At 68.6% G+C, this 57671-nt stretch carries 49 protein-coding genes and 1 tRNA gene (1 of these 50 running past the window's edge); 32 read left to right on the top strand and 18 right to left on the bottom strand.

What is annotated here, in order from left to right:
* From IT182_01530 to IT182_01500, 7 genes are all read left to right on the top strand, one after another.
* Positions 1–819 carry the 3' portion of a Gfo/Idh/MocA family oxidoreductase gene (locus IT182_01530; protein ID MCC6162010.1) on the top strand. The gene continues 510 nt to the left of window position 1, outside the view, so the window shows 819 of its 1329 coding nt (coding positions 511–1329); its start codon lies beyond the left edge, outside the window; its stop codon occupies positions 817–819.
* A 103-nt stretch (positions 820–922) separates the two neighbouring features.
* On the top strand, positions 923–2431 hold the full coding sequence (locus IT182_01525; protein MCC6162009.1) for a S8 family serine peptidase: 1509 nt from the start codon (positions 923–925) through the stop codon (positions 2429–2431).
* The gene (locus IT182_01520; protein MCC6162008.1) at positions 2428–3219 is read left to right on the top strand and encodes a hypothetical protein; all 792 of its coding nucleotides are present in this window, start codon (positions 2428–2430) and stop codon (positions 3217–3219) included. Before IT182_01525 ends, IT182_01520 begins: the two co-directional genes overlap by 4 nt.
* A 16-nt stretch (positions 3220–3235) precedes the next feature.
* Positions 3236–3589 carry an MGMT family protein gene (locus IT182_01515; protein ID MCC6162007.1) on the top strand — a complete coding sequence of 118 codons (354 nt, stop codon included), beginning with the start codon at positions 3236–3238 and terminating at the stop codon, positions 3587–3589.
* 17 nt (positions 3590–3606) lie between these two features.
* Entirely contained in the window at positions 3607–4152 is a 546-nt protein-coding gene (locus tag IT182_01510) for an RNA polymerase sigma factor (protein MCC6162006.1), read from the top strand.
* Positions 4149–4901 (top strand): anti-sigma factor, encoded by a 753-nt coding sequence (locus tag IT182_01505; GenBank protein ID MCC6162005.1) that lies wholly within the window; start codon positions 4149–4151, stop codon positions 4899–4901. Before IT182_01510 ends, IT182_01505 begins: the two co-directional genes overlap by 4 nt.
* A gap of 53 nt (positions 4902–4954) precedes the next feature.
* On the top strand, positions 4955–6064 hold the full coding sequence (locus IT182_01500; GenBank protein ID MCC6162004.1) for a DUF4097 family beta strand repeat protein: 1110 nt from the start codon (positions 4955–4957) through the stop codon (positions 6062–6064).
* 74 nt (positions 6065–6138) lie between these two features.
* Here the strand turns inward: IT182_01500 and IT182_01495 are convergent, their stop codons facing one another.
* From IT182_01495 to IT182_01460, 8 genes are all read right to left on the bottom strand, one after another.
* A complete protein-coding gene (locus IT182_01495; GenBank protein ID MCC6162003.1) occupies positions 6139–6633 on the bottom strand; it encodes a hypothetical protein in 495 nt (164 codons plus the stop codon).
* A gap of 77 nt (positions 6634–6710) precedes the next feature.
* On the bottom strand, positions 6711–8351 hold the full coding sequence (locus IT182_01490; GenBank protein MCC6162002.1) for an Rne/Rng family ribonuclease: 1641 nt from the start codon (positions 8349–8351) through the stop codon (positions 6711–6713).
* Between the two features lie 126 nt (positions 8352–8477).
* Positions 8478–9578, bottom strand: coding sequence for a rod shape-determining protein RodA (gene rodA / locus IT182_01485; protein ID MCC6162001.1), 1101 nt, complete (start codon positions 9576–9578; stop codon positions 8478–8480).
* An 81-nt stretch (positions 9579–9659) separates the two neighbouring features.
* A complete protein-coding gene (gene mrdA, locus IT182_01480) occupies positions 9660–11579 on the bottom strand; it encodes a penicillin-binding protein 2 (GenBank protein ID MCC6162000.1) in 1920 nt (639 codons plus the stop codon).
* A 22-nt stretch (positions 11580–11601) separates the two neighbouring features.
* Positions 11602–12126, bottom strand: a complete 525-nt coding sequence (gene mreD / locus IT182_01475) for a rod shape-determining protein MreD (protein ID MCC6161999.1) — start codon at positions 12124–12126, stop codon at positions 11602–11604.
* A complete protein-coding gene (gene mreC / locus IT182_01470) occupies positions 12123–12998 on the bottom strand; it encodes a rod shape-determining protein MreC (GenBank protein ID MCC6161998.1) in 876 nt (291 codons plus the stop codon). Before mreC ends, mreD begins: the two co-directional genes overlap by 4 nt.
* A 55-nt stretch (positions 12999–13053) precedes the next feature.
* Positions 13054–14064, bottom strand: a complete 1011-nt coding sequence (locus IT182_01465) for a rod shape-determining protein (protein MCC6161997.1) — start codon at positions 14062–14064, stop codon at positions 13054–13056.
* Between the two features lie 11 nt (positions 14065–14075).
* Positions 14076–15128 (bottom strand): GGDEF domain-containing protein, encoded by a 1053-nt coding sequence (locus IT182_01460; protein ID MCC6161996.1) that lies wholly within the window; start codon positions 15126–15128, stop codon positions 14076–14078.
* A gap of 193 nt (positions 15129–15321) precedes the next feature.
* Between IT182_01460 and IT182_01455 the strand changes: the two genes are divergently transcribed.
* Positions 15322–17223 (top strand): peptidyl-prolyl cis-trans isomerase, encoded by a 1902-nt coding sequence (locus IT182_01455; GenBank protein ID MCC6161995.1) that lies wholly within the window; start codon positions 15322–15324, stop codon positions 17221–17223.
* Between the two features lie 34 nt (positions 17224–17257).
* Here IT182_01455 and sppA read toward each other — a convergent pair whose 3' ends face one another.
* Positions 17258–18997, bottom strand: a complete 1740-nt coding sequence (sppA, locus tag IT182_01450; protein MCC6161994.1) for a signal peptide peptidase SppA — start codon at positions 18995–18997, stop codon at positions 17258–17260.
* A 173-nt stretch (positions 18998–19170) separates the two neighbouring features.
* Between sppA and IT182_01445 the strand changes: the two genes are divergently transcribed.
* A tRNA-Leu gene (locus IT182_01445) sits at positions 19171–19257 on the top strand.
* A gap of 378 nt (positions 19258–19635) precedes the next feature.
* Entirely contained in the window at positions 19636–19902 is a 267-nt protein-coding gene (locus IT182_01440; protein MCC6161993.1) for a hypothetical protein, read from the top strand.
* A gap of 110 nt (positions 19903–20012) precedes the next feature.
* Here the strand turns inward: IT182_01440 and IT182_01435 are convergent, their stop codons facing one another.
* The 3 genes from IT182_01435 to IT182_01425 form a co-directional block, all read right to left on the bottom strand.
* On the bottom strand, positions 20013–20420 hold the full coding sequence (locus IT182_01435; GenBank protein MCC6161992.1) for a hypothetical protein: 408 nt from the start codon (positions 20418–20420) through the stop codon (positions 20013–20015).
* A gap of 100 nt (positions 20421–20520) precedes the next feature.
* Positions 20521–22050: a beta-lactamase family protein gene (locus IT182_01430; protein ID MCC6161991.1), complete on the bottom strand. Its 1530-nt coding sequence runs from the start codon at positions 22048–22050 to the stop codon at positions 20521–20523.
* A gap of 11 nt (positions 22051–22061) precedes the next feature.
* Entirely contained in the window at positions 22062–23198 is a 1137-nt protein-coding gene (locus IT182_01425; protein ID MCC6161990.1) for a N(4)-(beta-N-acetylglucosaminyl)-L-asparaginase, read from the bottom strand.
* Between the two features lie 85 nt (positions 23199–23283).
* Between IT182_01425 and glgP the strand changes: the two genes are divergently transcribed.
* Positions 23284–25422 carry an alpha-glucan family phosphorylase gene (gene glgP / locus IT182_01420; GenBank protein ID MCC6161989.1) on the top strand — a complete coding sequence of 713 codons (2139 nt, stop codon included), beginning with the start codon at positions 23284–23286 and terminating at the stop codon, positions 25420–25422.
* Between the two features lie 11 nt (positions 25423–25433).
* Complete coding sequence (locus IT182_01415; GenBank protein MCC6161988.1) at positions 25434–25892, top strand: hypothetical protein; 459 nt, start codon at positions 25434–25436, stop codon at positions 25890–25892.
* A gap of 42 nt (positions 25893–25934) precedes the next feature.
* On the opposite strand, the gene IT182_01410 is transcribed toward IT182_01415, so the two are convergent.
* The 3 genes from IT182_01410 to IT182_01400 all read right to left on the bottom strand — a co-directional run bounded on the left by IT182_01410 (position 25935) and on the right by IT182_01400 (position 30016).
* Positions 25935–27002 (bottom strand): VWA domain-containing protein, encoded by a 1068-nt coding sequence (locus IT182_01410; GenBank protein MCC6161987.1) that lies wholly within the window; start codon positions 27000–27002, stop codon positions 25935–25937.
* Between the two features lie 116 nt (positions 27003–27118).
* Positions 27119–27502 (bottom strand): hypothetical protein, encoded by a 384-nt coding sequence (locus tag IT182_01405; GenBank protein MCC6161986.1) that lies wholly within the window; start codon positions 27500–27502, stop codon positions 27119–27121.
* The gene (locus IT182_01400; GenBank protein ID MCC6161985.1) at positions 27503–30016 is read right to left on the bottom strand and encodes a VWA domain-containing protein; all 2514 of its coding nucleotides are present in this window, start codon (positions 30014–30016) and stop codon (positions 27503–27505) included.
* 131 nt (positions 30017–30147) lie between these two features.
* Between IT182_01400 and IT182_01395 the strand changes: the two genes are divergently transcribed.
* The 20 genes from IT182_01395 (at position 30148) to IT182_01300 (ending at position 53223) form a co-directional block, all read left to right on the top strand.
* Entirely contained in the window at positions 30148–31326 is a 1179-nt protein-coding gene (locus IT182_01395; protein ID MCC6161984.1) for a M24 family metallopeptidase, read from the top strand.
* A 29-nt stretch (positions 31327–31355) separates the two neighbouring features.
* On the top strand, positions 31356–32888 hold the full coding sequence (locus tag IT182_01390; GenBank protein ID MCC6161983.1) for a PDZ domain-containing protein: 1533 nt from the start codon (positions 31356–31358) through the stop codon (positions 32886–32888).
* Positions 32888–33430, top strand: coding sequence for a class IV adenylate cyclase (locus IT182_01385; GenBank protein MCC6161982.1), 543 nt, complete (start codon positions 32888–32890; stop codon positions 33428–33430). The genes IT182_01390 and IT182_01385 overlap by 1 nt, the downstream gene beginning before the upstream one ends.
* Entirely contained in the window at positions 33427–34350 is a 924-nt protein-coding gene (locus IT182_01380; protein MCC6161981.1) for an NDP-sugar synthase, read from the top strand. The genes IT182_01385 and IT182_01380 overlap by 4 nt, the downstream gene beginning before the upstream one ends.
* A 35-nt stretch (positions 34351–34385) precedes the next feature.
* Positions 34386–35387 (top strand): phosphotransferase, encoded by a 1002-nt coding sequence (locus IT182_01375; GenBank protein ID MCC6161980.1) that lies wholly within the window; start codon positions 34386–34388, stop codon positions 35385–35387.
* 53 nt (positions 35388–35440) lie between these two features.
* A complete protein-coding gene (locus IT182_01370; GenBank protein MCC6161979.1) occupies positions 35441–36304 on the top strand; it encodes a sugar phosphate isomerase/epimerase in 864 nt (287 codons plus the stop codon).
* 97 nt (positions 36305–36401) lie between these two features.
* Positions 36402–37700 (top strand): asparagine--tRNA ligase, encoded by a 1299-nt coding sequence (gene asnS, locus IT182_01365; GenBank protein ID MCC6161978.1) that lies wholly within the window; start codon positions 36402–36404, stop codon positions 37698–37700.
* A complete protein-coding gene (rimO, locus tag IT182_01360; protein MCC6161977.1) occupies positions 37697–39130 on the top strand; it encodes a 30S ribosomal protein S12 methylthiotransferase RimO in 1434 nt (477 codons plus the stop codon). The genes asnS and rimO overlap by 4 nt, the downstream gene beginning before the upstream one ends.
* A gap of 206 nt (positions 39131–39336) precedes the next feature.
* On the top strand, positions 39337–39846 hold the full coding sequence (locus IT182_01355; GenBank protein MCC6161976.1) for a ribosome maturation factor RimP: 510 nt from the start codon (positions 39337–39339) through the stop codon (positions 39844–39846).
* A gap of 5 nt (positions 39847–39851) precedes the next feature.
* Positions 39852–41174, top strand: a complete 1323-nt coding sequence (gene nusA / locus IT182_01350) for a transcription termination/antitermination protein NusA (GenBank protein ID MCC6161975.1) — start codon at positions 39852–39854, stop codon at positions 41172–41174.
* Positions 41175–41274: 100 nt separating this feature from the next.
* A complete protein-coding gene (gene infB / locus IT182_01345) occupies positions 41275–44223 on the top strand; it encodes a translation initiation factor IF-2 (GenBank protein ID MCC6161974.1) in 2949 nt (982 codons plus the stop codon).
* 126 nt (positions 44224–44349) lie between these two features.
* Positions 44350–44796: a 30S ribosome-binding factor RbfA gene (gene rbfA / locus IT182_01340; protein ID MCC6161973.1), complete on the top strand. Its 447-nt coding sequence runs from the start codon at positions 44350–44352 to the stop codon at positions 44794–44796.
* Positions 44780–45760 carry a bifunctional oligoribonuclease/PAP phosphatase NrnA gene (locus IT182_01335; GenBank protein ID MCC6161972.1) on the top strand — a complete coding sequence of 327 codons (981 nt, stop codon included), beginning with the start codon at positions 44780–44782 and terminating at the stop codon, positions 45758–45760. The genes rbfA and IT182_01335 overlap by 17 nt, the downstream gene beginning before the upstream one ends.
* Complete coding sequence (gene truB, locus IT182_01330) at positions 45757–46710, top strand: tRNA pseudouridine(55) synthase TruB (GenBank protein MCC6161971.1); 954 nt, start codon at positions 45757–45759, stop codon at positions 46708–46710. The genes IT182_01335 and truB overlap by 4 nt, the downstream gene beginning before the upstream one ends.
* Before the next feature lie 34 nt (positions 46711–46744).
* Entirely contained in the window at positions 46745–47155 is a 411-nt protein-coding gene (locus IT182_01325) for a DUF2384 domain-containing protein (protein MCC6161970.1), read from the top strand.
* On the top strand, positions 47152–47682 hold the full coding sequence (locus IT182_01320) for an RES family NAD+ phosphorylase (protein ID MCC6161969.1): 531 nt from the start codon (positions 47152–47154) through the stop codon (positions 47680–47682). Before IT182_01325 ends, IT182_01320 begins: the two co-directional genes overlap by 4 nt.
* Before the next feature lie 152 nt (positions 47683–47834).
* Positions 47835–48104 (top strand): 30S ribosomal protein S15, encoded by a 270-nt coding sequence (gene rpsO, locus IT182_01315; GenBank protein MCC6161968.1) that lies wholly within the window; start codon positions 47835–47837, stop codon positions 48102–48104.
* Between the two features lie 185 nt (positions 48105–48289).
* Entirely contained in the window at positions 48290–50386 is a 2097-nt protein-coding gene (gene pnp / locus IT182_01310) for a polyribonucleotide nucleotidyltransferase (GenBank protein ID MCC6161967.1), read from the top strand.
* Positions 50387–50536: 150 nt separating this feature from the next.
* Complete coding sequence (locus IT182_01305) at positions 50537–52858, top strand: tetratricopeptide repeat protein (protein ID MCC6161966.1); 2322 nt, start codon at positions 50537–50539, stop codon at positions 52856–52858.
* Positions 52855–53223 (top strand): cupredoxin domain-containing protein, encoded by a 369-nt coding sequence (locus IT182_01300; protein ID MCC6161965.1) that lies wholly within the window; start codon positions 52855–52857, stop codon positions 53221–53223. Before IT182_01305 ends, IT182_01300 begins: the two co-directional genes overlap by 4 nt.
* A gap of 23 nt (positions 53224–53246) precedes the next feature.
* Here the strand turns inward: IT182_01300 and IT182_01295 are convergent, their stop codons facing one another.
* From IT182_01295 to IT182_01285, 3 genes are all read right to left on the bottom strand, one after another.
* A complete protein-coding gene (locus IT182_01295) occupies positions 53247–54512 on the bottom strand; it encodes an acetylxylan esterase (GenBank protein ID MCC6161964.1) in 1266 nt (421 codons plus the stop codon).
* 5 nt (positions 54513–54517) lie between these two features.
* On the bottom strand, positions 54518–55666 hold the full coding sequence (locus tag IT182_01290; GenBank protein ID MCC6161963.1) for a M48 family metalloprotease: 1149 nt from the start codon (positions 55664–55666) through the stop codon (positions 54518–54520).
* A 42-nt stretch (positions 55667–55708) separates the two neighbouring features.
* Positions 55709–57671, bottom strand: a 1963-nt coding sequence (locus IT182_01285; GenBank protein ID MCC6161962.1) for a hypothetical protein, incomplete at its 5' end; no start/stop codon positions are given.

Below are 57671 nucleotides of genomic sequence, written 5' to 3'. Positions count from 1 at the left end.
GAAGCGATGCTGCGCAACGGCTTCATCGGCAAGGTCAGCGAGGTCCATGCGTTCTGCGACAAGACGTGGGGCGACATGTCGCCCATCCCCGCCGGGTCCGATCCGATTCCGCCGACGCTCGACTGGGATGGCTGGATCGGCGTGAGCGAGAAGCGTCCGTACAAGACCGACGTGTACCACCCGGGCAACTGGCGCAAGCGTCAGAGCTTCGGCACGGGCACGCTCGGCGACATGGGCTGCCACATCTTCAGCACGCCCATTCGCGGGCTCAATCTCTACCTGCCGACGTCGATCACGTCATCGGGTCCCGGTGCCGTGCACGGCAACTGGCCGATCGACGCCAACCTGCGCTTCACATTCCCCGGGACGACGTTCACCACGCCGACGCTCGAGTTCTCGTGGTACGACGGCGCGGTGCGGCCGCCGCAGCACGCGATCGACGCGGTGGGCGGCAAGGTGCCCGGCTCTGGCGCCGTGTTCATCGGCAGCGAAGGCGCCATCCTGCTGCCGCACATCGGGAAGCCCACGCTCCATCCGGCCGACAAGTTCGCCGCGCGCACGCTGCCGACCGTGCCCGACCGGAACCACTACCACGAGTTCCTCGACGCCGTCCTGAAGGGCCCCGGCACGATCTGCTCGGCCAACTTCGACTACGCGTCGCTCGTGACCGAGGCCGTGCTGCTCGGCAGCGTCGCCGAGAATTTCCCCAACGCCACGCTGCAGTACGACCCGGCGGCGATGCGCGTGACCAACGTCCCGGACGCCAACGCGTTCCTGCAGCGCACGTTCCGCAAGCAGTACCTGCTGACGCGCTCGTAGCCGTCACGGCCCGGGCGGCAGGGTCCGCCCGGGCGCTTCACGAATCGAGTCTCTTGTGCCCCATCGTCCAGAGCGCCAGCACGCGAGTCCTCAGGTATCAGACGTGAGCCCTCGCGCACGACGGTGGCGCCGACGCGTTGCACGTCCCATCTCCGCGACGATCGCGGGGCTCACCGCGATGGCCGCCCTCGGCCTCGTGATCTCGGCGCAGGGTCCCACGGTCACGCGACGTCCGCGCGTGGACCTCGCCGAGGGTCTGCGCGAGGCGGCCCGCCTCGGCGTGGACCACGTGCCCGGCCGCGTGCTCGTCAAGTTCCGTGAAGGCATCCCCACGCAGGCGCAGACGTCGGCCGTGACGATGGCGCTGCCAGGACTGCCCACGCAGGTCCGCGCGGGCGACGCGTGGACGGACTTCTCGTACGTGGACGTGCCGCTCGACGTCGACGTGCGCGCGGCGGCCGCGGCACTGGCCGCCCGGCCCGAAGTGGCGTTTGCCGAGCCCGACGTGCTGCATCGCCCGCGGCGTACGCCGACAGATCCGTCGTACTCGCGCCAGTGGCACATGCGCGCGATCAATGCGGAACGCGCGTGGGACATCAACGACGGCGCCCCGAACGTGATCGTGGCCGTCGTGGACACGGGCGTCGCGATGGTCAACGACGTGTTGCGATTCCCGCGCTTCTACCAGGGCCGTTACCAGATCGTCGAGGTCCCCTTCGCGCGCAGCACCGACATCGCGTCTGACGACAGGATCGTGTCGCCGTACGATTTCACCTACGACGACGACATGCCGTACGACATGGACGGGCACGGCACGCACGTGGCGGGAACGATCGGCCAGGCGATGAACAGCGAGAGTGGCGTGGGCGTGGCGTACAGGGCGCGCCTGATGCCGCTCAAGGTGTGCTTCAGCGAATGGGAGGTGCTGTTTGCCTTCGCCGCCGATGGCGTGTCCACCGTGCCGCCGCTGTTCGAGGGCGGGGCGTGCTTCGCCTCCGAAGAAGCGCGAGCCATCAGGTATGCCGCCGACAACGGCGCGAAGGTGATCAACGTCAGCATCGGCGGCACCCAGCCGGCGGCGACGACGCAGAGTGCGCTGCAGTACGCAGTGTCGCGCGGCGTGTTCGTCACGCTCGCCGGCGGCAACGGGTACGAAGACGGCAACAGGCCGGAGTATCCCGCGTCCTACGCGCGCGACATCGAGGGTGTGATGGCCGTAGGCGCCGTGGGGCAGGACCTCTCCCGCGCCTACTACTCCAACACCGCCGACTACATCGAGATCGCCGCGCCTGGCGGCAACAGGCGCGCCGGCGGCACCGCGGCGCTCGTGTGGCAGCAGACCTACAGGGCTTCGGCCATGGGCGTCTTCCAGCTCGCGCCACGCTTCGATCTGCTCGAAGACGATGGGTATCAGGGCACGTCGATGGCGGCACCGCACGTTGCAGGACTCGGCGCACTGCTGTACTCGCAGGGCGTTCGCAATCCCGCCGCGATCGAAGCCGCGATCAAGCGGTTCGCCACCGATCGCGGCGCCTCCGGACGCGACGACGAGTATGGCCACGGCCTCATCGACGCGCGCGCCACGCTGCGCGGACTGGGGATTGCGCGATGAGCGGACGTCACCTCCTCGCCTCGCTGTCACTGCTGGCCGTCGCGCTGGTGGCGGCGCCCGTGCACGCCCAGGACGCTGCCCCGCGGCCGCCCGCGGTAGACAGGCCGCGGTCCGCGGACGAGCCAGTCGAGCCGGGCATCATCGACGACACCGACGAGGCCGATGAGGCGGTGGCGCCCGCACCGAAGCGCGAGCCGTCGTTCAGGCCGCGCGTCTTCGCGTTGTTCGGCACCCAGTCCTTCACGGCGGCAGACAGTCTCTCGGCGGTCCTCGGCAAGTCGAGCGGCCCGACGTTCGGCGGCGGCGCCGGCGTCCTGCTCGGCAGGCACCTGTTCGTCGACGTCAGCGTGTCGCAGTTCGAGGCCGACGGGTCGCGCGTGTTCCTCACCGCGTCGGGCGAGCGCTTCGACCTCGGCATCCCCGTGACGGTGACGGCGCGCCCCATCGACGTGTCGATCGGTTGGCGGTTCACGACGCGGCCGAAGGTCGGCTCGACGGGAAGGACGCCCTGGCGGCCCGTCCCGTTCGCGGGCGGTGGCTTCGGCGTCCTGCAGTACGAGGAGACGTCGGAATTTGCCGACGGGAGCGAGAACGTCAGCGACTCGTTCGGCAGCTATCACGTGCTCGGCGGCGTGGAGCTGCCCTTCGGACGCCACATCAGCGCCACTGCCGATGTCCTCTACCGCTGGGTGCCCGACGCCATCGGATCTGCAGGCGTCTCGGCTCATTACGGCGAAACGGATCTCGGCGGAGCTCAGGTCCGCGTGAAGGTGGCGTTCGTCTTCTGATGGCCGATCTCCGCACGTGACGCATCAGTCGCGCCCCTCGTCGTTCGCCGACCGCGTGTATGCCGTTGTGCGGGCCATCCCCTCCGGACGCGTGGCGACGTACGGCGATGTGGCCGAGGCGGCAGGACGTCCGGGCGCCGCACGTGCGGTGGGCACGCTGATGGCCACGAGCGGCCCGCGCCGGCTGCCGGCCCACCGCGTGGTGGCTGCGGGCGGTGCGCTCGGCGGTTACGGCGGCCACCAGTCGGAGAAGGCCGCTCTCCTCCGTGCCGAGGGGGTCGTCGTCGTCGGCCGCCGCATCCGCGAGTTCGCCAAGGTGAGAATGGGGCCGGCAACCTGTCGGCCCGTCCTGCCGTCAAAGAGCCAGTGACGAGTCATGCCGCCGACATGCGGCTCGCCGCTCGATGCCGCGCGGGGGACCTGGCGGCATTCGAGGAGATCCATCGGGTCCACAGCGTCAGGCTGTATGCCGTCGCCTATCGCATGCTCGGGCAGGCGGAGGACGCCGAGGACATGCTGCAGGAGATCTTCCTGCTCGCCTTTCGCAAGATGACGTCGTTCAAGGGCGACTCGTCGCTCGGCACGTGGCTGTACCGGCTTGGCGTCAACGCCTGTCTCGACCGCCTGCGCAGCAAGGCACGGCGCAACGACCAGCAGACCGACTGGCTGAACGACGACCTGCCGCCCGTCGCGGCCACGACGCACACGGCCACCGGCGTGCTGGATCGACTCGAGCTCGAGCGTGCGTTGAAGACGCTCCCTCCGGGCTGTCGGGCCGCCTTCCTGCTGCACGACGTGGAGGGCTTCGAGCATCGGGAGATCGCATCGATGCTGGGCATTGCAGAAGGCACGTCGAAGTCGCAGGTCCACAAGGCGCGCGCGCGCCTCCGGGGCCTGCTCGGCCGCGCGCGCGTGGGAGGAGCACGTCAGTGAACTGCCAGGACGCCAGGCAGGCGATAGACGCACAGATGATCGGGGCGCTTGGCCGCGACGAGGTCGCGGCGCTCGACGTGCACCTCACCACGTGCGTCGACTGCGCGCAGCTCATGGCCGACGCCCGGCGACTCCAGGCGGAACTGCGCCTCATCGGCACCGAAGGTCCCTCACCTCAGTCATGGGATCGCATTGCGGCGCAGCTCACCGCGGATCCGGCATTCCAGCGCGCGGCACCGGCGACACCCGAGCACGACGCGAGATCCAGGGGACTCGCGTGGCGCTGGCTGGCCATGGCCGCCATGCTCGTGCTCATCGTCGCCGGCTCGTTGCTGGTGCTGCGGCATTCGCTCGGGACGACACCTGCCGACACGGGGATGGCACGTTCGAGCGGCGATTCGCCGGCCGATCTCGTGACGTCGATCGAAGGCGAGCTCGATCTGGCCGCACGGCACTACGAGAACGCGATCGCGGGCCTCGAACGCATCGCCAACGAGAGCGAGTCGCCACTCGATCCGGCGATGATGGCGACGCTGCGCCGGAGTCTTGCCGTGATCGACAGCGCGATCGACGAGAGCCGACAGGCGTTGCGCACCGATCCGCAGAGCCAACTGGCGCAGCAGAGCCTGTTCGATGCCTTCCGCCGCAAGGTGGCGTTGCTGCAGGACACGATTGCGCTGATGAACGAGATGCGCAAAGGCAACCCGGCCGGCGCAACGGCCATTGCCTCGGGGTTGAACAAGGGATGACGACGATGAACGGGATCTGGCGTGGAGTGATGTGTGCGAGCGTACTGGCGGCCGTGCCGCCACGTCCGGGGGCTGCCGCCCCGCTCTGGAACGACCCGCTGGCTCTCGTGCAGCCGGCGGCTCCTGCCGCACCTGTGTCACCGACACCGCCAACGCGCACGGCCGCCGCACCACGCGACCAGCAGCAGCGCGAACGCGAGGCCAGGCGTGAAGCGCAGCGCGAGGCGCAGCGCGAGCGCGACGTCAGACGCGACGCCGAACGCGTCCACTGGTCTGACGGCGATACGATCGTGCGCGCGTTCACGGGCGGCGACGGCATCACGCTGGACCTGGTCAACACGCTCGGCGACGTGGTGGTGGTGGGCGGCAAGGGACGCGAAGGACGCCTGTCGGTCGTGCGCCGCGTGCAGGGACGCGGGCCGGACGTCCAGGCGCTGCTCGAGTCCCTCTCGGTCGACGTGACCTCGCACGCCAATCGCGTGGCCGTGCGAACGGCGCTGCCGCCGCGCGGCACCACGCCGTCCAACGGGCGTGTCCGCGTACGGACCGACTACGAAATCGCGCTGCCGGCCGGCACGGCGCTGGACTTGCGCAACGTCCAGGGCAACGTCGTGCTGTCCAACGTCGCCGGCGACGTCCACGTGGTGGCGATGGCAGGCGACGTACTCGGCGAAGCGCTGTCGCGCGTCAGGCTGCTGCGCAGCATGTCCGGCGACGTGGCGCTGTCACGGAGCACCGTGGCGGGCGAAGCGAATCTGCAGTCGGTGAGCGGCAACGTCACGGCATCGGGGGTGAAGGCCACGTCCCTCACGCTCGGCTCGGTGACGGGGAACGTCCGCGTCACGGGTTCGTCGTCGGATCGCGCGTCGGTGAGCACGATCTCGGGCAACGTGGAGTTCGACGCGATCCCGCGTGCAGCCGGCCGCTACGAAATCAAGACCCACGGCGGCAACATCATCGTCGTCGTGGCGCCCGGACGCGGGGGGTTCGAATTCGAAGCCGCCACCGTCAAGGGTGACGTCAGGAGCGACATCCCCACCGAGCCGGCTGCTCCCGGCCGTCACTACGTCCGCGGCAGCGTCGGCGACGCCTCGGCTTTCTTCGACCTCAGTTCCTTTGCCGGCAACATCCGCGTGGTCAGAGCGGGGAACGAACAGAAGTAGAAGCCGGGCCCGCCAGAAACACGAAGGGCCGCCTTGACGAGGCGGCCCTTTCCTATTTCGGTCTGCGAACCCGCTTACGCCGTGGCGAGGTGGACCAGGTAGTGCGTGCCGCCCCGGTTGACCCACACGCGCAGGTAATCGTCACCCCGGAGCAGTTCCACCTTCGACTGGCCTGGCGCCGGCGCGCCGCCCTTCGAGACGTTCTTGATCTCGCTGGCAGGCACCACACTCACGACCTCGCGGCCGACGACCCTGCCGCCACGCACGAATTCCACCCAGCGCTCGTACGGCTTGGTCGCCCCGGTGGGGGCCGGCGGTTCCTCGCCCGTCAGCCGCAGCTGATAGCTGCCGGCCGGCAGGGCCTCGCCATTGGCCTTCACGCTGCGGGTCAGGCGTACCGTGCCGAGCGACGTGGTCCCGACAGGAAGTGCTGACGTATCAGCAGCAGCCGTGGCAGGCTGCGCATTCGGTGCCTTGTGCTGGGCCGCCAGGGGAGCCGTCGTCGCCACGAGCGCCATCGCACTTGCCGCCACCACGCTCGTCAGTCCAGCCGTCATTCTACGCGTCATCAGTAGCCTCCTGAGCTCCAGTCGGCAGTATACAGGAACAGACGGACCTGGGAGCTCAGCCACTGGCGGCCCCCTGCCTAGAGCGCCATCACGTCGAACTGCTCGTGGTGGAGGTAGGCGTCGGGGCGGACGGTCACCGTCCGCCCGATGACCTGCTCCACTTCGCGCAGCACGCCGCGCTCGTCGCCGTGGAGGGCGTCGGCAATCTCGGGGTTCACGCGCAGCAGCACGCCGCGCCCGTCGATGTCGCCGCCCACCTTTCTGAACTCGTTCAGGATCTCCTGGCAGACGGTGGCGCTCGACTTGATGGTGCCCGTCCCCGAACAGTACGGGCACGTGTCGGTCATCATGCGTTCCAGGCTCTGCTTCACGCGCTTGCGCGTGATGATGATCAGCCCGAAGTCCGACACCTGGATCGCCTTGCTCGGCGCGCGATCGCGGCGCAGTTCCTGCTCCAGCGTCTGGAAGACCTTCTGGCGGTTCTTCTTGTCCTCCATGTCGATGAAGTCGAGCACGACGATGCCGCCCATGTCGCGCAGGCGGAGCTGCCGCACGATCTCCTTGACCGCTTCGAGGTTGGTCTTGAGGATCGTGTCCTCCAGCCGTCCCGTGGTCTTCTTGCCGACGTAGCGGCCGGTGTTGACGTCGATCGCCACCAGCGCCTCGGTCTGGTTGATGACGATGTAACCGCCCGACTTGAGCCAGACCTTGCTGCGCAACGCCTTGTCGATCTCGGTCCGGATCCCGTACTCCTCGAAGATCGGGAAGTCGCGCGTGTAGAGCTTCACGCGCGGCAGCATCGACGGCATGATCCGCTCGATGAGCGTCGTCACGCGGCGATGCTCCTCCGGCGAATCGATGCGAATCACGCTGAACTCGTCGTTGAGCAGATCGCGCAGCAGTTTGGCCACGAGACTCTGCTCGCGGTAGATGACCGCGGGCGATCGCTGCGTGTCCGACTTGTGCTTGATCTCCTTCCACACCTGGTGGAAGTACTCGAGATCGCCCAGGATGTCGGCGTCGGGCCGGCCGGCCGCGGCGGTGCGGATGATGACGCCGCCGTTGAAGGCGTGCGCCTCGCGGAACTGCCTGACGATGCCGCGCAGACGCGCCCGCTCCTCGCGCGACTCGATCTTGCGCGACACGCCGATGTGATCGACGGTCGGCATGAACACGAGGAAGCGGCCCGGAATGGTGACGTGCGACGTGATGCGCGCGCCCTTGGTGCCGATGGGCTCCTTGACCACCTGCACCAACACGTCCTGCCCTTCCTTCAGCAGATCTTCGATGTTGGGCTGCGCGGCACGGTCCTGCCGCTGACGGCGATCGCCGCCCCTGCTCGCCGCTGGCGCCACCGACGCGGCCGCCTGTGCGTCGTCTTCGGCGTCGCCGACGGCGTCCCGGACCCCGTCCTGGGCACCCGCGACGACATCGACCGGCTGTTCCGACGGCGTCGATGGCTCGTCTGGATCGTCTTCGAGCGCCTCGGCCGGCGTGATCACGTCCGAGACGTAGAGGAACCCGTCACGCTCCAGCCCGAGGTCGATGAACGAGGACTGCATGCCGGGCAGGACCTTCGAGACGCGTCCTTTGTAGACGTTCCCGATGACGCCCTGCTGGTGCTCCCGTTCGATGAAGAACTCGACGACCTGATCGTCCTCGAGGATGGCGACCGCCGTTTCGCGGTCCGTCGCGGAGACAATCATCTCCTTGGTCATGCAGCAGGCTCCCGGTGCGGTCGCCCGCCCCGTCGCGGGCGGGCGCATGCGGCGCTCGCGACCCGAAGGTCGCTCCGAGCAGTCGCAGCACCATGCGCCATACGACGAAGGCAGGAGCCGTCACCATCAATTCGCGAACCGCCGCATCCTCACGTTGAGGATGAGGCCGAAACTCATGAGCGTGGCGATGATCGACGACCCGCCATAACTCATCAGGGGCAGAGTGAGCCCCTTGACCGGCGCCAGGCCGGCCGACATGGCGATGTTGTAGATCACCTGGAAGGCAAAACACGAGACGAGGCCCACCACGAGGTAGGCCCCGATGCGATCGCGCGCGAGCCGCGCCGCGTCGAGCGAGCGGATCAGCACGAACAGATACAGTCCCAGCGTGGCGAGCACGCCGATGAACCCGTGCTCTTCGGCGAGCACGGAGTAGACGAAGTCGTTATGGGCGACGGGCAGGAACTTGTACTGCCCCTGCGTCCCGTTGAGGAACCCCTTGCCTGCGAGGCCGCCAGACCCCACGGTGATGCGCGCCTGGATCTGCTGATACCCCGCCCCGCGGGCATCCTGCGAAGGGTCCAGGAACGTGACGACGCGCGACTTCTGATACTCCTGCAGCCCGTAGAACCACGCCACGGGCGCCAGGAGCACACACAGGAGGACCGCGTACCCGATGAGTTTCAGGCGCAGTCCGGCTGCATAGGCGATGCCGCCGAGGACCGGCAGCAGCGTCATCGCGGAACCCAGGTCGGGTTGCCGCGCGATGAGGAGGAAGAGAAGGAAGAGAAGGCCGCCTGCCGCCGCGAGATCGCCGAGGCGCAGCGCGGAGAGCTTTTCCTGGCCGAACCAGGACGCCAGCAACAGGGCCAGCCCCGCCTTGGCGAACTCCGACGGCTGGAGGTTGAACGCGACGAGGGAGATCCAGCGTCGCGACCCGCCGGCCACGACGCCGAAGTAGAGCACGTACAGCAGCAGCACCGCCACGGCGCCGTAGACGACGGGCGCGTACCCCGTGAGCGTGCGGTAGTCGATGAAGAGCACGCAGGTCATCACGGCGAGCCCGATGCCCATCGCCGACAACTGCGTGTAGAACTCGCGCCCCACGCGATCCCGGATCGGGTCGTACGTGGTGCTGTAGATCATCACGAGCCCCATCAGGCAGAGCGTGACGACGGCGGCCAGCAGGCTCCAGTCGAGATGGCGGTACAGCCGCTGCTCAAACATGGGGGGCTCTCGGCCGGCAACCGGCAACCGGCAACCGGCAACCCGGCAGGACACACGGTCGAGCACCGGGCAGGCACGCCATCATGGGGCACCTCCGTCTGTGCGGATCGGTGTGGCGGTCCGGGCGACTGTCGCCACAGCGGGAGCCTGAGGAGCGGCGGGCTGTCCGGGCACTGGCGCAAGCGTCGGAAGCGCACGCCCTTCCTGCCTGGCGAACCAGGTCTCCATCATGTACTTCGCGATGGGCGCGGCCGACGAACCGTGTTCGGCGTGTTCGGCGAAGACGACGCCGGCGATCGTGGGCTTGTCGGCCGGCGCGAAGAAGACGAACCACCCGTGATCGCGCAGGTCGCGCGAGCCGCGCGCGCGCGCCCGACCCTGGTTCGAGATGACCTGCGCCGTACCTGTCTTGCCGCCCACGTCGTAGCCCACGATGCGCGCGCGTGCGCCGGTCCCGGCGCCGTTGACGACCCGCCACAGCCCTTCGCGCACGACGTCGATGTGCTCGGGCGACACATGCAGATCGTGCTGCCCTTCGGGCGGCGGCAGCCGCTCCCAGCCCTTGCCGTTGTCCACGGCGCTGACCAGATGCGGCACGACACGCGTGCCGCCGTTGGCCACCGACGCCATCATCACCGCGAGCGAGATGGGCGTGACAGACACCTGGCCCTGGCCGATCGCCACCGAAATCGTCTCGCCCGCGTACCACTTCTCACCCGTGCGCTGCTTCTTCCACGCCGTGGACGGCATGATGCCCTGCGTCTCGTGCGGCAGGTCGATGCCGCTCATCTCACCAAGGCCGAGCGCCGTGGCCCACTTGTGGATCCGATCCACGCCCAGCAGGTTGCCGAGCGTGTAGAAGTACACGTTGCACGACTTCTCCAGCGCCTCGCGCATCGACACCGAGCCGTGTCCGCCGGCCTTGTGGCACTTGAAGTAGCGGCCGTAGAACGAGGCGCCGCCGCCGCAGAAGATGCGCGTCTCGGGGGTGACGACGCCTTCTTCGAGGCCCGCGACGGCCATGGCGATCTTGAACGTCGATCCCGGGGCATACCGCCCCTGAATCGCGCGGTTGTTGAGCGGCTTCAGCGGATCGGTCAGCAGGTCGTTCCACGCCGAGCGGCTGATGCCGGCTGCGAACAGGTTCGGGTCGTAGGCCGGCTGCGACGACAGGGCCAGCACTTCACCCGTCGACGGCGACAGCGCGATGGCCGATCCGCGGAAGCCGTAGTGCCGGAACGCTTCCTCCGCCGCGCGCTGCACCTCGGCGTCGATCGTGAGCTGCAGGCGACGGCCTTCGACCGCATCGTCTTCTCCGAGCACGTCGATCTCGCGCCCGCGGCTGTTGACGATCACGTGCCGCGCGCCATCGACGCCCATGAGGAGCGGGTTGTACGTCTGCTCGACGCCGGCCTGTCCCACGACGGCGCCCCCCTGCACGTCCTTGTACTCGGGTCGCGCGAGCTGTGCATCGGTCACTTCACCGACGTAGCCGATGAGATGCGCGCCCATCGACGCCGGCGGATAGCGCCGCGTCGGCACCTTCTCGACGATCACGCCCGGCAGTTCGAGGCGATGCGCGGCGACCGCCGCGACCTGCGCTTCGGTGGCGTCGCGAATGACGATGGTGGGCCGGTACGTGGGGAGGCGACTGCTGCGCGTGAGCGCCTCGGTGATGGAGTCGAGCGGCACGCCGGTCAGGTCCGCAACGGTCTGCGCGGTACGCGTCACGTCGTTGGCCTGTTCGCGCACGATCGAGATGTTGAGCGCGAAGCGGTTCTCGACGAGCACCGTGCCACGCCTGTCGAAGAGCACCCCGCGCGGCGCAGCCAGCGGCAGTGCGCGCTGGTGGTTGTTCTCCGCCATCTCGAGGAACTGCTGATGTCGGGCCACCTGGAAGTACCAGAATGCCGTCGCGAGCGCGAGGAACACCGCCGCGACGCTCCACTGGAGCACGCGCAGACGGATCTGCAGGTTCTGGCGTTCCTCGGCGAATGGCATGTCGCGTCTCGTGCACTGCGCCTCAGCGCATCAGCCGTCGTCCTTCCGCGCGGCGCGTGTATCGGCGGCGCCGCCACCACTCAGGTCCCCGTTCGAGCGTCCGCGTGGCCACCGCACCGACCACGGCGTTCAACAGGCTCTGCACGAGCAGTTCCCGCCAGGGGTGGCCGATCCCGTGCCGCTCTATCATCGCGTAGAGACCCAGGAAACAGATCCCGTGGAGCCACGTCATGGCGAAGAACACCACGCCGCGCGGGATCACACCACTCACGATGAACTGCGTCGCCGCCACACCGGCGACGAACCCGACGAGCGTCTTGGCCAGCCCCGCCACGCCGAGCACGCCTCCCGACAGCGCGTCCTGGCACAGGCCCGCGATCGTACCGCTGACCAGTCCCGCCGTCGGGCCGAAGAAGATCGCCGTGGCCACCACCACCACGAGCACGAGATCGATGGCGATCGCATGCCCGAAGAGCTGATATCCCACCACCGTCTGCAGCATGAGCGCCGCGACGATCGTCAGGCCCACCACCACGACGCGCGTCATGGCGTGGGTGCCTGCGCGGCGGCCGGTGGCGCCGGCGGCGGGCCGGTCACGAGCAACACCGTGTCGAGCGACGAGAAGTCCACGCGCGGACGGATGGCGATCAACCGGTACAGGCCCGATCCGCGCTCCACCTTCTCGATGCGTCCGATGACGAACCCTCGCGGGTAGATGCCGTCGAGTCCTGACGTCATCACGAGATCGCCCGGCGCCACGTCGGCCAGGTTCGACACGTACTCCATGCGCAGCGGCGCCTCGTCTTCACCGCCGACGACGACCCCCCCGGCGTTGGCGCGTTCGACCACGGCACCGGCACCGGCGTTGCGATCGATGATGAGCTGCACCTTGGCCGCGTGCGCGGCCGGCTCGTCGATGACGCGACCGACGACCCCGAGCGGCGAGAGAACGGCCATGTCGCGACGGACGCCGTCTGACGTGCCCTTGTCGATCGTCACCGTTCTGAACGCTGCCGCCGGATCCGCCGCGATCACCCGCGCCGCCATCGTCGCCGGGAGTTCGGTGCGCTGGAGCTGGAGCAGTTGCTCGAGCTGCTCGGTGCGACGTGCCTGCGCGTTGGCGTGCTGCAACTCGACGCCCATGCGGTCTACCTGCAACTGCAGGGCGTCTGCACGCGCGCTGTGCCGCCGCAGGGCGACGTAGTTGCCCCACGCCCCTGTGACGCCGTGCGTGAGCCAGCCCGTGAACGCCTGCACCCGCGACAACGCCCCGAAGATCGTCGTCTCCAGCACGCTGGCGCCCTGCTGCGAGCTCACCTGCGTCGAGATCAGCAGGAGATGACCGAGCAGGGCCGCCACCAGCAGATAGCCGGTGCGCTTCTGGAACTCGAGAACAGGTCCGCGATCGTTGGTCAGCACAGGGCAGAACGGGCTCGGCCGCCGGCATCCGGCCGTCGGTCATCGGCAGTCGGGATCAGTCGATCGAGATCTTTCTCAGGAGATTGAAGTCCGAGAGCATGCGACCGGCGCCGAGAACGACGGTCGACAGCGGATCCTCGGCCATCGCGACGGGCAATCCCGTTTCTTCGCGGAGCCGCTTGTCGAGGTTCTTCAGGAGCGAACCTCCGCCGGTGAGCACGATGCCGCGGTCCACGATGTCGGCAGACAGTTCCGGCGGCGTGCGCTCCAGCGCGATGCGCACGGCGTCGACGATCACGTTGACGGTCTCGGCAAGTGCCGTGCGGATCTCCTCGTCGGTGATGGTGATGGTCTTGGGCACGCCCTCCACCAGATGACGCCCCTTGATCTCCATCTCGCGCGGATCCTCGAGTGGAAAGGCCGATCCCAGCTCCATCTTGATCTGCTCGGCGGTGCGCTCACCGATGAGCAGGTTGTAGGTCTTCTTGATGTACTGAATGATGGCTTCGTCCATCTCGTTGCCGGCCACGCGCACGGCCTTGCTGTACACGAGGCCCGCCAGCGAAATGACGGCGATGTCGGTGGTGCCGCCACCGATGTCCACGATCATGTTGCCCGAGGGCTCGGTGATGGGCATCCCGGCGCCGATGGCGGCCGCCATCGCTTCCTCCACCAGGTGCACCTCGCTCGCCTTGGCCCTGTAGGCGCTGTCCTTGACCGCGCGCTTCTCCACCTGGGTGATCTCGCTCGGCACGCCGATCACGATGCGCGGGCGGACCCACACGTTGCGGTTGTGGGCCTTCTTGATGAAGTACGTGAGCATCTTCTCGGTGACTTCGAAGTCAGCGATGACGCCGTCCTTCATCGGCTTGATGGCCACGATGTTGCCCGGCGTGCGGCCGAGCATGTCCTTGGCTTCCTTGCCCACGGCCTCGATGCGGCCGTTGACCTTGTTGATGGCGACGATGGACGGCTCGTTGACGACGATGCCCTTGCCCCTGGCGTACACGCACGTATTGGCGGTGCCGAGGTCGATGGCCAGGTCACTCGAGAACAACGAGAACAGCGAACGCAGGCTCACTCCGACGCACTCCTCTTCTGGGCTCCCCTGCCGAGCAGGACGGCCCTGACCCCGTTACGGCCGTTCCGCTTGACCCAGTACATCGCCTCGTCGGCGGTCCGGATCAGGTCGGCGGCGGAATACGTGGGGCGGGTCACGGTGGCCACACCGACAGACACGGTCAGACGCACCGGCGTCTCCCGCCCCGATAGAAACGTCTCGGCCCTCATGCGCTCCTGGATGCGGCGTGCCACGCCGCCCGCGTCGCGCTGATTGGTGCCGGGCAGCACCACCACGAACTCGTCGCCGCCGTAGCGCACCGGGGTATCGGTGACGCGGACGCACGCGCGCAGCAGGTGCCCCACTTCCACGAGCGTCAGGCTCCCGAACAGGTGGCCGAGACGATCGTTGACGCGCTTGAACGCGTCGAGATCCAGGAACACGAGCGAGAGCGGCCTGCCGGTGCGGGCCAGGCGCGAGAGCTCGAGTTCGACGGTGTGCTGCAGGTGTCGCGCGTTGTACAACCCCGTGAGGTCATCGATCGACGCCAGCTCCTTCAGACGATCCAGTTGGCGGACGCGCTCGAGCGCCAGCCCCATGGGCTCGAAGACGTCGGCCGTCAGCGCCTGCGCCACGGTGGCCACGTCGGGCGGCCGCGGCGCGGGCACCTCGTCCACGCCGACAAGGACCGCCGTCACATCTTCTCGGCTCTTGAGGAGCCACGCGACAGCGGCCGCGTCAGGCCCCACCCGCAGAGCAGCGCGCATCGACCCGGTACTCCAGTGACTGTTGGCCGTCAGCGCGGCTTCGGCCGCGTGGACGGCGGCATCGGCGAAGCGCCTACGGCGCGTACCGCCCGCGAGGACGTCGAGACCTCCCGTCCCGGGGACGACGATGGCCCACACGGGGAGCGGCAGCCATTCCGACATGCGGGTGACGAGGAACCGAGCCAGCGCGGGGCTCGACGTCGGGCGCTGGAGGGCGAGCCACCAGGCATGCAGCGCCGCGCGCGAAGCGAGGTGGCGCCGCGCCGAACGGGGCAGACGGGGCAGGACACGGGCCAGGTTCACGGCGTCGATACTCGAGGCACCCGATAGCAGGCGTGGGACGAAAGGGGGGTCACAAAACCGATCGCTATCATAGCCTTGCATATCCAGTGCCGTATAATGGTCGGTCTTGTGCCGACGCCGGCGCGGGTCCCGCCAAGGGGCTCCGCGTACGCGCGGCCGCCGGAGAACGAACCGTATGACCATGCTCGACCGGATGCGTCGCCACCAAGGGTGGCTCAAGTGGAGCCTCGCCCTCGTGGTGCTCACATTCGTGTTCTTCTACGTGCCCGACTTCCTGTCGCCACCCACCGGGACCGGGTCGACCGCCGACGCCGTGGCCACGGTGCAGGGCCGGCCGATCACGGCCGGGGACTTCTCGCGTGCCTACAACGCGCAGTTGGCGCAGTTCCGCAACGCATACGGCGGGAACATGAGCCCGGCCATGCTGCGACAGCTCGGGATGGACCAGCAGGTGCTGCGGCAGATGATCGACCAGCAGGCGGTCATCGCCGAAGCGACGCGCCTGGGCATCACGGCCAACGACGTGGAAGTGCGCGACCGCATCATGAGCATCGCGGCGTTCCAGGAGAACGGGCAGTTCATCGGCGAGCAGCGCTATCGCCAGCTCCTCCGCCTGCAGCGCCCCCCGCTCACGCCGGCCCAGTTCGAGGACGAGATTCGCAACACCGTCATCCTCGACAAGATGCGCGCCACCCTCACCGAGTGGATCACGGTCTCGGACGCCGAGGCAGACGCCGAGTACCGGCGCCGCAACGAGAAGGTCTCGCTGGAGCTCGTGTCGTTCCCGACCGTGTCGTACACGGATCAGGTGCAGGTGAGCGACGCCGACCTCGCCTCGTGGTACGAGCAACAGAAGGAGACGTACCGGATCGGCGAGCGCCGCAAGGTGCGCTATCTGCTGCTCGACGTGCAGGCCATCCGCAGCAACATCACGGTGCCCGAGCAGGACATCCAGCGCGCGTACCGTCAGAACATCGACCAGTACTCGCAGCCCGAGCAGGTGCGCGCGAGCCACATCCTGCTGAACATCGAGGGCAAGGACGAGACGGCGGTGCGCGCGAAGGCCGAGGATCTGCTGAAGCAGCTCAAGGCCGGCGCCGACTTCGAAACCCTGGCCAGGGCCAACTCGCAGGACGTGGCGAGCGCGGCGCGCGGCGGCGATCTCGACTTCTTCGCCAGGGGACGCATGGTGCCGGAGTTCGAGGCCGTGGCGTTCTCGCTGCCCGTGGGTCAGCTGAGCGACGTCGTGCGGTCGCAGTTCGGCTTCCACATCATCAAGACCACCGACAAGAAGGCCGCCGAGGTCCAGCCGCTCGACAGCGTGCGGCAGGCAATCACCGAGCAGCTCACGTTCGAACGCGCGCAGACGCGCGTGCAGGATCTGGCCGATGCCGTGGCGCGGGAAGTGAAGACGCCCGCCGACCTCGACAAGGCCGCCGCGGCGCGCGGGTTGAAGACGCAGGAGTCGCCGCTCTTCACGCGTACCGAACCGATTCCAGGTCTTGGCGCCTCACCGGATGTATCAGAGGAGGCGTTCGGTCTCGACGTCGGGAAGGTGAGCGGTGCGCTGCCGACGGGCACGGGCGTGGCATTCATCACCGTCACCGGCACCGAGGACGCGCGCGTCCCTGCGCTCGACGAGGTGAAGGAACGCGCGACGGCGGACCTGAAGCGCAAGCGCGCGCAGGATCTCGCGCGCGAGAAGGCCACGGCTGCCGCGGCCACGCTCAAGACCGCGGCCAACTTCGCGGCGGGCGTGAAGGCGGCGGGGCTGTCGCTGCGCACGGCCGACGACCTGGTGCGCGGTGCGGCAATCCCGGAAGTCGGGCCGAGTCCGGCCGTCGATCGGGTTGCGTTCTCGCTGCCGGTCGGCGCCGTGAGCGAACCCCTCACCACGCCCAATGGCGTCATCGTGCTGCGCGTGGTGAAGCGCACGGACGTGGCGGCCGACGACCTGGCGAAGAACCGCGAGGCGACGCGCAACGAGCTCTCGTCACAGAAGCGCGCGCAGTTCTTCGCCAGCTACATGCTGAAGGCCAAGCAGGGCATGGGCATCACCGTCGATCAGACGGTCCTGCGGCGCCTGACGACGTAGGGACAGAGACCGGCAACCGGCAACCGGCGACGCTTCAGTTGCCGATAAACACCCACGGCAGCAGGGCGAGCGATTCGCCCCGCTGCACCAGGCGCAGCGGCTGTCTGACGGCCGCGAGTGTCCTGCGGTCGGCTTCCGGCAGCAGGGCTTCGACCATGGCCGCGCGTGCGCCCTGGCCGCCGCCGAGCAGGGTCAACGCCTCGAACACCGTGGGCTTCCGGGGATAGACCACCACGTTGACGGCCTCGTCCTTGGCGATCCCGGCGCGCTGCTGCGCGATCGCGATGGCGCGCGGGAGACCACCGAGTTCGTCGACCAGCCCGTGCTCGCGGGCCTGACGGCCGGTCCACACGCGTCCCTGCGCGATGGCGTCGATCTTCTCGGGTGTCGATGCGCGCGACTCGGCGACCTTCTCGACGAACTGGTCGTAGAAGGCCTGCATGTGCTCTTCCACCTTGCGGCGCTCGGCCGCGTTGAACGTGCGCGTGGGCGAGTACATCTCGGCGTACTTCCCTTCGCTCACCGCCTCGATCTGCATGCCCAGCTTGCCGTACGTGCCGCCTGTGACGAACTTGCCGGAGAAGATGCCGATGGAACCGGTGAGCGTCCCGGGCTGCGCCACGATCACATGGCCGGGCATGGCGATGTAGTAGCCGCCTGAGGCGGCCAGATCCGACATCGACACCACGAGTGGCTTGCGCGCGCGCAGCAGCATCAGTTCCCGCCAGATCACGTCGGACGCCACCGTGGATCCGCCTGGGCTGTCAACGCGGAGTACGACGGCTTTGATGCTGTCGTCGTTGCGGATCTCGCGGATCGCTTCGGTGAGCTTGTCGGAGCCGACATCGGATCCCGTCGGTCCGCTGCCGTTACCCGAGACAATCGTGCCGACGGCATACAGCACCGCGAGGCGGGGTGCCTTGAGACTCGGGCGCGTGCCTCGTGCGACGGTCAGATATCTGTCGAGCGACAGTTCCGCAAACCCATCACCGAGGTCGCTGGTCTTCCCGATCTCGTCGTAGTACGCCACATCGTCCACCAGACCGTGTTCGAGTGCGGCGTCGGGCAGCATCGGTCCCTCGTCGATGAGGCCGCGCACCTCGTCTGCCGACTTGCCGCGCGCACCGGCGATGGCGGCGACCAACTGCTCGAACGTGTCATGGTTGAGCGACTCGGTCATCTCGCGATGCGCGGGCGTGAAGCCCTTCTCGGTGAACGTATTGACGGCCGTCTTGTAGTCCCCAATGTGGAGCAGGTCCGGCGTGGCGCCGATCTTGTCGAACGTGCCGCGGAGGAACACCTGGTAGCTGGCCAGGCCTGTCAGGTTGAGCTGACCGGCAGGGACGAGCACGACCCGCGCGGCCGCTGAAGCGAGCACGTACTCGCGTTCGCTCGCGAATTCGAGGAAGGCAACGAGCGGCTTGCCCGACGACTTGAAGTCGACCAGCGCGTCGCGCAGTTCCTGCACCTTGCCCCACAAGGCCGGTGCCTGGATGGGCCGCAGCAGGACGCCCGTGATCCGCGGGTCCGTCTTGGCCGCACGCAGGGCCTCGGTGACGTTGCGCACGGTGATCGGCTCGACAAAGAGCGAGTCGAAGGGATTGGTCGAGATCTCCGCGATGTCGCCCTGGAGTTTGAGGACCAGGACACCTTTGGTGGGCACGCCCGGCGGGCGGCTGAACGCGACCCATGAGAAGGCCACCAGCGCGGCGGACACCAGCACCGCGCACGCCAGCAGGACCACCACCACCCACACGCCTCGTCGTACAGCCACGCTCGTTCCTTTGGCGAACGGCGCCGCGCTGGGGGCGCGACACCGGAATCACACTGCGTCGATCCGTGAGGATAGCACCCGCAATTTTCGTGTGGGCCGACCGAGTCCTTCCTCCGCGCGCCGCACCTGCTGTATACTTGGTCTTCTGTGACCGGCCCGGTCACCGGCCTCTTGCGGAAGTGGCGGAATTGGCAGACGCGCAGGTCTCAGGAACCTGTCGGGGCAACTCGGTGAGGGTTCAAGTCCCTCCTTCCGCACCAATACTCGCTCCGCTCGCATCTGGTGCGGAAGGAGTCCTCAGGCTCTCGGCCTTCGCCGCTCCGCGGCTCGGCCTTCAAGCTCAAGTCCCTCCTTCGCCGCTACGCGGCTCGGCCTTCGAGCGTTCGCGGCATCACGACGCTCATCAATTCATTCGGACTGTGGGGCGGCCCCTCTCGTCTCACGCGAAAGCCGAGCAGCACGCCCGGGGACGCATTTTTTGCCGTCACGGATGCGGCCCTGTAGTTTTTTCGTCTCGATTCAAGACACGACACGTGTGCGCCATGTGTGCGGGAGGCGCAGAGTGACCAATTCAGGACGTCTCTCGAGGGCACGGCTCTTGCCTTCTTATCTGTCGCTGCTTTTCAGGCAGGAGACCCATGATGCGCATGCTCCCCTCTCAGCGACGACGAGTGCTCTGGAAATTGGTCCGTGCTGGACAGCAGGTGCTGTGTGAAGTGGCGCCTCATCCGTTCGGCACCGAGCTGCGCTACCTCGTCAATGGCAAGAGCATCGTGAGCCGCGTGTTCGAAGACCTCGAAGACCTCGACGCGGCAGCCGCCACCTGGTGCGACGGACTGCTCCGTCGCGGCTGGCGCAATGCGGCCATCGACGCTACGCTCGAACCCATCGCCGTCGCCTCGTAACCGACCGCGAGCACACGGAAACCCGAAGCCGCCGGACGCTGTCCGGCGGCTTTTTTCTTGGAACTCGGGCTCCGCAGGGCCTGGCTCGGAGAGTCGGCCCTCCGGCCCCATCACTGTCTCTGGCGCACGTCCAGCGTGATCGCGGTCAGCAGGGTCTCGTCCAGGAGCACGTCGAAGACGTACGTGCCTGTCTCGGCGAGTTCGAGTTCGAGGGGGAGATTGAGGCTGATGGCCGGACGGTCGTCGGAGAACTCCACGACCTTGTCGGCGACCAGCCCCTCCGAACCCGACGGGAACCAGCCGCGCAGTGTGATGGTGTGCGCGCCGCGCGTGGCACCGCCGCGCAAAGCAATCACCGCGCGCAGATTGAGGATGAGCGGCGGTGTGTTCGGATCCGAGGGATCGTCGATCGCAAGACCGTCGACGATGCCGATGAGGTTGGCCGTGCCATCCGGTTGCAGATCGATGCGCTGACACAGTACTGCCAGGGCCACGTACGGCCCGCCCGCGACGCTCATCGGGGCAGTGTAGCAGTGGCCCGGGCCCAGGGTCGGGCCGGAGGGCCGACCCTGCCCTGCCGTCGTGGTGGCAGAGCCGGCTTGCCGAGCCCGGCCGCTACTACTGAACGCATGCGGGGGGTGGGGTGAGGGCGACGGCGGCGTCGGCGGAGCGGACCGACAGGTGCTGCACTTTCGGCGGTACCGTCGGCGCGAGCGTGATCGCCACGCGGAGGGCACCTCTGTCGCACGGCATCACCCATTCGCCACGCAGGGCGTTCTCCACGAGGAACGGTCCGTCGGCCCGACAACTCCCGTGCTTCTCGCGAAGCGCGTCAATCTCGCGACGTCGGCGGTCCTTCGCCAGGTCGAGATACAGGTTGTTCGCCGCAATCCGATCCGCGAGCGCATCGTCCCACTGCTGGACGAGGCGCGTGACGTCGGCGCGCATCCGTGTGAGCGCCTCTGACGGTTGCGGACGGCGAGGGACCAGTGCGCCGGTGCGCGCGAGCGCCGCGAGCGCGGCGTCGAAGCGCGGCCCCCAGTTCGTGTACGTGAGCGATCCCATCGCCACGAGACCGACGCCGTACTCGGGAAGCCAGCGCATCTGCGATCCGTAGCCGGGCAGACCGCCCGAGTGCGCCACCACGTGGCCGAAATCACATGACTGCGCCACGCGCAGGCCGTAGCCGTAGCCGCCCGCCGTCAACTGCAGTGCGCCGTCGGCGAGGCGACGTACCGAGGCAGGACTGCCACGCCACACCTGCTGCATCTCACGGCGCGACGACCGCCGCAACGGTCCCGTATCGTCGCCATCGCGCGCAGGCCAGGCGTCCATCAACCACGCGACGTACGTCGACAGGTCGCGCAGCGACGTCAGCATGCCGCCCATCGCGCCGAACGCCCCGTCTGGCAGCGGTGGCTCTTCCTTCCACCGCTCGTCTTCCCACCGATATCCGTGCGCCACGCGAGCGGCAGGCACCGCAGGAGCGTCGAGCGTGGTGGCCGACAGGCCGAGCGGCTGGAGGAGACGCGCACGCACGTAGTCGCGATACGGCATCCCCGACGCCTGCGTGACGATGCGCCCCAGGATCGCGAAGCCGTAGTTGGAGTACTCGTAGGCCTGGCCCGGCGGGTTCGAGAACGGGATGCCCTGCCGCATGAGCGCCGACATCGCCTCGTCGGACAGCGCGAGTTGCTGGTCGCCCCACGGGTTGTCTTCGGGAAATCCCGTTGCGTGCGAGAGCAGGTGGCGGATGGTGATGCGCGGTGCGTCGCTCGTGGGATACCGCAGCGACGCCAGTTCGGGCACGTAGCGCTCTGCAGGATCGTCGAGCGCGAGCTTCCCATCGTCGCGCAGCGCGAGGATGGCCGCTGCGGTGAAGCTCTTGGTCATTGACGCGATGCGGAAGACGGTGTCCGCCGTCACGGGCGCCTGCGTCTCGGTGCTTTGCACGCCGAACGTGCCCTGGTGCACGAGTCGCCCGTCGACGACCACGCCCCACGCCATTCCCGGCACGTGCGCGTCGCGCGCGTAGTCGGTGAACGCCCTGTCGATCTCTGGATACGCCGCGGCAAACGCCGCCGCCCGGTCCGCCGGCTGCCCGGCCGCCACACCCGTCGCGAGCACGAGCGCCGCCACTGGGGTCAATGCGGCGAATTTCACGCCGGCTCCGGGCCTTCCACAAGTGCTTCGGTTTTCAGCGTCTCGGGGCCATTCTCCGTACACACGGCGTACTGGCTCGGGTACATCGAGACGCCGGCGAACTCGCCCGCCTTGTTCACGATGTAGAAATTCAGGCCGAAGCGCGGGTTACCCGACCCCTTCGGATCGAGCAGACGCTTCTCGATCGTGTTGGCCTTGACGCGGCGAAGCGCTTCCATGCCGGCGTCCCTGGGCGACTTGCCCTGACGGAGCAGCTCGACGATCAGGTACGAGCACAAACCATACAGGTTGGCCTCGCCACGGCCCGTCGAGCCTGCGGCGCCCACATCGCCATCCACGTAGAGGCCCGCCCCGAGGATCGGCGAATCGCCCACGCGGCCCGGGATCTTCCACGCCAGGCCGCTCGTGGTCGTCACGCCGCAGATCTCGCCCTTCGCGTTGATGCCGTCGCAGTTGATGGTGCCGAAGTAGTGCTCGCGGTCGATGAGGCCGTCGCGCACCATCGACCACCCGGCGTCCAAGCCGGCCTGCGCGCGCTTGTCGGGATCGAGGAAGTGCTCCGGATCGAGCCGGCGCTTCCATTCGAGCCACAGCTTCCGCGAGGTCTCGGTGTTGAGGTCGTCCTCGATGGCAAACCCCATCTGGCGCGCGAACTGCTGCGCACCGGCACCGACAAGCAGGTGGTGGTCGGTATTCTGCAGCACCGCATGGGCCACCTTCGAGGGCATGCGCACGCCTTCGAGCGCCGCGACGCCACCGGCCCGCTTCTTCGGCCCGTGCATGCAGCACGAATCGAGTTGCACCACGCCGTCGGCGTTGGGCAGTCCGCCGTACCCCACGCTCGTCTCCTTCGGGTCCAGTTCGACGATGTTGACGCCGGCGATGAGGGCTTCGAGTACGTCGGTGCCGCCGGTCATGAGCCGGAAGGCCCGGGCGACGCAGGTCTCGTTGCCGTCGTGCAGGCGGGAATTGCCGTTGGCGGAGGCAATCACCACGGGCCGCGCCTGGCTCCGCCTGACGGCCGGAGCCGGCTGGTGGGCGGCAGGGGCGCCCTCGACGCGACCGGCTAGGCCGAGGCCTGCCGCGGCGGCACCTGTGCGGACGAAATCTCGGCGATTCAGGCGTGTTGGCATGCGCCAGAGTGTACGATAGGCGGTCGATGGCCGGCCGGAATCGCTGGCTGGCCGCTCCGAGTCCGCAGGAACGCTGAAGGAACCAATGTCCGAATTCCCCGTCCTCCCCGAACGCATCGCTGGTCTCCAGGATCTGGCCACCGACCTCTGGTGGGTCTGGCACCGTGACGCGCGCGAGGTGTTCCGCCGCCTCGACTACAAGACGTGGCGGCTCACCGCCCACAATCCCGTCCGCATGCTGCGGCTGGTGAGCCCCGAGCGGTTCGCGGCCGTTGCGGCGGATCCGGCCTTCCTCGCCATCTACGACGACGCGATGGGTCAGCTTGCGGCGGCGCGCACGGGCGCGAACACGTGGTGGGCCACCCGCACGACGATCGGACGCGACAGGCCGATCGCCTACTTTTCGGCGGAGTTCGCCATCCACCAGTCCCTCCCGATCTACGCGGGCGGCCTCGGTGTGCTCGCTGGCGATCACTGCAAGGAAGCCTCGGACCTCGGGTTGCCGTTCGTGGGCGTCGGGTTCATGTACCCGCAGGGCTACTTCCATCAGGGCATGACCGCCGACGGGTGGCAGCAGGAGCACTACGAGCAGATCAACTGGGAGAACGCGGCCACGCAGCGCGCGCGTGGTGCCGACGGCGAGGAACTGGTCATCCAGGTCCCGCTCGGCAACCGCACGGTGCTGGTCTCGGTGTGGCAGGTGAAGCTCGGTGGCATCGCGCTCTACCTGATGGACACCAACCTGCCCGAGAACGCGCCATGGGATCGCGAGCTCTCGGCCCGGCTCTACGGCGGCGATCGCGAAATGCGCGTGCAGCAGGAGATCATCCTCGGCATCGGCGGCGTCCGCGTGCTCCGCGCCCTGGGCTACGACCCGGCCGTGTGGCACCTCAACGAAGGCCATGCCGCCTTCGTGGTGCTGCAACGCATCCGCGAGTTCCTCGAGCAGGGCTACTCGTTCGCGCAGGCCCACGAGCTCGTGCGCCAGGACACCGTCTTCACGACGCACACGCCGGTGCCTGCCGGCCACGACGCGTTCCCCTTCCACATGGTCGAGGCACACCTGGCCGGCTGCTGGGGGGGGCTCGGCGACCACCGGGAAGACTTCCTCGCGCTCGGCCGCTACGACAATGGCAGCGGCACGCTCTTCAACATGACGGCACTCGCCATGCGCAGCGCGGCGTTCATCAACGCCGTGAGCCAGCTCCACGGCGAGGTGACGCGCGAGATGTGGGCGCCGCTCATCTCGGAACTGCCGCCGCAGGACGAGCCCGTCAAGGCCGTGACCAACGGCGTCCACCTCACCAACTGGCTGTCGCTGGAACTGGGCTCGACGCTCGACGACTACCTGCCCGCCGACTGGCGCGCGCGGCACGACGACCCGGCCGTGTGGGACGCGGTGCTGCAGATTCCCGACGATGTCCTGTGGCGCGTGCGCGACAGGATGCGCGCGTTCATGTACCACTTCGTGCGCGATCGGGTGCGCGACCGCTGGGTGCGCGAGAACATCCCGCTCTCACGCGTGGTCGCGAGCGGCACGCTGCTCGATCAGGAAGCCCTCACGATCGGCTTCGCGCGCCGCATGACCGCGTACAAGCGGCCGGACCTGATCTTCCACGACCCCGACCGCCTCGCGCGGCTGCTCAACGACGCCAAGCGGCCGGTGCAGATCGTCTTCGCGGGCAAGGCGCACCCGGCCGACGAGGGCGGCAAGCACGCGCTGCAGGGCATCTACCGCCGCGCGCTCGATCCGCGCTTCGGCGGGCGCATCGCGTTCGTCGAGGACTATGACCTGCACGTGGCGCACTACCTGGTGCAGGGCTGCGACGTGTGGCTCAACAACCCGCGCAAGCCGCTCGAAGCCAGCGGCACGAGCGGCATGAAGGCGGCCGCCAACGGCGTGCTCAACGTGAGCATCGGCGACGGCTGGTGGCCCGAGGGATTCGCGGGCGGCAACGGCTGGCTCATCGATCCGGGCGTGGTACACGGCGATCAGGGCGCGCAGGACGCGGCCGATGCCGACACGCTCTATCGCCTGCTCGAACAGGAAGTGGTGCCGGCCTTCTACGACCGTGGCGACGACGATGTGCCGCATCGCTGGGTGCAGATGGTCAAGCAGTCGATCCGTACCGTGGCGCCGCACTTCTGTACGCGCCGCATGCTCAAGGAGTACGTGGAGCGGATGTACCTCCCCGCGTTCGACGCGAGCCTGTCTGCCAGATAGCGAGCCCTGCGATGTCGCGCCGTACCGTGTCGAGCGCGCGTTGCGCCCTGTGCAACGCGAAGGAGGTGTCCGAGCCGCGTGGCGAGGAGAAGTACTGCCGCGACTGCTGGGACAAGAAGATCGCCGTCGAGGAGATCGTGGCGCGCGAGTTCGCGCTCAAGCGCTACATCCGCGCGCACAGCGCGGAGAAATACCTCATCTACCACTCCACGCTGAAGCGTCCCTGCGGACAGCTCATCGTCGTGGACGACGGATACGATCTGTTCCTGACGCTGGCGCTGTATCCCACGTTCGGGTGGGACGAATCGGCGTACCACCTCGAGGGCGATCCGGAGACGCGCACCTTCCACGAGGTGCTCGTCGACGTGGTGGTCGCCGAGGTGATCGAACCCTGGGGCGGCGGCAAGTGGCACCTGGAAATCATCCGTGCCACGGCCGCCGAACCCGAAGAGTGGAACGGGGAGCTGTAGACAGCCGGCAACGGGCAACCGGCAAACCGGCAACCGGTGCTTCTACGAGGCGTCCCTGGCGGGTGCGTAGCGCTGGCGGGCGCGGACGTCCACGCCGGGGCGCGTCACCTTCACCTTGATGCCGCGGGTCTGCGGCTGCGCCTTGCCCGGCGCGGGCTCCGGCTGGACGTACGCCAGACGGTAGTACTGGCGGCTGTCCTGCAGGAGTTGTGCGTACCCGGCGGTGAGGTCGTTGGTCCAGCGCGTCTGCACGCCGCCGGTATTCAGTGCGAGGATGGCGTTGCTGCCCGTGACGTCCGACGCCAGCGCGGTGGGTGACCCCATCGTCGGCGGCCCCCCAGATACCCAGGGCGCGGGCGTATTCGGCGCGCGAAGACCACGCGGGTCCACCGTATAGATGGCGACATTGCCGAGCGCGGCCTCACGCAGCAGTTCGAGATAGTCAGGCCAGATGTTCTGCGTATCCCTGTTGCCAATGTCCGGTCTGAGCTCCACGTATCCGGTGCTGAAGAGCAGCAGCGCGCGTCGTTCAGCAGTATCGGACCGCACCGCTTCGCAAATCTGACCGAGCACGTCGAGGGCGATCCGCGATCGTGCCGAGGCTTCTGCCCCTCCAAGCCGGCCCGCCATGTACTGTCCGCGAGGCATCTGCCCCCGGAACTTGCGGATCGTCTCGCGAGCCGCCTCCCTCTGGGTCGAGAACTCGAAGGAGAGATTCACGGCCCCGGTCGTCGAGACGGCAAGACGATCGTACGGTCCGAGCGCATCGACCAACGCCAGCGCCGCGTCGATGGTGGGCGCCGACTGCTCGGCGGCGATGTGCAGGTCGTCGAGCACGAGCACGAAATCGCGCCGCTGCGCCGGTCCTTCCACGCGCCCGAGATCGACGAACTCGAACGCCACCAGTTCCTGTGGCTTGCCGTTGTCCAGGACGACCACTTCATCGGCGCGGAGGTCCGCCACCGGCACGCCGTCCTTGGTGACGATGGCCGACACCTCGACGACGGTGGTGCCGGCGCGGAACGCGGGCTGTGCGGGAGCCTGGCCATCGAGCGACACGACGCCAGACGAGGCGACCAAGACCAGCAGTGACAGCAGCGTTCGACGCATCCTGCCTCCTATGGAGAGAACACGTCGATTCTACGTCCTCTGCCGCCTGGTGGCGGGGTCGGCTCTCCGAGCCTGACCGGCATACGGTGATGCCAACGGGCCGGACACGTCAGGCCCTACGCCGAGCGAGAGGGGTCGGCCAGGGCGTCGACGCGGGCGCCAATCAGGGGCCAGCGGGGCGTGCCGCCGAGCGCGACGCGGACGAGCGACCACGCCCAGAGCGCGATCCCGACGGCGACAACGACCTGCACGCCCACCAGACCGATGCGGAACACGATCATGGACGAGAGCAGGCCGATCGTGGCCACCGCCATGCACAGGACACCCGCGAGGGCCAGCAGACCGAAGCCCACCGTCGACTGCGCGGCGTGCCACCGCGTGTCCCTGTCCTGCCCCTCGAGCCAGAGCACCACGAGGCCGGTGATCCAGCCGGCGGAGTAGGCCACGAGCGCCGCCTGCCGCCGGGTCAGCCCGAGCGATGTGCGCTCGGTGCTGCGCATCTAGCTGCCGGCCTTCTCGAAGCGCACCGGCCCGTCGTGTCTCTCCACACCGGCCACTGCGAATGGGGTCGTCACCGTGGCGTTCACGCTGGAACCCTCGGCCGGCGGCACCTCACGCCATTCGATGACGAGCGCGTCGCCGTCGATGCGGGCCCCCGTGATCTCGACCTTGTAGCCTGTCGTCGGCTTGTTGCCCACGAACACGCCCACGACCATCATCTGGTCGAAGGCCACCTGTGGTGCGGCCTGTTTGGTGGGCAGCGACGCCCACAGGGCACCCCACTCCTCCGGCGACCGCGCCACCGACTCGCGCGCCGTCGCGCCGTTGCTCAGCGGGCCGTGTGCGATCGGCACGATGCGCGGTGCGGTGGACGCCGACGATGTGGGCGGACCGTACACGGCGAACGTCGCCTCCCGGAACACGGCCGACCTGTTTGCGAGACGTGGTCTCGCCTCGACGTTCAGCACGTAGAGACCTGGCTCGATATCGGTCAGCGGTACCGTGAACGGCACGCCATAGCCACCACCCTTGCTGGTCCCCAGCTCGGACGACTGGCGTTCGTCTGTCGTCGAGAACACCTTCGTGCCGTCGACGCGCGTCACAGAGGTCGTGATGTCCACGGCATGCGCCGGCTGGAGCGAGTCGTACACGTCGACATAGCCGAAGAGCGTCTCGGCCGTGGCGAACCCGCGCGCGGTCGTCGGCGGCACGGGCAGCAACGCCTTCAGGGTCTCCTCCATCCGGGGCGTGGGCGTGAGCCCGGCGGCAGACGAGGACAACAGGAGGCCACTCATGCTGAACGGCACCGAGAAATCCGGGACGTCGAGGTCCATGAACACCGAGCCGACCGCGCCGTTGTTGGCCTCGCGCGCGCCGACACGCAGCTGGTACCGGCCCGGCGGCAGATCGAGCGTGGTCACCGATCTGATACCGGACTGCACCATCAGGTCCCGCGTCTGCCTGCGCAGCTTGAGCTCGAGATTGGCGCGATCGCCATCGGGCACCTTGCCCGAGAAGTCCATGGCCATCATCGAGATCTCCAGCGCGTTGGTGAACGTGTCGCCCGTTTCCCGGAGAGCGAGCTTGTCGCCGTCCACCTGCACCGTGACCGCCACCGACGTCTTCTTGTTGGCGCCCTTGAACGGGACGGCGTTGACCGACAGGCTCAGACCGGGCGTCGGGAGGGCCGCGTTGAGCACGGCCTTCACCTCGGGCGACGTCCCGGTGGCCGACTCGGTGATCTTCTTCTCGTCCCTGTTCTTCGGCGCCTGGTATGCCTTGCGCGCGAACACCTTCACGCCCTTGCGATCCACCTTCACCTGGATGCGGCGGATGCTGCCGTTGCGGCGCTCGTCGGTCGGGTAGTAGCCGAGCAGGTAGTAGCTGCTGCTGTCGCGGACGATGCGGTCGTAGATTCTCGAGAAATCGTTGGAGTTGACCGACGCGGCCCCGCCAGTCTCCTCGGCCAGCGACATCAGGTTCATCTGGGCGAGACGCTGCTCGTCGCGGAGGTTCCACGAATTGAGGCCGAGCGTGACGTCCTGCGGCGACGCCTGGATGTCCATCTCGTCGTCGGACATGGCCGACAGGCCGCGCGGATCGATCGTGTAGTACGCGACGTTGCTGCGCGTGGCCGCGCCGATCGCATCGCGCACGGAGTAGAGGACGTCGGTGGCATGCCGCGCGCCCGTGTCCGCACCCATCACGTCGACGATGTTGTAGTCGATGCCTTCGCTGTAGAAGAGAACGGCCTTGCGGCTGCCGTTGACGGTGTCGAGCACGCGCGAGATGTTGCGGAGCGTGTCCATCGAGGAACGCGCGTTGTACGCGCGCTGCGGGTCGAGCATGTCGAGCGCCTTGTCGCGCCTGGTGTCCGAGTCGCTCTCGCTCCGCATCGCGTTCATGAACTCGACGCGATTGCGGTAGTCGTCCAGCCGCTCCAGCAGCGCCGACCGGATCTTCATGCCCATGAACTTGTCGATCGACGCCAACAGCAGTTCCTTGTTCGACGTGAACTCCTGCGAGGCGTTGCTGCGACCGCTGGCATGGATCACGGCCACCAGGTCGTTGGCGGCCACGTGCTTCTCCACGAACTCGCGTGCTGCGCGCTTGACGAGATTCCCGCGCAGCGCACCGACGTGGTAGTCGTCGAGCAGGATCACGTACACGCGGCCGTCGCGCACGCCCTCGTTGCTGAACACGTCGAACTTCAGGGGCCGGCCGTCGATCAGCGTCCGGTCCGGCTGCCGGAACGGGATCTGTACGGGCTCGAAGACGGCCACCGTCTGCGGCTTGCCGTTCTCGAAGATCTGGAAGTCTTCCTTCTTCAGCCCCGACACCAGGTTCCCGTCATCGTCGGTGACGATGGCGGAGACCTCGACGTAGTCGATCTGGGCGCGGAAGGTGGGACGCTGGACGTCCTGAGCGGGAGGCTGGCCACCACCCTGCTGGGCGACGAGGGCGGCACCGGCCAGCAGCGCGAACAGCGCCGTGGATGACACGAATCTACGCATAGTGGTTCCGGGGATCGGCACCCGCACGCGTGCGAGCGCTCGATCCGAATACGCGCTGGCATCAGCGCCGGGCAACTCGGGATTATAAGACGCGACGGGGAACCCCGCGGCCGAGGTCGTATACTTTTCCGATGCCCCTCGACGTCGCCGCGATCCAGGCGAGTCTCGCCGCCGCCGGCCTGGACGGCTGGCTGCTCTACGATTTCCATGGGTCCAACCCCATCGCCCAGTCGCTGGCGGGCCTCACCCACGCCCCCAAGATGACGACGCGGCGGTGGTACTACTTCATCCCGGCGCAGGGCACGCCCCGGGGGCTGGTCCACGCCATCGAACGCCACAACCTGGACGGTCTGCCGGGGGACATGCAGGCCTACGCCGGCCGCCTGTCGCTGGACCAGGGGCTCGACGCCCTGTTGGCCGGTGCCCGCCGCGTGGCCATGGAGTATTCGCCGGACTGCAACATCCCCTACCTCTCGCGCGTGGACGCCGGGACGCTGGAGTCGGTCCGTGCTCGCGGGGTCGAGGTGGTGTCGTCGGGCGACCTGGTGCAGGCGTTCGAGGCCGTGTGGACGCCGGCGCAGGTCGACACGCACCTGGCGGCGTCGGCCGCCCTCCATCGCATCAAGGACAGGGCGTTCGACGCGCTCCGCGCCGTGGCCGCAGGCGCCCCGTCAACCGAATACGCGCTCCAGCAGCAGATGGTGCAGTGGTTCGCCGAGGAGGGGCTCGTCAGCTCGGACCCACCCGTCGTGGCCGTGATGGCCAACGCGGGGAACCCGCACTACCTGCCGACAGCCGCCGTGCACCTGCCGATCGAACGCGACCAGCTCGTGCTCCTCGATCTGTGGGGCAAGCTGGCGACGCCAGGTGCCGTGTTCGCCGACATCACCTGGGTGGGCTACACGGGCACCACGGTCCCCGCTGAGATGGCACACGCCTTCGACGCGATCGCCAGGGGCCGCGACACGGCCGTCGCCACCGTGCAGGCCGCACTCGACGCCGGGCGCTTCGCGCGCGGCTTCGAGGTGGATGCCGCGACGCGGCAGGTCCTCATCGACGCCGGCTACGGCGACGCCATCCTGCACCGGACCGGCCACAGCCTCGGCGAGAGCGTCCATGGAAATGGTGCCCACCTCGACGATTACGAGACGCGCGACGAACGGCAGCTCCTGCCCGGCTCGGGGTTCACGATCGAACCCGGCCTGTATTTCCCCACCTTCGGGGTACGCACGGAGATCAACGTCGTCATCATGGGCAGGGAGGCGCGCGTGAGCGGGCCCTGCCAGCCGGCGATCGCGGCGCTGGCCTAGCTACACAAGCAGGACGGAGAACGTACGCAATGTCCACTCGCAAGACCACGCTCTTTTACGCGGTGCTCCTGGCCATCGCCTCTGTGGCCATCGGCATGGTGCTGGCCTCGCGGCTCGACCTGTCGCCATCCTCGTCGGCACAGCCGCTGACGGCAGCCCCTCCCGCCAACAGCGCGCCCATCAGTGGCAGCATCGACGCCACGACGTTCAGGACGATTGCGCGCGAGGTCTCGCCCGCCGTCGTGAACATCCGCACCGAGTCCACGCCGCGCACCGAGGAGCTCACCGAATTCTTTGGCGGCGAGGATTTCCTGCGGCGCTTTCTGCCCGATCAGCAGCGACAGCAGAACCGCCTGCCGCAGCGGCGCCCGCGCACGCAGGGCGCCGGCACCGGCTTCATCATCGACGCCGGCGAGGGCCTCATCCTCACCAACAACCACGTGGTGGAGAACTCGAACAAGATCCACGTCGCGTTCTACGGCGACGACGCGGGCATGGAGTACGAGGCGAAGATCGTCGGGCGCGACCCGCTCACCGACAGCGCGTTGATCCAGTTGGCCAAGAAGCCCGTGCAAGCCATGCAGCAGGTGCGGTTCGGTGATTCCGACCAGATGCAGCCGGGCGACTTCGTTGTCGCGATCGGCAACCCGTTCAACTACAACCACACGGTGACCGTGGGCGTGGTGAGCGCGCTGAGCCGGCAATTCCCCGTCACGCCGTCGCGCACGGTCAACATGCTGCAGACCGACGCGGCCATCAATCCGGGCAACTCCGGCGGTCCGCTGCTCAACGTGCGTGGCGAGGTGATCGCGATCAACACGGCCATCCTCAGCGACCGCGCCGGCCAGGCCTCCAACATGGGCATCGGCTTCGCGGTACCGATCAACCTGGTGCGCGAGCTCGTGCCGCAGTTGCGGTCGGGGAAGGTCACACGCGGGATGATCGGCGTGTCAATCATGGGGATCGACGCCGAGTCGTACCAGGACTACGGCCTCACCACGCGCGCCGGCGCGCTCGTCCACGCGGTGACCGCCGGTGGGCCCGCCGCCAGGGCCGGCTTGAAACCGCTCGACGTGATCACGGAGTTCAACGGCAAGCCGATCAAGAACCGCGAACAGCTCGTCGATCTGGTGACGCGCACGCGGCCCGGCACCACGGTCCCCCTGCAGGTGCTGCGCGACGGCAAGGCGACGTCGCTCAACGTGACCGTGGGGGAACTCGATCTCGATGCGGAATCGGGCACCACGTCGGAGCGTGAAGAGAGCGTCGAGGAGAGCGCCGGCTTCGGCATCTCGCTCGACGACATCACGCCCGACATCGCGCGCCGCCTCGAACTGCCGCGTGCCACGACAGGCGCGCTGGTGACCGAACTCGACCCGACGGGGCCTGCCGCACGCGGCGGCATGCGCCGCTTCGACGTCATCACGCGGATCAACGGCGAAGCGGTGACCAGCGCCGCCGACGCCCGCAGGAAACTGCAGGCGGTGACCAGCGGCCGTCTCGCGCGCATCATCGTGCTGCGCGACGGCGAGGAAGCCGGCGTCGCCATCCGCAAGGAATAGTGATCGAGCGCGAGATCAAGCTCGAGTACCCCTCAGTTGAGGCCGCGCGTGCCGCCGTCGGCGCGCTCGGCCTTCCTCTGCTCCGCGCGCGCCGCCTCCAGGAGGACGCGCTGTACGATGCGCCGGATGGCTCGCTCCGCGCACGCCATTGCGCGCTGCGGCTGCGGCTCGAGGATGCCAGGAGCATCCTGACGTTCAAGGGGCCGCCCGAGCGCGGGACGATGAAGGTCCGCCCGGAGTTCGAGACAGGCACCACCGATGCCGCCGCCACGCGCGCCATCATCGACGCGCTCGGATACCGCGTGGTGTTCCGCTACCAGAAGTATCGGGAAGAGTTCGGTGACGCGTCGTGCGTCGTCTCGATCGACGAGTCACCCGTCGGCGTGTTCCTGGAACTCGAAGGCGAGGAGGCGCGCATCACGGCGCTCGCCGCCACACTGGGCTTCACGCCCGCGCAGTACGTGACCGCGTCGTACCACAGGCTCCATGGCGAACGCGGCGCGGCGCTGGGGCTCGGCCCGAACATGCTGTTCCCCGCATGAGCACCTGGCCACCTCCCGCCATCGTCCTCACGGCAGGCCTCGGCACGCGCCTGCGTCCGTTGAGCGACATCCTGGCCAAGCCCGCGATGCCCGTTGGCGCCGAGGCGCTGGCGTGCCGCATCCTCACGCGGCTTGCCGACGCCGGCATCCGCGAGGCGGTTCTCAACCTTCACCATCTGCCGCACACGGTGACGCGCGCGATTGGCGACGGATCGCAGTGCGGCATCCGCGTGCGTTACTCGTGGGAACAGCCGCGCGTGCTCGGCTCGGCCGGCGGTCCACGCCACGCGCTGCCGCTCGTCGACGGCGACACGGTGCTCATCGTCAACGGCGACACGCTGTGCGACATGCCCATCCGCGCGTTGTGGGACGTCCATCTCCGCAGCGGTGCGCTCGTCACGCTGGGCCTGATGCGGCACCCGCAGCCAGGACGCTATGGGGGCGTCGTGCTCGACGCGCCGGTAGCGGCGCAGGGTGAAGGTGTACTTGCGGCGGGCGCGATCGCGGGATTCGTGCCTCGCACCAGTCCGGTCCCGAGCGTGCACTTCCCCGGCATTCAACTCGTCCAGCGAGAGGTTCTCGCGCCACTGCCCGACGACACGCCATCGGAGAGCGTGCTGGAGGTCTACCCACGCCTGATGGCATCACATCCGGGAACGGTGCGCGGCGCCGTTTTCGACGCGCACTTCGACGATGTGGGGACGGTGGACGACTATCGCCGCACCTGCCTGCGCCTGGCCGGTGACGCACACGGCAACGTCATCGACGCGACGGCCGTCCTCTCCGCATCGGCCACGATCCGCAACACCATCGTCTGGCCCGGCGCGCACGTCCCTGACGACTGTCTCCTCGAGAACGCGATCGTCACGGGCCGCACCCGCCTCGCGCCGGGCACGCACGTCATCGGCGAGATCTGCTGAAGCGCAGGTGGAGTCCGCGCTATGCTGCTGCGCTGATGGTGGACTCGTTTCAGGATCGTGTGGAGCAGTATCTCGAGCGAAGCGGGCATCGCGCGCGTGGCGTGCGCGTGGTGCCGCTCACCGGCGATGCGTCGGATCGACGCTATTTCCGCCTGATTTCTCCCGACGGACGGACGATGGTGCTGGCGGGCTATCCGGCACCGTTCGACGACTCGCTGCCGTTCCTGAACGTGACGCGCCTGCTCGAACGAATGCCGGTGCCGGTGCCGTCGATCCTCGACGAGGCACCCGACCTGGGGCTGCTGCTGCTCGAAGACCTCGGCGACGTGACGCTGCAGGCGCACCTCGGCATGGCGACGCCCGAGGAGCACAGCCAGCTCTATCGCGAAGCGGTCCGTCTCATCGCCACGCTGCAGCATCGCGGGAAGGACCTCGCCTCGGACACGTACCTGCCATACGGCATCGCGTTCGACGAGGCGAAGCTGGGCTGGGAGATGGAGTTCTTCCTGAAGCACTACCTGCTCGGTTACCGCGGCGTGGCGCTCGACGACGTGACGCTGGAGGCGATCCGGGTCGAGTTGCGCCTGCTCGTCCAGCGCCTGGCCGCTGAAGAACGCGTGCTGTGCCATCGTGACTACCACAGCCGCAACCTGATGCTGCACAGCCAGCGCCTGTACCTGATCGACTTCCAGGATGCCCGCCTCGGACCCGATACATACGACCTCGCGTCCCTGCTGCGCGATTCGTACGTCGACCTGTCGGATTCGATGGTCAACTGGCTGCTGGCGTACTTCCTCGCGCTCACCGGCCGCCCGGACACCGAACGGGCGTTCCGCGAGCGCTTCGACGCGATGTCGCTGCAGCGCAACCTGAAAGCGCTCGGCACGTTCGGCTACCAGACCACGGCGCGCCAGAATCCGGTGTACATCCAGTACATCCCCCGCACCCTGCGCCACGTGCGCACCAACCTGGCGCGCTATCCGGCGTTCGGCAGACTCCACGATCTCCTCGCCGCCCACGTCGACGAACTGCGCTGAACGCCTGACGTCCGAGCGCCTGCCTTCCCTGACTTCCTGAGTAGAATCTTCCCGTGGACTTCGGTCTCTCCACGCACCTGTTCCACGCCGAGACGCTCGGGCCGTCGCAGCTCGAGGCGATCGCCGCTGCGGGCTTCACCGCAGTGGAGGTGTTCGCCACGCGATCGCACGTCGACTACCACGACCTGCAGGTGGGACGCGATCTGGCGCGCTGGTGCGCCGACGCCGGCGTCCGCCTGCACAGCGTCCACGCGCCGATCACCGAGTTCCTGCACGGCACCACGTGGGGCCCGCCGTTCTCGACGGCCTCCGCGGATCCCGCGCACCGTGCGCGGACCATCGCCGAGTGCACGCACGCCCTGGAACTGGCGACAGTGGCGCCTTACCAGTACCTCGTGCTGCACCTGGGCGTCCCCGACGAATACGCGCCGCCGACCGGCGACAACCAGCGCGACGCGGTGCTGCGCACGCTCGATGCGCTCATCCCCGTCGCCAGTCGCGTCGGCGTACGCATCGCCGTGGAGCTGATCCCGAACGCCCTCTCGACAGCGCGTCAGCTCGTCCGCCTCATCGAAGACAACGACCTGACGACGCTCGGCATCTGTCTGGACGTCGGCCACGCGCGTCTCCAGGGCGACGTCGTCGACGCCCTGGAGGAGGTTGCGGGATACCTCGTGACCACGCACCTGCACGACAACGGCGGCCGCAGAGACGACCATCTGCTGCCCTTCGCCGGCGCGATCGACTGGGCGGAACTGGTAATCGGCTTCCAGAAGGTCGGCTACGACGACACCCTCCTGTTCGAACTCGCCGCCGCCCCCGACGGCTCCCTCCCGACCCTCCACCGCGCCGCCGCCGCCCGCCGACGCCTGGAATCCCTGGTCCTCGACACCACGTTCACGTTCGAGGATCAGTAAACAGAACGGCAACCGGCAACCGGCAACCGGATGGCCTCCAATCCTTTCCTCATTCCTCCGTCCTCTGTCCTGCTCTGTGCGATCCTGTCCCTTGACCATGCCGCCCGTCGTCTACATCCAGGACATCGCCAACCACGCCGGTCAGGAGGTCACGCTCCGGGGCTGGCTGCACAACCGCCGATCCAGCGGGAAGATCCATTTCCTCATCGTGCGCGACGGCACCGGGTTCATCCAGGTGGTGATGTCGAAGGCCGACATCGGCGAGGAGCGGTTCGCGCAGGCCGACCATCTCTCGCAGGAAACGGCGATCGTCGTCACGGGCACGGTGCGCGCCGATGCGCGCGCCAAGGGCGGGTTCGAGCTGACGGGGACGGGCTTCACCGTGATTGCCGAGGCGCACGACTTCCCCATCACGCCCAAGGAACACGGCGTCGACTACCTCATGGATCGGCGGCACCTCTGGATCCGATCGCAGCGGCAGCACGCCGCGCTGCGCGTGCGGCACGAGGTGATCGACGCGGTGCGCGACTTCTTCAACAGCCGCGGCTTCATCCTCGCAGACACGCCGATCTTCACGCCGTCGGCGTGCGAAGGCACCACCACGCTGTTCCCGGTGCGCTACTTCGACGACACGACCGCGTATCTCACGCAGAGCGGACAGCTGTACAACGAGGCCAACGCGATGGCGCTCGGCAAGACGTACTGCTTCGGCCCGACGTTCCGTGCGGAGAAGAGCAAGACGCGCCGGCACCTCACCGAGTTCTGGATGGTGGAACCCGAGGTGGCCTATGCCGATCTCGACGACACCATGACGCTCGCCGAGCAGCTCGTCGAGTCCGTCGTCGCTCGCGTGCTCGACAAGCGGCGCCCGGAGCTCGCGCAGCTCGAACGCGACACGTCGAAGCTCGAAACCGTGACGACGCCGTTCCCGCGCATCTCGTACACCGACGCGATCGATCGCCTGAAGGGGGCCGGCCTGCCAGTCGAATGGGGCGGCGACTTCGGCGGCACCGACGAGACCGTGCTGTCGGGCCAGTTCGACAGGCCGGTGCTCGTTCACCGCTACCCGGCTGCGGTGAAGGCCTTCTACATGAAGCCCGACCCGGAGCAGCCGAACCTGGCGCTGTGCGTCGACATGCTGGCGCCCGAAGGCTACGGCGAGATCATCGGTGGCGGCCAACGCCTCGACGACTACGACCTGCTCCTGCAGCGGATCAAGGACCACGACCTCCCGCAGGAGGCGTTCGAGTGGTACCTCGATCTCCGCCGCTACGGCTCGGTCCCCCACGCCGGCTTCGGCATGGGCATCGAACGCGTCGTCGCCTGGATCTGCGGCCTCGAACACGTCCGCGAAACGATTCCGTATCCGCGGATGCTGTACAGGCTGTACCCATGAAGATCGGCCTCGTTTCCCTTGGGTGTCCCAAGAACCTCGTCGACTCGGAGGTCATGCTCGGCCTGGCCGAGCAGGCGGGGCATGTCGTGACGGCGGATGCGTCGGACGCCGACGTGCTCGTCGTGAACACGTGCGCGTTCATCGATTCGGCCAAGCAGGAATCCATCGACACCATCCTGGAGATGGCGCAGCACAAGACCGGCGGCCGCGCGCGACGGCTCGTGGTCACGGGCTGCCTGGCGGAGCGATACCGCGAGGAGTTGCGAGAACAGATCCCCGAGATCGACGCCGTGCTGGGCACCGGCGAGGTGGACCACATCGTCGGCGCGATCGCGGGTGAATCGCAGCACGCCGCCGCAGCAGCGCCGGTCTCGCTCTTCACACGAGGGGCTGACGGCACGGCACAGCCACATCAGGCCAGGGCACATCAGGCGCGCGCCGCGCGGCACCGCGATGCCGACGCGCCGCTGCCCACCTACCTGTACGACGCGGCCACGCCTCGACGCCTCACCACGCCGGGCCACTACGCGTACGTGAAGATCGCCGAAGGCTGCGACTACAACTGCGCGTTCTGCATCATCCCGAAGCTGCGCGGCGCCTATCGCAGCCGCGACGAAGCGTCGGTGGTGGCCGAAGCGCGTGCGCTGGCGGCGCGCGGCGTGAAGGAACTGCTGCTCGTGTCGCAGGACACCACGTTCTACGGCATCGATCGCGACAGGCAGGATCGCGGCGCGCTCGGGCGCCTGCTGCGGGCGCTGAACGCCATCGAGGGACTGGAGTGGATCCGGCTCCTGTACCTCTATCCCACCACGATCACCGCCGAGACGATCGAGGCGATGGCCGCCTGCGAGAAGGTGGTGCGCTACGTCGATCTGCCCCTGCAGCACGCGTCGGCGGCGATGCTGAAGCGGATGCGGCGGCCCGGCACGCGCGAGAGCTACATGCGCCTGCTCGCCTCGCTGCGCGACGCACTGCCCGGCGTCACGCTCCGCACGACGTTCGTGGTCGGGTTCCCGGGCGAGACAGAGGACGATGTCGACCAGCTCGTGGACTTCGTGAAGACGGTCGAGTTCGACCACGTCGGCGTGTTCACGTACTCACATCAGGACGGCACCGCTGCTGCCTCGCTGGAAGACGACGTGCCGGCCGCCGTGAAGCAGAAGCGGCAGCGCCGCGTCATGGCGGCGCAGCGGCGGATCGTCGCGCGGCGCCAGAAGGCGCGCATCGGCCAGCGCGTCCGCGTGGTGGTGGACGGTCCATCGCCCGAGCACGACCTCGTCCTCCAGGGCCGCCTCTCCGGCCAGGCCCCGGAGGTGGACCCGGTCGTGGTGTTCACCGACTGCGACCCGGCCGACATGCCCCCCGGCACCTTCCTCGACGCCGAGATCGTCGACGCCGCCGGCTACGACCTCATCGTCAGACCTGTCTGAATGACGAATGCTGAATGACGAATGAATGACATGCGGTTGCCGGTTGCCGGTTACCCGTTGCCGGTTGCCGGCTGTAGCGCGCGAGCGCGAAGGCGGGCCCAGTGCCCGGCTGTTGTGGTACAGTCCTCGATTGGAGTTCAGGCTACCCTTCCGGAGTGGGCCGCTTTGCCCACTCTTTGTGTTTCAGGGGTCGCTGTCTCGTTGACGTGACAACCGATACGCGCCTGGCGCGCGTCCGGACGGCGGCCGAACGGGTCGCCGGATCCTGCGGGCTCGACATCTTCGACATCCAGCTGCGGCGGGAGTCGAGTGGCTGGGTGCTGCGCGTCGTCATCGACCGACCGCTGCAGCGCGACGCCGAGGGTGGCGTGGTCGTGGAGACACCGGAGCAGTCCATCGGCATCGAGGACTGTCAACGGGTGAGCACTGACCTGAGCACGATTCTCGATGTCGAGGACGTGCTCGACCACGCCCATACTCTCGAGGTGTCGTCACCGGGCCTCGATCGACCGCTGCGACACGCCGATGACTATCGGCGGTTCAGCGGGCGGATCGCAAAGCTGGTGGTGCCTGGTGGCGTCGAGGGTCAGACGCATTTCGAAGGCCGGATTGCCGGTGTGGAGGACGAGGCCGTCATCCTGCAGGTGGGGCGCCGCAAGGAGCGGCGGATTCCGCTGGCAGCGATCGGTCGGGCCCGCCTCGAGGTGGAGTTCTAGACGCGATGAGTACCAACCCGCTCGTGCAGTCGATCGAGACCCTCGCCAAGGAGCGCGGGATCGACCCTGACATTGTCATCACGGCCATCGAAGAGGCCGTCCTGACGGCGTCCCGCAAGTCCTATGGCAAGGACGGCGAGAACCTCAAGGCACGCCTGAACCACGAGACGGGCGAGGTCGAGCTCCTCGCGGTGAAGAAGGTCGTCGAGACCGTCGCGGATGCGGCCACCGAGATCTCGCTGGCCGACGCGCAGGACATCTACAGGGTCTACGGCGAGGAATACGCGGCCGGCATCGAGCTCGAAGACGAGATCGAGTTCCCCAAGAGCAAGGAGAAGCTCGGACGCATCGCCGCGCAGACCGCCAAGCAGGTCATCTTCCAGAAGGTGCGCGAAGCGGAGCGTCGGAACGTGTTCGACGAGTTCTCCTCGCGCGTCGGCGAAGTGGTGACCGGCACCGTCAAGCGCTTCGAGCAGGGCGACCTCATCGTGGAGCTCGGACGCATCGAGGCGAACCTGCCGCGCAAGGAGCAGTCGCGCGCGGAGAACTACGCCATCGGCGACCGCGTACGCACGGTGATCAAGAGCGTGAACGAGAACCTCAAGGGACCGCAGGTGATCCTCTCGCGTACCGACCCGGCGTTGCTCGTGAAGATGTTCGAGCAGGAAGTGCCGGAGATCTACGACGGCACCGTGATGATCCGCGGCGCCGTGCGCGAGGCGGGCGACCGCGCGAAGGTGGCCGTCTACAGCCGCGAGCGCGACGTGGATCCCGTTGGTGCCTGCGTGGGCATCAAGGGCACGCGCGTGCAGGCCATCATCCGCGAACTGCGCGGCGAGAAGATCGACATCGTCGAGTTCTCGGAGGATCCGGTGGAGTTCGTGATGAACGCCATCAGCCCGGCCCGCGTGCAGCGCGTGACGATCCTCGACGACCAGGATCGCGTGATGGAAGTGGTGGTCGAAGACAAGCAGCTCTCGCTCGCGATCGGCAAGAAGGGTCAGAACGTCAGGCTCGCCGCCAAGCTCACGGGCTGGAAGATCGACATCAAGAGCGAGGAAGAGAAGCGCAAGGAAGTCGAGGCGCAGCTCGCCGGGTTCGACTGGAATGCCGTGGCCGAAGGGCAGGCCGACGTGCCGCTCACGGGCGCGGCAGCCATGGATGCGCTCTTCGATCCCAACATGGGTGCGGCGCCTGCCGACGAGCAGGCCGTTGCCGAGGCCGTCACGGCAGACGAGGTCGAGCCGGCAGGCGATGCACCAGCCCCCGTGGACGTCGAGGCCGACACCGCCGCGGCGGGCACGACCGACCAACCAGAGCAGACGTAGGACCCACGCGCGCGCCGCTGCGGCGCAGGGCGAGGGAGAACGAAGGCCGGACGTGCACCAACCGCACGTCCGAAGGCTGGACTAGAACGAAGGGGACACGTTGTCGACTGTCCGGATCTACAAAGTCGCGGAACTGCTGAACGCACCGAGCCAGGAGGTCATGGATCTCCTCAAGGCGGAGGCGGGCATCGAGGTGCGTTCGGCCTCGAGCACCATCGAAGAGGTGGTGGCCCGGCAGTTCGTGGAGCGCCATGCGCGCACGCGCAACATCGCACTCCCGCCCGCCGCGCACATGTTCAGTGAAGGCCCCGCCGCACGCCCGGGTACCGCCGGGAAGAAGGGGGCCGCGAAGACCGCGGCCGCGCCGGAGCCCCCGAAGGCGGCCCCGCTGCCGCCGCCCCGTCTCGTCAAGGCCCTGAGGGTACCCGGCGCGCCCGTCGCTGCCCCACCGCCACCAGCCGCCGTGGCCGCCGAGGCGCCCGTCGTCGAGGCACCCGCGCCCGTCGGCACATCGGTCGACGTCCGCGAGACACCCGTGGTCGCCGAAGCGTCCGCGCCGGAGGCGGACGCGCCGACGCCGGCTGCGCCCGTCGCGCCGCCGGTCGCCGACGTGCCGGCGGAGCCGACACCACGTGCGAGCGACACGGCACCGGCAGCAACCGGGGTCACCGGGCCCGAGGCCCCTCCCGCGCGCGAACCGGAAGGCGCCGCCGCGGCGGCCGACGGTCAGAGCGATCCCGACCGCCAGGTGCCCTCGTCGCTGCGTCTGCGCGTCGAGGATCCGAATCGTCCGGTGAGCGCGCCACCGATGCGTCCGCCCCGGCCGGCCCCAGCGCCGGCGGCTCCCGTGCGTCGCCCACCGCCAGCGGCAGGCCCCGCTGGCCCTGCCGGACCGGCAGGGCCGCCGCGACCGCCGTCAGCAGGGCCGCGTCCGCTGCCACCTGGAGCCGCGTTGCCAGGTGGTCCGCGTCCGCTGCCCACGCAACCCATTCGCTCGCCGCTGCCGCAGGTGGCGCGTCCGAGCTACCAGCCGACGTACGCCAACATCGGCCGCGCCCCCGGCGTTGTCGGTCCCGGCGGACGTCCGCTCGGCGGTCCCGCCGGCCAGCCGGGTCAGCGCCCGGGTGCCGCGCAGTTCCCGCGTCCGCCACAGCCCGGGGGTGGCTATCGCCCGGGCGGCCCGGGCGGGCACCGCCCGCGTCCTGGCGGCAGGAGCAGCGGCGGTCGTCGTTCGCGTCTCGAAGCGCCCGTGGTGCAGGGCCCGGCGGCGCCGCCGCCCATCACCCGCATCATCACGCTCGCCGAGGGCATGACGGTCAAGGATCTGGCCGACAAGCTCGAAGCCAAGGTCAAGGACGTCATGCGCGTCGTGCTCGAACAGGGTATGCGCATGACGATCAACAGCACGCTCGACGCCGACACGGCCACGATGCTCGCGCGCCAGTTCGGCGCCGAGGTCGAGGTGCGGTCGTTCGAGGAAGAGATCGTCGAGATCGAGGACGTCCCGAACAAGCCGGAGGATCGCGTCACGCGCGCACCGGTGGTGACGGTGATGGGCCACGTCGACCACGGCAAGACGACGCTGCTCGACAGCATCCGCACCACGCGGGTCGCCGAGCGCGAGGCGGGCGGCATCACGCAGCACATCGGTGCGTACGCCGTGGAACTCAACGGTCGCAAGATCGTGTTCCTCGACACGCCCGGCCACGCGGCGTTCACCACGATGCGTGCACGCGGCGCGAAGGTCACCGACGTGGTGGTCCTCGTGGTCGCTGCCGACGATGGCGTCATGCCGCAGACGCGCGAGGCCATCGATCACGCACGCGCGGCGAAGGTGCCGATCATCGTCGCCATCAACAAGATCGACAAGCCCGACGCCAACCCCGAACGCGTCATGCGCGAGCTCTCCGAACTCGGTCTCCTCGCCGAAGCGTGGGGCGGCGACACGGTGATGGTGCCCGTGTCGGCCAAGGCCAACCAGAATCTCGACACGCTGCTCGAGATGATCCTGCTCGTCACCGAAATCGGCGAGCACAAGGCCAACGCCGCGCGCAACGCCTCGGGCACGGTGCTCGAAGGCAAGCTCGATCGCGGACGCGGCCCCGTGGCCACGGTGCTCGTGCAGGACGGCACGCTCCACGTCGGCGACACGGTGCTCGTGGGCACGATCGTCGGCAAGGTGCGCGCGCTGCAGGACGACCGCGGGCGCTCGGTGCGCGAGGTCGGCCCGTCGACGCCCGTCGAAGTGCTCGGGCTCGGCGGCGTCCCCACGCCAGGCGACACGTTCCAGGCCGTGGACGACGTGGCCAAGGCCCGCCAGATTGCCGTGTTCCGCGAGGAACAGGCCAAGGCCAAGTCGCTCGGCGCGCGTGGCGGCCGCATGACGCTGGAGTCGCTGCAGAAGCACATCGCCGACGGCGGTGTGAAGGAGCTCGCGCTCATCATCAAGGCCGACGTGCAGGGCTCGGCCGAGGTGCTGGCCGACTCGCTGCAGAAGCTCGGCGACGAGCGCATCAAGGTGCGCGTGATCAGCTCGGGCGTCGGCGCGATCAACGAGTCGGACGTGCTGCTGGCCACCGCATCGGACGCGATCGTCATCGGCTTCAACGTGCGCCCCGACCGCAACGCCGAATCGGTGGCCGACCGCGAGAAGGTGGACATCCGCCTCCACTCGATCATCTACAACGTCACCGACGAGATCCGCGCCGCGATGGCGGGGATGCTCGAACCGACGTTCAAGGAAACGCGCATCGGCGTGGCCGAAGTGCGCGAGGTGTTCCGCGTCCCGAAGGCGGGTACCGTCGCAGGCTGCTTTGTGACCGAAGGCGTCATCCGCCGCTCGGGCGACGTGCAGGCCCGCCTCCTCCGCGAGGGCGTGGTCGTCCACACCGGCAAGCTCAGTTCGCTGCGCCGGTTCAAGGACGATGTCTCCGAGGTCAAGAACGGTCTGGAATGCGGCATGACGTTCGAGCGCTACAACGACGTCAAGGCCGGCGACACGATCGAGGTCTTCACGACCGAAGAGATCGCCGTCACGATCCCCGGATAGCAGGAATGCCGAATGCCGAATGACGGATAGCGGACACTTTCGCTATTCGCCATTCGGCATTCGGCATTCGGCATTCGGCATTCGGCATTGGGCATTCTGTCTTCGTCATTCCCGTACAATGCCGGGATGCAGGCCTCCGGTTCACGCGCCGAGCGCATCGCCGATCACATCAAGGACGAAGTGAGCCAGTTGCTCGCGTTCGAAGTGAAGGATCCCGCCGTCGGACTCCTCACCGTGACGCACGTCAGGATGACGAGCGACATGGGGCTCGCGCACGTCTACTACACGCTCATCGGCGATGAAGCCGAACGCCGGCGCACGGCGCGCGCGCTGGAGCGGGCAACGGCGTTCGTGCGACGCCGCCTCGCCGAGAGCCTGAACATGCGGCGCGCGCCAGACGTGCGCTTCCACTACGACGAGAACGTCGAACGGCAGGAACGCGTCGAGACGCTGTTGCGGGAGATCGACGACGAGCGTGACGCGCGCGAGGCGAAGGGCGCCGGCGATGCGCCGGACACCGCGACGCCTGCCGTCGACGACCACGGAACGACACGAGATGACGACACTCGGTGAAGCGGCCACAGGCGTGCCACACGCGCTCGTCGATGCGCTGCGCGCGAGCGGTCCCGTGGTGCTGTGCGGCCACACGCGCCCGGACGGCGACTCGATCGGCAGCGTGATGGCGATGGCCGGCGCGTTGCGCCTGCTCGGCCGCGACGTCCGCACTGTCTGCAGCGACCCGCCGCCCGCATCGTTCCTCGCCTTTCACGGGCTCGATACGCTCGACATCACCACCGAGGTCGACGCGCGCGGCACCACGGTGATCGTGATGGAGTCGGGCTCGCTCGCACGCACGGGTGTCGCAGGCCTCGATCGCGCCGATGCCGTCATCAACATCGATCACCATCTGGGCAACTCGGGCTACGGCACCGTGACGTGGTTCGACGAGAGCGCCGCCGCGTGCGTCGAGATGGTGGCCGACGCGATCGACGCACTGGGCGTCGCGTGGACGCCCGACATCGCCACGTACCTCTACCTCGGACTGACGACGGACACGGGCAGCTTCAGGCATTCACACATCTCGGCGCGCAGCTTCGAGCTGGCACGGCGATGCGTGCTCGCCGGCGCCGACCCGGTGTGGATCGGCCGCGTGGCGTACGACAGCTTCAGCCTCGGCCGCGTGCGGCTCATCGGCGAGTTGCTGCACGGCATGCAACTCGAGGCCGCCGGCCAGCTCGCGGTGCTGACGCTCACACCTGATGTGCATGAACGCGCAGGCTCGGGACCAGACGAGAGCGAGGGGCTCATCAACTTGCCCTTCACCGCGCAGGACATCCGCGCCGTGTGCCTGTTCAGGACCGACGAAGGCGGCCAGACGCGCGTGAGTCTTCGCTCGAAAGGCACCATCGACGTGCGATCGGTGGCGCAGCGCTTCGGCGGAGGCGGACATTTCAACGCGAGCGGCTTCACGTCGGACGACAGCCTTGCCGCGGTCCGCGCCGCGGTGCTGCCACTGCTCGCCGACGCGCTCCGGTGACGCCCGCGCTCGACGGCATCCTCGTCATCGACAAGCCAGCCGGCATGACGTCGCACGACGTCGTCGCTGCCGTGCGGCGCCGGCTGCCGCGCGGGACGAAGGTGGGCCACACCGGGACGCTCGACCCGTTCGCGACGGGTGTCCTGCCGATCGTCATCGGTCGTGCGACACGGCTCGCGCAGTTCTTCACGTCCAGCCACAAGCGCTATACGGCCATCGTCGCGTTCGGCATGGCAACCGATACGGGAGACGGCACAGGCACGCCCGTCGAGACAGCGCACGATGCCGCCGCTGCGCTGTCGGCAGACGTCGTACGGCAGGCACTCCCCGCCTTCGAAGGACGTCAGCTCCAGACGCCGCCCGCGCATTCGGCGAAGAAGGTCGACGGCGAACGCGCATACGCGCTCGCGCGGCGCGGCGACGCCGTGTCACTGCCGGCAGTGGAGGTCACGGCCCATGCCGTCACGCTGGTTGCATGGGACGCGGAGGCGCACGAGGCCACGCTCGACGTCGACGTCTCCGCCGGCTACTACGTCCGCAGCCTCGCCCGCGACCTCGGCGTGGCGCTCGGCGTCCCCGCGCACCTGCGTGCCCTGCGCCGCACCGCGAGCGGCGAATGGACACTCGAGGATGCGTGCGAACTGCCCGTCGCTCTCGATGGCGGCGCACCGACAATCCTCGCGCACCGCCGCCCCCTGTCGTCAGTCCTCCACTCCTGGCCCAGCGTGGCGGTCGACGCCAGTCAGATCGAGGCCGTCGTCGCCGGCCGTGCGTTGCGTGTCCACGCCGAGCCTGAAGGTGGCCGGTGCCAGGTGCCCGATGCCCGGTGCCCGGCGGGATCCCGGCCCGACCGCATCCGGCTCGTCGACGCGAGTGGCGATCTCGTCGCGCTCGGGCGGCTCACGGACGGCGGGGGCATACACGCCGACATCGTCCTGCGAACGGCCTGACTCACGGCAGACTTGCCGTGATACAATAGGCATCATGCCGCACGATCCGTTCGTCGTTCGTGAAGGGTCGCCGCGGGACATCCTCCGTCTGGCGATGAGGGTGCTCAGTGACGGCCTGCCACTGAGAGTGCTCGACGACCTCGTCGAGGCGGGATTCACGTCCACGGAACTGGGGGATCTCGTGATCAATCCTCGCACGTTGCGTCATCGGCGGGCCCGTGGCGAGGCGCTGTCGCTCGAGGAGTCCGAGCGGGCCGTCAGGCTGGCACGCCTGCTGGGCGCCGCCGAGTCGCTGTTCGGCGACCGCCCCGCCGCGTGGCACTGGCTCCGCACCGTCAACGCGTCCCTCGAGGGTGCGCGCCCTGTCGATCTCCTCAAGACCGAAATCGGGGCCCGCGCCGTCGAGGACACGCTCGTACGCCTCGAACACGGCATCTTCGCGTGACGCTCTGGCGCATCTCGCGGCACGCGGATCTCTCCGGCATCGGCGGTGTGTACGCCGGCGGCCGGTGGCACACGCGGGGGCAGCGGGTCGTCTATCTGGCCGACCACCCCGCGTCGTGCCTGCTCGAGATGCTCGTCCAGGCCGGGCGCGTCGAGGATCTTCCGCCGTCATACCAGTGGCTCCGTGTGGACGGGCCCGACGATGTGGTGGCCGACGTCGGGAACCTGCCATCCGTCTGGCGCGAGGACGTGGCCGCCACGCGCGCGCGCGGCGACGCCTGGCTGGCATCGAAGGAATCGGCCCTGCTGCGCGTCCCGTCCGTGCTCGCCCCGGAAGCCTCGAACTACCTCCTCAACCCGACCCACCCCGACACCCCCCGCTTCGCCATCGAGCGCAGCGTCGACTTTCCCCTCGACGAGCGGTTCCAACGGTTCCCCCGGGAGAGCCGGCCCTACCGCCCGCGGGCGGCCACCCCCTCCGCTGCCACGCAGCGACGAGGGCAGGCAAGGGCCGTCCCTACGGCGTGATGTCCTGCGTCTCGTCCTCCTTCATCCATCCTGTCGTGCTACGATTACTGGTTCGCTGACGCTCATTGACGAGCGTCATCTCATCATCAACACGACGACGGAGCCGGTGCCCGAGGGTGGGGTCGACTGGGCCGTTCGCGGAGGCAGTACCCGTGGCATTGACGAAGGACCGCAAGACCAATCTCATCGAAGACTTCCGCCAGCACGAGTCGGACACAGGTTCTCCCGAAGTGCAGGTGGCCATCCTCAGCGAGCGCATCACCTATCTCACCGAGCACTTCAAGACGCACGCCAAGGATCACCACTCGCGCCGCGGTCTGCTGAAGCTGGTGGGACAGCGTCGCCGCCTGCTGGACTACGTCAAGGCCAAGAACACCGACCGATACGCGCAGCTCATCAAGCGCCTCGGCATCCGCAAGTAGCGGAGACAGAAAGGGACGGGAGCCTGCTTCCGTCCCTTTCGTGTCTGGCTCCGCTCACCGATCGCGCGACAGTGGCAGGCCCGGCGGACCGCCGCCGTGCGGCCCCACTCGCACCGATCGTTTCCACGCACCAGCACCCCGCCAGGGCAGACAGGTCCCCTGGCACTGACATGACAGGGAACCCCATGCACACACGCAGCCTCGAGCTCGGATCCCGAGCCCTCTCGTTCGAAACAGGCAAGCTCGCCAAGCAGGCCGATGGTTCGGTCCTCGTTCGAATGGGCGACACCATCGTCCTCGTCTCGGCCTGCCACTCCGCGCAGCCGCGGCAGGGCATCGACTTCCTGCCCCTCACGGTCGACTACCGCGAGTTCACGTACGCGTCGGGCCGCATCCCCGGGGGCTTCTTCAAGCGCGAAGGCAAGCCGACCGAGAAGGAAGTCCTCACGAGCCGCCTGATCGACAGGCCGATCCGTCCGCTCTTCCCGTCCGGATGGGCGTACGACACCCAGGTGATCGCGCTCGTCGTCTCGGCCGATACCGACTACGACTCCGACGTCCTCGCCGTCACCGGCGCGGGCGCCGCGCTCGCGCTCGCCGAGATCCCCTTCCAGAAGACGGTGGCCGGTGTGCGCGTGGGCTACGTCGATGGCGCGTACGTCATCAACCCGACGTTCGCGCAGCGCCGCGCCAGTTCGCTCGACCTCATCATCGCCGGCAGCGCCGACGCGATCATGATGGTCGAGGCCGGCTCGCAGGAAGTCTCCGAAGAGACGATGGTGGGTGCGCTGGACGCGGGCCACACGGCGATCAAGCAGATCGTCGCCACGATCGACGACCTCGCGAAGGCGGCGGGACGCAAGAAGCTCGTGCTTCCGTCCAAGGATGTCGATGCCGACTTCGCCCGCGAGATCGAAGCGCGTGCCTATGGTCCGCTCGCCGACGCGATGCGCATCAAGGACAAGCTCGAGAACTACAGCAGCGTGGACAAGGCACTCGAGGATCTCCTCGCCAGCATTCCCGAGGACGAGGCCGACCGCCGTGCCGACGCGAAGAAGGTGTTCAAGGGCCTGAAGGAGAAGGTCATGCGCGACGAGGCCCTCGAGCGCGGCAAGCGTCTCGACGGCCGGGCCTTCGACGAGATCCGTCCGATCTGGACCGAGGTGTCGGTGCTGCCGCGCGTCCACGGCTCGGCGGTCTTCACGCGCGGCGAGACGCAGGCGCTCGTCTCGACCACGCTCGGCACCGCCGACGACAAGCAGCGCATCGAGACCATCGAGGGCGAGTCGCACAAGCGGTTCATGCTGCACTACAACTTCCCGCCGTTCTCCGTTGGCGAGACGGGCCGCTTCACCGGTCCCGGCCGCCGCGAGATCGGCCACGGCGCGCTGGCCGAGCGCGCGCTCGCGCCCGTCGTGCCTGCCGAAGCGGACTTCCCCTACGTGGTCCGCGTGGTGTCGGACATCCTCGAGAGCAACGGCTCCTCGTCGATGGCCAGCGTGTGTGGCGGCGCCATGTCGATGATGGACGCCGGCGTGCCGCTGCGCGCACCGGTGGCGGGCGTGGCCATGGGTCTCATCATGGACGAGACCACGGGCAAGTACGCCGTGCTCACCGACATCGCGGGTGCCGAGGATCACTACGGCGACATGGACTTCAAGGTCGCCGGCACGCGTGAGGGCATCACCGCCCTCCAGATGGACATCAAGGTCGGCGGCATCACGATGGAGATCATGCGTCAGGCACTCGCGCAGGCGCGCGACGGCCGGCTGTTCATCCTCGACAAGATGGCCGAGACGATCGCCGCGCCGCGTCAGCAGACCTCGCAGTATGCGCCGCGCATCGTCAGCATCCGCATCCCCGTGGACAAGATCCGCGACGTGATCGGACCCGGCGGCAAGATGATCCGCAGCATCATCGATCGCACGGGCGTGAAGATCGACGTCGAAGACGATGGCCGCATCAACGTGGCGAGCAGCGACGAGTCGTCTGCCGCGCGCGCGCTCGCCATCATCCAGGAGCTCACGGCCACGCCCGAGGTCGGTAAGACCTACATGGGCACGGTGCAGCGCATCGCCGACTTCGGCGCGTTCATCGAGATCATGCCTGGCGTCGACGGCCTGCTGCACGTCTCGGAGATCGCTCTGCACCGCGTGAAGGACGTCCGCGACGAGCTCAAGGAAGGCGAGCAGCTCCTCGTGAAGGTCCTCACCGTCGATCCGTCTGGCAAGATTCGCCTGAGCCGCAAGGCGCTGCTGCAGGAAGAAGAAGCCAAGTCGTAATGGGCCTGGCTTCCACCGTCGCCCTCCGGGCGACGGTGGACAGGTCGTCCGGCCGACCGTAACAGCAAGGGGCGTGCTCACGGGCACGCCCTTTTTCGCTTTCAGGCGGGACTCGCGCTCGGCCGCGGTTTCGTGTATCTGTTGAGCTTCATGGCCGACACGCCGTCGCTTCCCACGCTGCAGGTCGTGCACACGGTCGGGTCCTCCGTTGGCGAGGACAGGCTCGGAAGGCCGGTCCTCCCGTCCGCGCGCGACCGCGCGGAGCACGATGCGGGTGTCCCGCGACAGATAGGGCGGTACACGATCACCGGCGTGCTCGGCACGGGCGGCATGGGCGTGGTCTATCGTGCCGAGCAGCAGGAACCACTGCGGCGCGATGTCGCGCTGAAGCTCGTGCGGAGGGGCCTCGACACCGACCGCCTCATCGCCAGGTTCGATGCCGAGCGCGCCACGCTCGCGCGCATGAACCATCCCGGCATCGCGCGCGTCTTCGACGCAGGCGCGACAGACGATGGCCGGCCGTACGTCGTGATGGAGTTGGTGGCGGGCTCGCCCATCACGGACTACTGCGACGAACACCGCGTGCCCGTTCGCGATCGCCTCTCGCTCTTCGTCGCCACGTGTCGTGCCGTCCAGCACGCGCACCAGAAGGGGATCATCCATCGCGACCTGAAGCCGTCGAACATCCTCGTCGCCGAGGTCGATGGCACGCTCGCACCCACGGTGATCGACTTCGGCGTGGCCAAGGTGATCACCGATGAGGGACCCGAGCGCCTGCTCCTCACGCGCGAAGGTGGTGCTGTGGGCACGCCCGACTACATGAGCCCCGAGCAGGCGGGCGTCGTGGACGGCGACATCGATACGCGAACCGACGTCTATGCGCTCGGCGTCGTGCTCTACGAGCTTCTCGCCGGACGCCGGCCGCACCGCTTCACGACGGGCACCCGCGAGGAGTTCCAGCGTGTGCTGCGCGACGGCGGGACGGCCCGTCCGAGCGCCATAGACAGATCGACCCGCACGATGATCGACGGGGCCGGTCCCGACGCAGCGTCATGGACCGACGTCGCGCAGGCACGCTTCACCACGCCCGATCGCCTGCGCCGCATGCTGGCTGGCGATCTCGACACGATCGTGCTCAAGGCCATGGCGTTCGCGCCCGCGCGCCGATACGCATCGGTCGACCACCTCGCCGACGATGTGGAACGGTACCTGCGGGGGCAGGTCGTCCTGGCGCGGCCCGATTCGTGGTCGTACCGGGCGCGCAAGTTCGTGGCGCGCCACCGGTACGGCGTCGCCGCCGCCGGTCTCGCCGCCACTGCGCTCGTCGCCATCTCCGTCGTCACCAGCGTGCAGGCCGGGCGTGTGGCCCGCGAGCGGGATCGCGCGGAAGCCGCGCTGGCGCGCGCAAGCGCGGTCAACGCGTTCCTGGTGAACATGTTCGGACAAGCCGACCCACGGTCGGCGCTCGGGGTACCGCTCACGTCCGATCAGATGCTCGAACGCGCCGCGACGCGGCTCGACACCGATCTGACGGACCAGCCTGACGTGCGGGCGGAACTGCTGCAGGCGCTTGCCGATGTCTACAAGCAGCTCGGACGCTACCCGCAGTCCGAAGCACTGGCGGCGAGGGCCGTCGACCTCAGGCGCGACGGACCGCCGCTCGTGCTGGCCGAGAGTCTCGACGCGCTTGGAGACGTCCGTCGGTACGCGGGCCGTCTCGACGCGGCGATCCCGCCGCTCGAAGAAGCCCTGGCGATACGTGAGCGAGAGCTTCCGTATCTGCATCGCGACATCGCCGAGACGCTGAACAACATGGGCCTGGTGCGGCACGCACAGGCGCGCTTCGCCGACGCCGAGGCGCTCCAGCGGCAGGCCGTGGCGATCTGGGAGGCCGTCGGCGCCCGTTCGGAACGCGAGGATCTCGTGGCGCTCGGCCTGACGAATCTGGCGCGCAGCGTCAGGGCGCAGGGGCGCTTCGAGGAGGCAACCGGACAACTGGAACGCGCGCTCGCGCTGCGACGCGCGCACCTGCCGCCCAACAGTCCGAGCATCGGCAACACACTGTTCCACCTCGGCGTGACGCACCTGGAGGCCGGGCATCCTGATTCGGCGCTCCCGCTGTTCGAGCAGGCAACGGCCATCCACGCGTCGGCGCTCGGGTCGTCGCACTCCCGGGCGCTCGAGACGCGGGCGCGGCTGGCGCGCACGCTCGCTCGACTTGGCAGGTACGACGAGGCCTCGCGCGAGGCACGCGTCATCCTCGATCACGCGGGGGCATCGCCGAGTGGTGGCATCGCCGCAACGGCCGTCGCCGAGCTGGTGCTCGCTGATGCAGCCGTGGCAACGGGCCGTGCACGCAAGGCGCGCGATCTCCTGGCGAGCGCCCGCGAGCGGTACGCTCGTACCACCCCGCCCGCCGATCTCGCGCGGGAGTTCGCGCGGCTGACGTCACGCCTGGAGTCGTTGCCATGATGGAATCACGATCGACGCGACGGGCGTGGCTTGGCGCGGTCGCCGCCGTGGTGGTGACGGGCTCACAGCCGCCGGAGCGGGATCCCGCCGGACGGCGCACGTTCGCGGTCACCGCACGCAAGTACGTGTTCGAACCCGAGGTGATCGACGTACGGCGTTACGACATCGTGCGCCTGACCATCACGTCGGCGGACATCACGCACAGCTTCACCGTCGACGCGTATCGCATCCAGAAGCGGATCCCCGCCGGCGAGAGCGTGACGTTCGAATTCCGCGCCGACGAAGTGGGCCGCTTCCCGTTCTACTGCAGCATGCGCACCGACAGCGGCTGCGCCGACATGCGCGGCGAGCTCATCGTCCGCTGACATGGGTGCGACGGGCCGGGCCCCTACAGTTCCGACGTCGCGGTGGTGAGGTATTGCTCCCAATCGACGCGCGTGACGTCGTGACCGCCCGAACGGATGTGATACCGCACGCGACGGCCGACCGCCGGCCCTTCATCGGGCATGCGCGTGGCGCCGAGGCCCGGGACACCGAGCAGCGTCCACACCTGGTCGGCGGCCTGCGTGGCGAGGAACTCGCCGCGCGGATCGGCCCATCGATCCTCCGTCGCACTGCCGACGTGCAGCGCGCGCGGCGCGACGAGCGCCAGCAACTGATGCTGATCGACGGGCAACTCCGGCACGCGGTCGGCAAACGTCGTCAGCGTCGGACAGAACCAGTGCGGGAAGCTGCTGGTGATGCGCGCGATCGTCTCGCCGTACATGCGACGGCTGATCGCCGCACCACCCTCGCCCGAGTCGTTGGACACGACCATCGCGAACGCCTCGTCCTGCGCGCCCGCCCAGAGCGCCGCCTTCCCCAGCCGGCTGTGTCCGATGACCGCCGCGCGCGCCGCATCGAGACCGGCGATCTGCGCAGCTGCCAGACGCATCTGCGACAGCCCCCACGCCCACATGCCGATCGCGCCCCATCGCTCCGCAGCCGGAATGTCCTGCTGCAGTGCCGTCGCCAGCCGTGAGACGCCGTCGTGCACCACCGACGGATCGTCGGGCGCAAGGTCACCGTAGTACGCCGTCATCACCGCGCAGTCGCGCTCGATGATCAGGTCCACGGGCCACCGCGATCGCGTGGTGCCCCGCGACTGCTCCGTCGCCCTGTTGGCGACGATCCCGTTCTGCGCGTTCGGCCGCATCCAGCGCGTGGACAACCTGATGGCCGGATCGGGATCCACGGCATGGTTGCCGGCGAAGTTCAGGCCGATGAACACCGGCACGGGACGTTCGTGTCGCGGTCTGTACACGAGCAGGTCGACCGACGCGCGAGCACCCCACTCGAGTCTGATCTGCTGGCGCCACGCACGACCATCGAGTACCGCGACAGGCGTGTCGATCGGCGTCATGGTGAACACCGGCATGCCCACAGGCGTCCGGCCGTACACGCAGCGGCTGAAATCGTCGAGAATCTCCGCGCGACGCGCGCGCCACTCGTCGCGCGTCCGTACGGGACGCCCGTCGCGCATCGTCAGGATCGGCGGCAACGTGTAGGCGGGGACTTTCGCCTCGTCGTAGTTGGCGTCGGCGGGCTGTGCGTGCAGCCGCGCCCCGATCAGGCCGGACAGGATGGACGCGGTGAACGCACGGCGGGTCGGCATGACAGTCATCCCTGCGTGACGCGCGCCGCACCGGCGGCACGCCTGGCCGCAGCGATGCGCGCGGCAATCGGAGGATGCGTCAGGAAGAAGGCACGCGTCAACGGCGAGTCGTCGTCGCTCGACAGGTTCCGCTCGCCGAGGCGGGCCAGGACGCGCTCGAGCACGTCGGGGCGTCCCGTCAGCTTCAACGCGAACGCGTCGGCCTCCACTTCGTGGGCACGCGACTGCGCCAGCAGCCACGGACGCGCCGCAACCCAGACCGCGCCCGCGCCGATCAGCATCCAGGGCACCGACGCGGGATCGGTGAGGCCCTGCGTGCCGCCGAACCAGCGTGCCGGGCCCGCGGCGCACGCCTGCGCACCGAGTGCCGCTGCGAGCAGCGTCGCGGCCCGCGCGCGCGCGCGTTGCCACGTGTGCCCGTGCGCGTGATGACCGAGTTCGTGCGCCACGACGGCGTCCATCTCCTCGGGTGGACAGCCGGTGACGAGCGTGTCGGAGATGAGCAGGCGGCGTGGGCCGATCACGCCCATCAGCGCCGCGTTCGCCTGATCGCCATGCGGCCCGAACACCCACTCGTGCAGACCGGCCAGACGCAGATTGGCGCGCGAGGCCATCGCGTGCAGCCGCCCCGTCACCGCCTCGTCGCGAAGCGGACGTACGCGCGGCGACAGCAGCATCACCCACGGCGCGAGCAGTGCCACGAGCAAGACGAGCGTCAGCAGGACCAGCGCCAGGCCGATGCCGGCCAGCCACGGCGCCACGGCCGCCAGACGCGCGAACACGCACCAGGCGAGGCTGCCCGCGAGCACGAGCAGCAGCCCGCGGCGCACGCGATCGCCGACGTGCGCGGACGTCGAGACAGCCGGCATCCTGTAGCGGCGCGCAAGCACGTTGCCGCGCTGCAAGGCCGCGGGCGCGGCAGCGAGCAGACTCACCGCGATGCACGTCACCAACACGACGGCCGCGGCAAGAGTCTCCACGATCAGCGTGGTGAGCGGCGACGCCGGACGCAGCGCCGCCAGTACCCACTCGTGCAGCCAGGCGGGGAGCGGCGTCAACGCGAGACACACGAGGGCCACCCCGGCGCCGATGGCTTCGATGAGGCGCAGGCGGCGCTCGGCCCGGCGATAGCGAGTGCCCTTGTCTTCGTTCACGTCAGTTGTTCTGACGAACGGGCCTCAGCCCGTTCGTCAGCATCAGTGCGTCAGGTCCAGCCGCAGCACCTTCGAGACGCCGGGCTCTTCCATCGTCACGCCGTACAGGCGATCGGCGATCTCCATCGTCTTGCGGTGGTGCGTGATGAGCACGAACTGGGTGTGATCCTGCATGCTGCGCAGCATCTCCACGAAGCGGCCGATGTTGGCATCGTCCAGCGGTGCGTCGATCTCGTCGAGCAGGCAGAACGGGCTCGGGCGGTACTTGAAGATTCCGAACATCAGCGCCATCGCCGTGAGCGCCTTCTCGCCGCCAGACAACAACTGGACGTTCTGCAGACGCTTGCCCGGCGGCTGCGCGACGATGTCGATGCCGCTCTCGAGGACATCCTCCTGGTCGAGCAGGACGAGGCCTGCCCTGCCACCACCGAACAGCGTGACGAACATCTGCTCGAAGTTCGCGTTCACCGCCACGAACGCTTCGGCGAAGCGTTCGCGCGTGGTCTTGTCGATGCGCGCGATGGCCTCGCCCGTCGACGCGATCGCGTCGATGAGGTCCTTGCGCTGGCCCGTGAGGAACGTGTGGCGCTGCTCGAGTTCGTCGAACTGCTCGATGGCCATCATGTTCACCGCGCCGAGCGACGCGATACGCGCCTTCAGTCGCGCGATCGCCTGCTCCGCGCTGAGCACCGGCGGCGGCGCGTCGACGGCCAGCGCCGCAACGGCGTCGGCTGTCGCACCCGCCTCGGCCCCATCCTCGTCGGCGCCGGCGCGCTCGGCAGCTGCCACTGACGCCGCGCTGGGCAGCGCCTGCTCGTTGGCCAGCATCTCGGCGACCGCCGCCGCCACTTCCTCGAGACTCTGATCGAGCGCCTCGCGGCACGACTCGGCAAGGTGACCGAGGTCGGACTCCGCCGTGGCGCGCGCCACTTCGAGCGATGTGGCGAGCGTCCTGATGTCGTCGAGTCCGCGACGCGCGTCACGTGCCTCCGTCTCGTGCTCGCCGAACGAGCCCTGCACTTCGACGACGCGCTCGTCGGCCTCGATGACCAGGCGCTTCAGATCGTCGAGCGCGGCGAGGTCATCGTCGATGGCGGCACGCAGGGCGGTGATCGATCCATCGAGATTCGTGCGCCGGGCCACCGACGCGTCGGCTTCCTGCTGGCGCAACGTGATCCGCTGACGCAGGTCGGCCGAGGCGTCCTCGAGCCGGCGCACGTCCTGGCCCAGCGCCGAGGCACGTTCGACGAGCGCGGCATGCGTGGCCCGCGCCTCAGCCGCGCGACGGCCAACGGACGCCTGCCGTTCACGACCATCGAGCAGGCGCCGCTGTGCGTCGGCGAGTTCGTCCGACAGCGTCTGCTGTTCGACTTCGAGGTCCTCGATCGAGCGGCGGGCTTCGGCCTCGCGCGCGTCGAGCCGGGTCCGCTCTTCCTGCGCCCGGCGCCGCTCGTTGTCGATGAGCTCCATGCGGCGCGACACGCGGTCGCGTTCGTCCGACGCTCGATTGACCTGCAATTCGAAGCCGACGATCGCCTTCTCGTGCGTGACCTGATCGGCGGTCAGTGCCGCGATCTCGGTGGTGACGCGCGCGATGGACGCGTCGGCCGCGGACAGATCGGCGCCGTGGCGCTCGATCTCCTGCTGTGCCTGCCGGATCTGCTCGCGCAGGCTCTTGATCTCGCCCTTGGTGTGCAGGATCTGGCGCGCCTCGGCCTTGCCGCCGCCCGAGACGAGCCTGCCGCCGCGGAAGACGTCGCCCTGCGGCGTGACGACGGGCCCCGACACGCGGCGTGCGGCCGCGCGTGCCTGCTCCTGCGTCTCGGCAAGCCAGGCATCGCGCAAGACAGCGCGCACGCGTTCGGCGGCCGCGCCGTTGACGCGCACGATGTCGCTGAGCGGACGCACGCCGGCGACGGGCGGCGCCACGACGTCGTCTGGCACGAGGTCGTCGGCCACCAGGAAGCCCACGCGGCCCGCGTCGCGATCGCGCACGAAGGCAAGG

The sequence above is a fragment of the Acidobacteriota bacterium genome (assembly GCA_020845575.1).
Taxonomy (GTDB): domain Bacteria; phylum Acidobacteriota; class Vicinamibacteria; order Vicinamibacterales; family Vicinamibacteraceae; genus Luteitalea.
Note: the sequence above shows the minus strand (reverse complement) of the source record. Positions and strands in the feature narration are given on the sequence as shown.

What these genes read in the sequence shown, in the direction of transcription:
- pnp (MCC6161967.1), top strand. Translation starts at nt 48,290, where the DNA reads ATGCACACACGCAGCCTCGAGCTCGGATCCCGAGCCCTCTCGTTCGAA.
- IT182_01510 (MCC6162006.1), top strand. Translation starts at nt 3,607, where the DNA reads ATGCGGCTCGCCGCTCGATGCCGCGCGGGGGACCTGGCGGCATTCGAG.
- IT182_01380 (MCC6161981.1), top strand. Translation starts at nt 33,427, where the DNA reads ATGAGCACCTGGCCACCTCCCGCCATCGTCCTCACGGCAGGCCTCGGC.
- asnS (MCC6161978.1), top strand. Translation starts at nt 36,402, where the DNA reads ATGCCGCCCGTCGTCTACATCCAGGACATCGCCAACCACGCCGGTCAG.
- IT182_01440 (MCC6161993.1), top strand. Translation starts at nt 19,636, where the DNA reads ATGATGCGCATGCTCCCCTCTCAGCGACGACGAGTGCTCTGGAAATTG.
- IT182_01410 (MCC6161987.1), bottom strand. Translation starts at nt 27,002, where the DNA reads ATGCGTCGAACGCTGCTGTCACTGCTGGTCTTGGTCGCCTCGTCTGGC.
- rbfA (MCC6161973.1), top strand. Translation starts at nt 44,350, where the DNA reads ATGCAGGCCTCCGGTTCACGCGCCGAGCGCATCGCCGATCACATCAAG.
- IT182_01375 (MCC6161980.1), top strand. Translation starts at nt 34,386, where the DNA reads ATGGTGGACTCGTTTCAGGATCGTGTGGAGCAGTATCTCGAGCGAAGC.
- IT182_01405 (MCC6161986.1), bottom strand. Translation starts at nt 27,502, where the DNA reads ATGCGCAGCACCGAGCGCACATCGCTCGGGCTGACCCGGCGGCAGGCG.
- IT182_01520 (MCC6162008.1), top strand. Translation starts at nt 2,428, where the DNA reads ATGAGCGGACGTCACCTCCTCGCCTCGCTGTCACTGCTGGCCGTCGCG.
- IT182_01435 (MCC6161992.1), bottom strand. Translation starts at nt 20,420, where the DNA reads ATGAGCGTCGCGGGCGGGCCGTACGTGGCCCTGGCAGTACTGTGTCAG.
- IT182_01495 (MCC6162003.1), bottom strand. Translation starts at nt 6,633, where the DNA reads ATGACGCGTAGAATGACGGCTGGACTGACGAGCGTGGTGGCGGCAAGT.
- IT182_01415 (MCC6161988.1), top strand. Translation starts at nt 25,434, where the DNA reads ATGTCGCGCCGTACCGTGTCGAGCGCGCGTTGCGCCCTGTGCAACGCG.
- IT182_01490 (MCC6162002.1), bottom strand. Translation starts at nt 8,351, where the DNA reads ATGACCAAGGAGATGATTGTCTCCGCGACGGACCGCGAAACGGCGGTC.
- IT182_01305 (MCC6161966.1), top strand. Translation starts at nt 50,537, where the DNA reads ATGGCCGACACGCCGTCGCTTCCCACGCTGCAGGTCGTGCACACGGTC.
- IT182_01400 (MCC6161985.1), bottom strand. Translation starts at nt 30,016, where the DNA reads ATGCGTAGATTCGTGTCATCCACGGCGCTGTTCGCGCTGCTGGCCGGT.
- mrdA (MCC6162000.1), bottom strand. Translation starts at nt 11,579, where the DNA reads ATGCCATTCGCCGAGGAACGCCAGAACCTGCAGATCCGTCTGCGCGTG.
- mreD (MCC6161999.1), bottom strand. Translation starts at nt 12,126, where the DNA reads ATGACGCGCGTCGTGGTGGTGGGCCTGACGATCGTCGCGGCGCTCATG.
- IT182_01455 (MCC6161995.1), top strand. Translation starts at nt 15,322, where the DNA reads ATGCGTCGCCACCAAGGGTGGCTCAAGTGGAGCCTCGCCCTCGTGGTG.
- glgP (MCC6161989.1), top strand. Translation starts at nt 23,284, where the DNA reads ATGTCCGAATTCCCCGTCCTCCCCGAACGCATCGCTGGTCTCCAGGAT.
- nusA (MCC6161975.1), top strand. Translation starts at nt 39,852, where the DNA reads ATGAGTACCAACCCGCTCGTGCAGTCGATCGAGACCCTCGCCAAGGAG.
- IT182_01335 (MCC6161972.1), top strand. Translation starts at nt 44,780, where the DNA reads ATGACGACACTCGGTGAAGCGGCCACAGGCGTGCCACACGCGCTCGTC.
- rodA (MCC6162001.1), bottom strand. Translation starts at nt 9,578, where the DNA reads ATGTTTGAGCAGCGGCTGTACCGCCATCTCGACTGGAGCCTGCTGGCC.
- IT182_01390 (MCC6161983.1), top strand. Translation starts at nt 31,356, where the DNA reads ATGTCCACTCGCAAGACCACGCTCTTTTACGCGGTGCTCCTGGCCATC.
- rimO (MCC6161977.1), top strand. Translation starts at nt 37,697, where the DNA reads ATGAAGATCGGCCTCGTTTCCCTTGGGTGTCCCAAGAACCTCGTCGAC.
- IT182_01425 (MCC6161990.1), bottom strand. Translation starts at nt 23,198, where the DNA reads ATGCCAACACGCCTGAATCGCCGAGATTTCGTCCGCACAGGTGCCGCC.
- IT182_01395 (MCC6161984.1), top strand. Translation starts at nt 30,148, where the DNA reads ATGCCCCTCGACGTCGCCGCGATCCAGGCGAGTCTCGCCGCCGCCGGC.
- IT182_01300 (MCC6161965.1), top strand. Translation starts at nt 52,855, where the DNA reads ATGATGGAATCACGATCGACGCGACGGGCGTGGCTTGGCGCGGTCGCC.
- IT182_01325 (MCC6161970.1), top strand. Translation starts at nt 46,745, where the DNA reads ATGCCGCACGATCCGTTCGTCGTTCGTGAAGGGTCGCCGCGGGACATC.
- IT182_01295 (MCC6161964.1), bottom strand. Translation starts at nt 54,512, where the DNA reads ATGCCGACCCGCCGTGCGTTCACCGCGTCCATCCTGTCCGGCCTGATC.